Annotated in this window: 59 protein-coding genes and 2 pseudogenes (1 of these 61 running past the window's edge); 34 read left to right on the top strand and 27 right to left on the bottom strand. The window is 51.7% G+C overall.

The window, feature by feature from the left end:
• The 3 genes in view from H6G07_RS19210 to H6G07_RS19200 are tightly spaced (at most 32 nt apart) and all read left to right on the top strand, a layout consistent with a single transcriptional unit that may run on beyond the window.
• A protein-coding gene (locus H6G07_RS19210) for a hypothetical protein (RefSeq protein WP_139297115.1) crosses the window boundary here: on the top strand, nt 1-191 show its 3' portion. Its footprint begins 70 nt before the window's first position; the window shows 191 of its 261 coding nt (coding positions 71-261); its start codon lies beyond the left edge, outside the window; its stop codon occupies nt 189-191.
• 32 nt (nt 192-223) lie between these two features.
• Nucleotides 224-1,057 (top strand): ParA family protein, encoded by an 834-nt coding sequence (locus H6G07_RS26735; RefSeq protein ID WP_073609750.1) that lies wholly within the window; start codon nt 224-226, stop codon nt 1,055-1,057.
• On the top strand, nt 1,050-2,279 hold the full coding sequence (locus tag H6G07_RS19200) for a ParB/RepB/Spo0J family partition protein (protein ID WP_073609749.1): 1,230 nt from the start codon (nt 1,050-1,052) through the stop codon (nt 2,277-2,279). Before H6G07_RS26735 ends, H6G07_RS19200 begins: the two co-directional genes overlap by 8 nt.
• Nucleotides 2,280-2,793: 514 nt before the next feature.
• Here H6G07_RS19200 and H6G07_RS19195 read toward each other — a convergent pair.
• On the bottom strand, nt 2,794-3,864 hold the full coding sequence (locus H6G07_RS19195; protein WP_073609748.1) for a PDDEXK family nuclease: 1,071 nt from the start codon (nt 3,862-3,864) through the stop codon (nt 2,794-2,796).
• A gap of 74 nt (nt 3,865-3,938) precedes the next feature.
• Between H6G07_RS19195 and H6G07_RS19190 the strand changes: the two genes are divergently transcribed.
• Complete coding sequence (locus H6G07_RS19190) at nt 3,939-5,819, top strand: 3'-5' exonuclease (RefSeq protein WP_073609747.1); 1,881 nt, start codon at nt 3,939-3,941, stop codon at nt 5,817-5,819.
• A gap of 23 nt (nt 5,820-5,842) precedes the next feature.
• Here the strand turns inward: H6G07_RS19190 and H6G07_RS19185 are convergent, their stop codons facing one another.
• The 3 genes from H6G07_RS19185 to H6G07_RS19175 all read right to left on the bottom strand — a co-directional run bounded on the left by H6G07_RS19185 (nt 5,843) and on the right by H6G07_RS19175 (nt 7,434).
• Nucleotides 5,843-6,454: a hypothetical protein gene (locus H6G07_RS19185; protein ID WP_073609746.1), complete on the bottom strand. Its 612-nt coding sequence runs from the start codon at nt 6,452-6,454 to the stop codon at nt 5,843-5,845.
• 121 nt (nt 6,455-6,575) lie between these two features.
• On the bottom strand, nt 6,576-7,061 hold the full coding sequence (locus H6G07_RS19180; protein ID WP_084173365.1) for a lecithin retinol acyltransferase family protein: 486 nt from the start codon (nt 7,059-7,061) through the stop codon (nt 6,576-6,578).
• A gap of 4 nt (nt 7,062-7,065) precedes the next feature.
• Nucleotides 7,066-7,434, bottom strand: coding sequence for a hypothetical protein (locus tag H6G07_RS19175; protein ID WP_139297113.1), 369 nt, complete (start codon nt 7,432-7,434; stop codon nt 7,066-7,068).
• Between the two features lie 796 nt (nt 7,435-8,230).
• On the opposite strand from H6G07_RS19175, the gene H6G07_RS19170 reads away from it, so the two are divergent.
• On the top strand, nt 8,231-8,449 hold the full coding sequence (locus H6G07_RS19170; protein ID WP_338420718.1) for a 3'-5' exonuclease: 219 nt from the start codon (nt 8,231-8,233) through the stop codon (nt 8,447-8,449).
• Here H6G07_RS19170 and H6G07_RS27145 read toward each other — a convergent pair.
• A complete protein-coding gene (locus H6G07_RS27145) occupies nt 8,407-8,781 on the bottom strand; it encodes an SH3 domain-containing protein (protein WP_422393867.1) in 375 nt (124 codons plus the stop codon). The genes H6G07_RS19170 and H6G07_RS27145 overlap by 43 nt on opposite strands.
• 462 nt (nt 8,782-9,243) lie before the next feature.
• Here H6G07_RS27145 and H6G07_RS19160 point away from each other — a divergent pair, with 462 nt between their 5' ends.
• Nucleotides 9,244-10,365, top strand: coding sequence for a transposase (locus H6G07_RS19160; protein ID WP_199312251.1), 1,122 nt, complete (start codon nt 9,244-9,246; stop codon nt 10,363-10,365).
• A gap of 40 nt (nt 10,366-10,405) precedes the next feature.
• Here the strand turns inward: H6G07_RS19160 and H6G07_RS19155 are convergent, their stop codons facing one another.
• From H6G07_RS19155 to H6G07_RS19140, 4 genes are all read right to left on the bottom strand, one after another.
• Nucleotides 10,406-12,229 carry a DUF4268 domain-containing protein gene (locus tag H6G07_RS19155; RefSeq protein ID WP_073609740.1) on the bottom strand — a complete coding sequence of 608 codons (1,824 nt, stop codon included), beginning with the start codon at nt 12,227-12,229 and terminating at the stop codon, nt 10,406-10,408.
• 33 nt (nt 12,230-12,262) lie between these two features.
• Nucleotides 12,263-12,835, bottom strand: a complete 573-nt coding sequence (locus H6G07_RS19150; RefSeq protein WP_073609739.1) for a hypothetical protein — start codon at nt 12,833-12,835, stop codon at nt 12,263-12,265.
• The gene (locus H6G07_RS19145; protein WP_073609738.1) at nt 12,828-13,805 is read right to left on the bottom strand and encodes a hypothetical protein; all 978 of its coding nucleotides are present in this window, start codon (nt 13,803-13,805) and stop codon (nt 12,828-12,830) included. Before H6G07_RS19145 ends, H6G07_RS19150 begins: the two co-directional genes overlap by 8 nt.
• 133 nt (nt 13,806-13,938) lie before the next feature.
• On the bottom strand, nt 13,939-14,112 hold the full coding sequence (locus tag H6G07_RS19140) for a tyrosine-type recombinase/integrase (protein ID WP_199312249.1): 174 nt from the start codon (nt 14,110-14,112) through the stop codon (nt 13,939-13,941).
• Between the two features lie 626 nt (nt 14,113-14,738).
• Here H6G07_RS19140 and H6G07_RS19135 point away from each other — a divergent pair.
• On the top strand, nt 14,739-15,809 hold the full coding sequence (locus H6G07_RS19135) for a PDDEXK nuclease domain-containing protein (protein ID WP_073609737.1): 1,071 nt from the start codon (nt 14,739-14,741) through the stop codon (nt 15,807-15,809).
• A 248-nt stretch (nt 15,810-16,057) separates the two neighbouring features.
• Here the strand turns inward: H6G07_RS19135 and H6G07_RS19130 are convergent, their stop codons facing one another.
• On the bottom strand, nt 16,058-16,246 hold the full coding sequence (locus H6G07_RS19130) for a ribbon-helix-helix domain-containing protein (RefSeq protein WP_199312247.1): 189 nt from the start codon (nt 16,244-16,246) through the stop codon (nt 16,058-16,060).
• A gap of 200 nt (nt 16,247-16,446) precedes the next feature.
• Here H6G07_RS19130 and H6G07_RS19125 point away from each other — a divergent pair, with 200 nt between their 5' ends.
• From H6G07_RS19125 to H6G07_RS19090, 8 genes are all read left to right on the top strand, one after another.
• Nucleotides 16,447-16,965 carry a hypothetical protein gene (locus H6G07_RS19125; protein WP_073609736.1) on the top strand — a complete coding sequence of 173 codons (519 nt, stop codon included), beginning with the start codon at nt 16,447-16,449 and terminating at the stop codon, nt 16,963-16,965.
• Between the two features lie 64 nt (nt 16,966-17,029).
• Complete coding sequence (locus tag H6G07_RS19120) at nt 17,030-17,692, top strand: hypothetical protein (RefSeq protein ID WP_073609735.1); 663 nt, start codon at nt 17,030-17,032, stop codon at nt 17,690-17,692.
• Nucleotides 17,676-17,909, top strand: coding sequence for a hypothetical protein (locus H6G07_RS19115; RefSeq protein WP_073609734.1), 234 nt, complete (start codon nt 17,676-17,678; stop codon nt 17,907-17,909). Before H6G07_RS19120 ends, H6G07_RS19115 begins: the two co-directional genes overlap by 17 nt.
• Nucleotides 17,906-19,168 carry a hypothetical protein gene (locus tag H6G07_RS19110; RefSeq protein ID WP_073609733.1) on the top strand — a complete coding sequence of 421 codons (1,263 nt, stop codon included), beginning with the start codon at nt 17,906-17,908 and terminating at the stop codon, nt 19,166-19,168. The genes H6G07_RS19115 and H6G07_RS19110 overlap by 4 nt, the downstream gene beginning before the upstream one ends.
• Entirely contained in the window at nt 19,168-19,716 is a 549-nt protein-coding gene (locus H6G07_RS19105; RefSeq protein ID WP_073609732.1) for a hypothetical protein, read from the top strand. Before H6G07_RS19110 ends, H6G07_RS19105 begins: the two co-directional genes overlap by 1 nt.
• A gap of 2 nt (nt 19,717-19,718) precedes the next feature.
• On the top strand, nt 19,719-20,141 hold the full coding sequence (locus H6G07_RS19100) for a hypothetical protein (protein WP_073609731.1): 423 nt from the start codon (nt 19,719-19,721) through the stop codon (nt 20,139-20,141).
• Nucleotides 20,125-21,252 carry a peptidoglycan DD-metalloendopeptidase family protein gene (locus H6G07_RS19095; protein WP_139297112.1) on the top strand — a complete coding sequence of 376 codons (1,128 nt, stop codon included), beginning with the start codon at nt 20,125-20,127 and terminating at the stop codon, nt 21,250-21,252. The genes H6G07_RS19100 and H6G07_RS19095 overlap by 17 nt, the downstream gene beginning before the upstream one ends.
• Nucleotides 21,253-21,516: 264 nt before the next feature.
• Nucleotides 21,517-21,804, top strand: a complete 288-nt coding sequence (locus H6G07_RS19090; protein ID WP_073609729.1) for a hypothetical protein — start codon at nt 21,517-21,519, stop codon at nt 21,802-21,804.
• 146 nt (nt 21,805-21,950) lie between these two features.
• On the opposite strand, the gene H6G07_RS19085 is transcribed toward H6G07_RS19090, so the two are convergent.
• Nucleotides 21,951-22,202, bottom strand: coding sequence for a hypothetical protein (locus tag H6G07_RS19085; RefSeq protein ID WP_073609728.1), 252 nt, complete (start codon nt 22,200-22,202; stop codon nt 21,951-21,953).
• A 1,123-nt stretch (nt 22,203-23,325) separates the two neighbouring features.
• Here H6G07_RS19085 and H6G07_RS27140 point away from each other — a divergent pair.
• Nucleotides 23,326-23,397 carry a hypothetical protein gene (locus tag H6G07_RS27140; RefSeq protein WP_073609841.1) on the top strand — a complete coding sequence of 24 codons (72 nt, stop codon included), beginning with the start codon at nt 23,326-23,328 and terminating at the stop codon, nt 23,395-23,397.
• A gap of 332 nt (nt 23,398-23,729) precedes the next feature.
• Here the strand turns inward: H6G07_RS27140 and H6G07_RS19075 are convergent, their stop codons facing one another.
• The gene (locus H6G07_RS19075) at nt 23,730-24,473 is read right to left on the bottom strand and encodes a response regulator transcription factor (RefSeq protein WP_073609726.1); all 744 of its coding nucleotides are present in this window, start codon (nt 24,471-24,473) and stop codon (nt 23,730-23,732) included.
• 342 nt (nt 24,474-24,815) lie between these two features.
• Entirely contained in the window at nt 24,816-25,229 is a 414-nt protein-coding gene (locus H6G07_RS19070; protein WP_073609840.1) for a DUF192 domain-containing protein, read from the bottom strand.
• A 287-nt stretch (nt 25,230-25,516) separates the two neighbouring features.
• On the opposite strand from H6G07_RS19070, the gene H6G07_RS19065 reads away from it, so the two are divergent.
• On the top strand, nt 25,517-25,897 hold the full coding sequence (locus H6G07_RS19065; protein ID WP_199312245.1) for a helix-turn-helix domain-containing protein: 381 nt from the start codon (nt 25,517-25,519) through the stop codon (nt 25,895-25,897).
• A gap of 616 nt (nt 25,898-26,513) precedes the next feature.
• Here the strand turns inward: H6G07_RS19065 and H6G07_RS19060 are convergent.
• Entirely contained in the window at nt 26,514-26,876 is a 363-nt protein-coding gene (locus H6G07_RS19060; protein WP_073609724.1) for a hypothetical protein, read from the bottom strand.
• Nucleotides 26,877-27,373: 497 nt separating this feature from the next.
• Here H6G07_RS19060 and H6G07_RS19055 point away from each other — a divergent pair, with 497 nt between their 5' ends.
• Nucleotides 27,374-28,972 (top strand): hypothetical protein, encoded by a 1,599-nt coding sequence (locus tag H6G07_RS19055; RefSeq protein ID WP_073609723.1) that lies wholly within the window; start codon nt 27,374-27,376, stop codon nt 28,970-28,972.
• Nucleotides 28,973-29,355: 383 nt separating this feature from the next.
• Here the strand turns inward: H6G07_RS19055 and H6G07_RS19050 are convergent, their stop codons facing one another.
• From H6G07_RS19050 to H6G07_RS19035, 4 genes and pseudogenes are all read right to left on the bottom strand, one after another.
• Nucleotides 29,356-29,574, bottom strand: coding sequence for a hypothetical protein (locus H6G07_RS19050; RefSeq protein ID WP_073609721.1), 219 nt, complete (start codon nt 29,572-29,574; stop codon nt 29,356-29,358).
• Between the two features lie 440 nt (nt 29,575-30,014).
• Nucleotides 30,015-30,449 carry a hypothetical protein gene (locus H6G07_RS19045; RefSeq protein ID WP_139297111.1) on the bottom strand — a complete coding sequence of 145 codons (435 nt, stop codon included), beginning with the start codon at nt 30,447-30,449 and terminating at the stop codon, nt 30,015-30,017.
• 164 nt (nt 30,450-30,613) lie between these two features.
• Nucleotides 30,614-31,072 (bottom strand): annotated as a pseudogene (locus H6G07_RS19040) (IS630 family transposase); the annotation flags it as partial.
• A 478-nt stretch (nt 31,073-31,550) separates the two neighbouring features.
• A complete protein-coding gene (locus H6G07_RS19035; protein WP_171973058.1) occupies nt 31,551-31,721 on the bottom strand; it encodes a hypothetical protein in 171 nt (56 codons plus the stop codon).
• A gap of 480 nt (nt 31,722-32,201) precedes the next feature.
• Between H6G07_RS19035 and H6G07_RS19030 the strand changes: the two genes are divergently transcribed.
• From H6G07_RS19030 to H6G07_RS18990, 9 genes and pseudogenes are all read left to right on the top strand, one after another.
• Nucleotides 32,202-32,489, top strand: a complete 288-nt coding sequence (locus H6G07_RS19030; protein WP_073609719.1) for a hypothetical protein — start codon at nt 32,202-32,204, stop codon at nt 32,487-32,489.
• Nucleotides 32,490-32,926: 437 nt separating this feature from the next.
• The gene (locus H6G07_RS19025; protein ID WP_084173353.1) at nt 32,927-33,997 is read left to right on the top strand and encodes an aKG-HExxH-type peptide beta-hydroxylase; all 1,071 of its coding nucleotides are present in this window, start codon (nt 32,927-32,929) and stop codon (nt 33,995-33,997) included.
• Nucleotides 33,972-35,183 carry a radical SAM protein gene (locus H6G07_RS19020; RefSeq protein WP_073609717.1) on the top strand — a complete coding sequence of 404 codons (1,212 nt, stop codon included), beginning with the start codon at nt 33,972-33,974 and terminating at the stop codon, nt 35,181-35,183. Before H6G07_RS19025 ends, H6G07_RS19020 begins: the two co-directional genes overlap by 26 nt.
• Nucleotides 35,176-36,312, top strand: a complete 1,137-nt coding sequence (locus tag H6G07_RS19015; protein ID WP_171973057.1) for an aKG-HExxH-type peptide beta-hydroxylase — start codon at nt 35,176-35,178, stop codon at nt 36,310-36,312. Before H6G07_RS19020 ends, H6G07_RS19015 begins: the two co-directional genes overlap by 8 nt.
• Before the next feature lie 51 nt (nt 36,313-36,363).
• Nucleotides 36,364-37,722 (top strand): YcaO-like family protein, encoded by a 1,359-nt coding sequence (locus H6G07_RS19010; protein ID WP_199312243.1) that lies wholly within the window; start codon nt 36,364-36,366, stop codon nt 37,720-37,722.
• Complete coding sequence (locus H6G07_RS19005; protein ID WP_073609715.1) at nt 37,719-39,059, top strand: TfuA-related McrA-glycine thioamidation protein; 1,341 nt, start codon at nt 37,719-37,721, stop codon at nt 39,057-39,059. Before H6G07_RS19010 ends, H6G07_RS19005 begins: the two co-directional genes overlap by 4 nt.
• 199 nt (nt 39,060-39,258) lie before the next feature.
• Nucleotides 39,259-40,728, top strand: coding sequence for a Sir2 family NAD-dependent protein deacetylase (locus H6G07_RS19000; protein ID WP_073609714.1), 1,470 nt, complete (start codon nt 39,259-39,261; stop codon nt 40,726-40,728).
• Nucleotides 40,725-41,798 (top strand): HEXXH motif-containing putative peptide modification protein, encoded by a 1,074-nt coding sequence (locus tag H6G07_RS18995; RefSeq protein WP_073609713.1) that lies wholly within the window; start codon nt 40,725-40,727, stop codon nt 41,796-41,798. The genes H6G07_RS19000 and H6G07_RS18995 overlap by 4 nt, the downstream gene beginning before the upstream one ends.
• 57 nt (nt 41,799-41,855) lie before the next feature.
• A pseudogene (locus H6G07_RS18990) lies at nt 41,856-43,055 on the top strand (transposase family protein).
• Between the two features lie 311 nt (nt 43,056-43,366).
• On the opposite strand, the gene H6G07_RS18985 reads toward H6G07_RS18990, so the two are convergent.
• Nucleotides 43,367-44,545, bottom strand: a complete 1,179-nt coding sequence (locus H6G07_RS18985) for a relaxase/mobilization nuclease domain-containing protein (RefSeq protein ID WP_073609711.1) — start codon at nt 44,543-44,545, stop codon at nt 43,367-43,369.
• Entirely contained in the window at nt 44,535-44,855 is a 321-nt protein-coding gene (locus tag H6G07_RS18980) for a hypothetical protein (protein WP_139297109.1), read from the bottom strand. Before H6G07_RS18980 ends, H6G07_RS18985 begins: the two co-directional genes overlap by 11 nt.
• 581 nt (nt 44,856-45,436) lie before the next feature.
• Between H6G07_RS18980 and H6G07_RS18975 the strand changes: the two genes are divergently transcribed.
• From H6G07_RS18975 to H6G07_RS18960, 4 genes are all read left to right on the top strand, one after another.
• On the top strand, nt 45,437-45,958 hold the full coding sequence (locus H6G07_RS18975) for a hypothetical protein (RefSeq protein ID WP_073609710.1): 522 nt from the start codon (nt 45,437-45,439) through the stop codon (nt 45,956-45,958).
• Nucleotides 45,959-46,000: 42 nt separating this feature from the next.
• Nucleotides 46,001-46,789 (top strand): nucleotide-binding protein, encoded by a 789-nt coding sequence (locus tag H6G07_RS18970; protein WP_073609709.1) that lies wholly within the window; start codon nt 46,001-46,003, stop codon nt 46,787-46,789.
• Nucleotides 46,790-47,452 (top strand): hypothetical protein, encoded by a 663-nt coding sequence (locus H6G07_RS18965; RefSeq protein WP_073609708.1) that lies wholly within the window; start codon nt 46,790-46,792, stop codon nt 47,450-47,452.
• A 152-nt stretch (nt 47,453-47,604) separates the two neighbouring features.
• Nucleotides 47,605-47,994, top strand: coding sequence for an AbrB/MazE/SpoVT family DNA-binding domain-containing protein (locus tag H6G07_RS18960; RefSeq protein ID WP_073609707.1), 390 nt, complete (start codon nt 47,605-47,607; stop codon nt 47,992-47,994).
• 20 nt (nt 47,995-48,014) lie between these two features.
• Here the strand turns inward: H6G07_RS18960 and H6G07_RS18955 are convergent, their stop codons facing one another.
• The 3 genes from H6G07_RS18955 to H6G07_RS18945 form a co-directional block, all read right to left on the bottom strand.
• The gene (locus H6G07_RS18955; RefSeq protein ID WP_073609706.1) at nt 48,015-49,967 is read right to left on the bottom strand and encodes a protelomerase family protein; all 1,953 of its coding nucleotides are present in this window, start codon (nt 49,965-49,967) and stop codon (nt 48,015-48,017) included.
• A 272-nt stretch (nt 49,968-50,239) separates the two neighbouring features.
• Nucleotides 50,240-51,502, bottom strand: a complete 1,263-nt coding sequence (locus tag H6G07_RS18950) for a Y-family DNA polymerase (protein WP_073609705.1) — start codon at nt 51,500-51,502, stop codon at nt 50,240-50,242.
• Nucleotides 51,499-51,879, bottom strand: a complete 381-nt coding sequence (locus tag H6G07_RS18945; protein ID WP_199312241.1) for a LexA family protein — start codon at nt 51,877-51,879, stop codon at nt 51,499-51,501. The genes H6G07_RS18950 and H6G07_RS18945 overlap by 4 nt, the downstream gene beginning before the upstream one ends.
• A gap of 69 nt (nt 51,880-51,948) precedes the next feature.
• On the opposite strand from H6G07_RS18945, the gene H6G07_RS18940 reads away from it, so the two are divergent.
• The 3 genes from H6G07_RS18940 to H6G07_RS18930 are packed head-to-tail and all read left to right on the top strand — an operon-like array spanning nt 51,949 to nt 53,014.
• Complete coding sequence (locus H6G07_RS18940) at nt 51,949-52,458, top strand: hypothetical protein (RefSeq protein WP_073609703.1); 510 nt, start codon at nt 51,949-51,951, stop codon at nt 52,456-52,458.
• On the top strand, nt 52,455-52,772 hold the full coding sequence (locus H6G07_RS18935) for a hypothetical protein (protein ID WP_139297108.1): 318 nt from the start codon (nt 52,455-52,457) through the stop codon (nt 52,770-52,772). The genes H6G07_RS18940 and H6G07_RS18935 overlap by 4 nt, the downstream gene beginning before the upstream one ends.
• Nucleotides 52,769-53,014 (top strand): hypothetical protein, encoded by a 246-nt coding sequence (locus tag H6G07_RS18930; protein ID WP_139297107.1) that lies wholly within the window; start codon nt 52,769-52,771, stop codon nt 53,012-53,014. Before H6G07_RS18935 ends, H6G07_RS18930 begins: the two co-directional genes overlap by 4 nt.
• On the opposite strand, the gene H6G07_RS18925 is transcribed toward H6G07_RS18930, so the two are convergent.
• The 4 genes from H6G07_RS18925 to H6G07_RS18910 form a co-directional block, all read right to left on the bottom strand.
• Nucleotides 53,004-54,254, bottom strand: a complete 1,251-nt coding sequence (locus tag H6G07_RS18925) for a phosphoadenosine phosphosulfate reductase domain-containing protein (protein WP_073609701.1) — start codon at nt 54,252-54,254, stop codon at nt 53,004-53,006. The two genes, H6G07_RS18930 and H6G07_RS18925, sit on opposite strands and share 11 nt — an antisense overlap.
• A gap of 74 nt (nt 54,255-54,328) precedes the next feature.
• A complete protein-coding gene (locus H6G07_RS18920; protein ID WP_073609700.1) occupies nt 54,329-54,541 on the bottom strand; it encodes a hypothetical protein in 213 nt (70 codons plus the stop codon).
• 97 nt (nt 54,542-54,638) lie between these two features.
• Nucleotides 54,639-55,229, bottom strand: coding sequence for a hypothetical protein (locus H6G07_RS18915; RefSeq protein WP_073609699.1), 591 nt, complete (start codon nt 55,227-55,229; stop codon nt 54,639-54,641).
• A 61-nt stretch (nt 55,230-55,290) separates the two neighbouring features.
• The gene (locus H6G07_RS18910; protein ID WP_171973056.1) at nt 55,291-55,437 is read right to left on the bottom strand and encodes a hypothetical protein; all 147 of its coding nucleotides are present in this window, start codon (nt 55,435-55,437) and stop codon (nt 55,291-55,293) included.
• Nucleotides 55,438-55,976: the final 539 nt, after the last annotated feature.

The following is a 55,976-nucleotide window of genomic DNA, read 5'->3' as shown; positions in this document are numbered from 1 at the left end:
AGTGGGAATTCAGAAGCATCACCACTCCCTACCAAACCAAGGCAGCAGACCGTTCCCTAGCCCATGCCGAGCAGCTTATGGCCGCACTGCCCCAGGAGAATGAAGGGGTGCCGTTTCAAGTTGGCACCGCAGCTATACGATCGCCCCGAGTCAGCAAGGGAACGCCGCCGATTAAAAAACCGGATTTTTAGATGTATTCTTGCACTACGTTGAGGTCTTGAGCATGACACAAGTACGATTAGCTATCATGTCCTGCGCCGGAGGGACAGGTAAATCGACAGTGGCCACTAACCTGGCATATTCGCTTGCCTGCCTGGGACAAAGCGTCTGCCTCATTGACTGCGACAGCAACGGCACAGCCGCCCTTTTTACGGGCCTGGAAAACCCCAGTAGTATTGGGGAAACTCTGGTTGCAGCACTTAAGCCAGGGTTTAAGGGGCCATGGCCCCTTAAACCTGTATGGCGGGATTACGGAATTGAAAAAGTTGATGCTGTCCTAGGTGGCCACTTTCTGAACGAGGGTTCCAGGCAGATCCAAAAAGAGCCCCGCGCAGCATACCTCTTGGCCGACGCGATCGAAGACGCACCACTCCCCCATAACGTGGTTATTTTTGATTGCCCAGGAACCATAGAGCAGTTTCACCAAATGGTTCTCCCAGCCTGCAACCAAATCCTGATCGTGCTCAAACCAGACACAAAGGATATAAACGCTGGGTTTGGCTTGATCCAGTGGATTGCGGAATTTAGCCGGGATTTGCGCCTAAAGCCTAAGCCCAAGATACTTGGAGTCCAACCAAACGCTTTTGATAAAGATGCCGCCATGCACCGAGAATGCCTGGCCGATGGACCAGGCATTGAGGATTCCCTGCCAGTGGTGCTGCGATCGCTGCCAGAGCCCATCCATGTCTTCCCGGCAATCCAACAAACCCGGTACTTAACCAACGCTGGAGCGGTAGGGTTACCTCTGCGCCTGTATCGCAGCGATCGCACCACTTGGAAGATCGCGGGGCTGTTTGAGGCTTTGGCTAAAGCTGTATTGGAGGCTGATCATGGCTAAGGGTGTCAAGCGCTCCTTCACGAATTTGGCTCAAGGGGCTAACACAGCCCAGGCTGTATCGCTTTTAGGGGAGAAGGATGAGGAAATTGAAGCTCTCAAGGAAAGGATTAAGCAACTTGAGGCAGGGGTTGCTGGAGGGACAACAGATTGGGTTTGGATTGATGTCAACCTAATTGAACCGATGGCGATTTCGATCACTGACGGTTCAGGCAAAGTGGTCGAAATTTTCGGACAGCCTAGAAAATTTTTCGACCTGGAGGGCATGGCTCAAAGCCTCAGAATAGAGGGGCAGCAAGACCCTGTAGTCCTACGCACAGTCGGAGAATGCCGCTACCAGCTACTGGATGGCGAGACGCGGTGGAGAACCATTAAGGATGTGCTGGGCCAGGCGAAGATCAAGGCCAGGTTCCATGAGTGCACCGACGAGGAAGCCCTAGCGTACACGTTGGTGGGTGATGCCTTAAAGAATCGTTTTAATGCCCTAGAGCAAGGGGAATCGATCGTCAATTTGCTCAGGTCAAAACTGAAAAAAACTGAGCAGGAAGTTGTATCGCTCCTTTATAGGATTCAGAATCAACTGGTTTCAAAGGGAAATGAAAAAGAAGCGATCGAATGGATCTATGAAAATGTAGATGGTTCTGAAATCGTTCTGCGATTACTATCCTCGTTAAATATCACGATAGCGACGATGGTAAATGCTAGATTGCCTTTGATGTCGCTTCCAGACAAACTCAAAGAATCAATCAATAATCGAACGCTAACGCCAAGCAACGCGCTGATACTTAGAAATGCCCCCGAAGCGATCTGGGCTAAAGCGATCGAGGGCCAAAATGGCACAATGCCAAAGCGCAAGATGAAAATGCTCATCAACAAACTAGCGCTAGAGATGGCCGATTCATCGCCTACGTTGGCAGCGAATGACGGCACGACAATTGACGCTGACAATGCTGAAGTCGAACCAAGTTCAGGCTCTGGGGATATTGCAAGTGAAGCGAACTTGCAAAGATCAGTCACAGTAGCTGGTGCTGAATTACTTGAAAAAAACATAAATGCAACGACTGTTCTGAAAGAGCTTTTGAAACAGCTAAGAACTCTTCGTATTGACGAGACTATTGAAAATGACGACAAAGGGTTGGAACTCTTGGAAAGAGTTTCAACTTCGATTCAGGCGCTTTCAGAATACTACCAAGATAGGGGGAAAGAAGGAAAAAACAAGCGCTAAAAACAATAAAAATGTAGCACTAATATAAAGCCAAAAGCCTGGGGCCGATCGTTTCTGTGGGCGATGGCGACGCGATGAGGTTTAGCTACCAAGGCGATCGAGGTGCTGGTATTGACGTGCGATCGCAATCCTGCACATTAACCGGGCAAACTAAACCCAGGCATAGATACGCTCTGAAAGAGTCCCACCGAGCAGGGTAGCCACGGTGGGGCTCTTTTTTTGCGGCAATAAAAAGCCCGCCGGTTTCCCAGCGGGGGTGTGGAGTGTAGTTTGCTCGGAGCGAAGACTTGGGCTGACCAGCACAGCGATCGCCAGTGAATATTGAGAGCCCCCCTCCCAGATAGCAGATTAACCCACTGCTATGTGGGAGGCGCTCTTTTGATGGGGGGCCTATCTGGAACTCACATAAGCCCCCCACTTTGCCAAGCTAGCACAGCTGCCGAGGGGTGGGCTAGGGTGCGATCGCAGGTCAGGTCCACCGAGAAACATAGCTTCAACACTCAGCAGCGTTTGTTTAGAGCCTATCTATCCACTTCTGCAAAGCAGTAGACACGATGAGTTCCAGGAGGTTTGAGCTATCCTCAACGCCCAATGATGAGCGCACGTACCCGCCAATGGGATTAGCTATCAACGAGCGGTGACTAGCGTTATAGATCAACGATTGTCGAGGCCATTTGCTTCGGGGTATCGACTTCCATTCCTCTTCTGGCCGCATCTTGCCAAACCCTTCAGGTACATGGCCTATATGAGTCGATACACCATCACTAAGCCAAAGCCGCAGTCGGCCTATCCTCTCTGGTTTACTGGATGCCTTCGAGTATGTGGGAAGCGGTAACCAGAGAAAGAGGATGGGGCGTTGCAAGCTACGGTTAAAGCAAATCTCTGCACAGAGTTTGGACTTACCAGTCCCGTACCGAATGCTTTTAGCCTCGACGATTTCCTGAATCCTGGAGTCGAATGTCAGAATCTGCTGTCTCGTCTCCAGGAAAGCCTCTTGCTCAGCCCCTGAGCACGCCCCCAACCATCTCAGAAGGGGCTCCGGCACACTCGCTAAAGCTTCAGGCTGCCTAGCCAGTCCCACTTCTTGGTAAGGAAGGGGGGCTAAAACCGGCTGCTTACCCTCATCCTCAAACTTGAGTTCAAGATAGAACTGCTCTGTTTGTGTAACTTTCACCTGGATGAACTCGAAGGCCAATTGGCTGTGTTGCCGATCGATGTGGTTGTGGCGGTGAAAGGAGGGGGCGATCGCAATTAGGCGAACGGGCTTCTCATAGTCAATGACATCTGAGAACGGGCGCTCCTCCAGCAGGTTGGCATAGTAGCGGGTAAGCTGCTGAACGACATAGCGATCTTCTGTGTTCTTCAGCTCTAGAATCACAAGGCGGCGATCTACCGTCAAAGCTAGGATGTCGCAAACCTCACCTTTAACGGCATACTGCCGCTGGAACGGGCGCAGGTGCAGGAGATCTTCCAATGCGCTCCATACAAAGTCTTCTAGCGATTTCTCACTGGCAAACTCCCATCCTTGAGCTACTTTTCTAAGCGACACGTTGCCTAACGGGCTAACCACAGATTGTTCTTCCATACTCAGAACGTCCAATCTAGCAACGAGTTATAGCCTTACTGGGCACAATGGGGAAACTCGAAACCCTTGGCACAATGGCTACTCTCATCCCCTCCTACAGCAGCTGCGCCTCTCGCATGACCGGGGGAGAGCGCCGCCTGGCCCAGCGACTAGAAGCCAAGCTCGATGATGATTACCTGCTCTGGTACGACGTATCCGTAGGCCCCAAAGCCCTGCATCCCGATTTCATCCTCCTGCACCGCGCGCGCGGTCTCTTCGTGCTGGAGGTCAAAGACTGGCGGCTCGACACCATCAAGTCTGTGAACCCTGATGAGTTTGCGATCGCAACCCCACCCAAGGGCTTGATCAAACAGGTCAAAAATCCTCTCCATCAGGCGCGAGATTACGTCCTGGCCATGTGCTCACTTCTGGAGCAAGACCCAGAGCTAGTGCAGCCCACAGGCCGCTACCAGGGCAAGCTCCGCTGCCCCTACGCCTATGGTGTGGTGCTGCCCAACATCACCCGCCGCATGTTCGACGCTGAGCCAGTGCTGGCCCAAGTCATCGATCCTCACCGGGTCATCTGCAAAGACGAAATGACCGAAGCCGTAGACCCAGGGGCCTTTCAAGAACAGCTCTGGGCCATGAGCCACTACAACTTTGGCACCACGCTAACCAACGAGCAGATCGACCGCGTTCGCTGGCACCTGTACCCAGAGATGCGCATCTCCGCCAAGCAGCTCTCTTTCTTCGACGATGAGCCCGCCGACATCCTACAGACCGCTATCCCGCAGGTGCTCAAGGTCATGGACCTACAGCAAGAGCAGCTAGCCCGCAGCCTGGGCGAAGGCCACCGGGTTATTCACGGGGTAGCTGGCTCTGGCAAGACCTTAATTTTGGCCTACCGCTGTCAGCATCTAGCAGAGGCCATGCAGACCGTTTTGGTGCTGTGCTTTAACGTGGCGCTGGCTTCAAGACTGCGAGCGCTGATGGCAGAAAAGGGTCTGGCCCACCTGGTCACCGTCCGCCATTTCCATGGCTGGTGTACCGAAGTGCTGAAACAGCACCAGCTGCCGCGCCCCGATTACCGGCAATACAAAGGCGCTGAGTACATCCAACGGCTAGAGGCTGCGGTGGTGGCTGCCGTCGAGGCTGGGAAGATTCCTACCGGGCAGTATGGGGCGGTGATGGTCGATGAGGGCCACGACTTTGCACCCGAGTGGTTAAAGCTGGTCGCCCAGATGGTGAACCCCTCCACCGATTCTCTGCTGGTGCTCTACGACGATGCCCAAAACCTCTACGGCCAGCGGGCCAAGCAAGAATTCAGCTTCAAGAGCGTGGGTATCAAGGCCCAGGGCAGAACCACTATCCTCAAGCTCAACTACCGCAACACCGCCCAGGTGCTGATGCTGGCCTACGAGTTTGCTAAAGAGGTCATGCAGCCCACCAGTCCTGATGAGGACATGCCGCCGCTGGTGCAACCCAACAGCGCCGGGCGCGAGGGGCCGGTGCCGGAGCTGGTGAAGTGCCGGAGCTATAAGGCAGAGGTGGATCACATCATCCAGAGAGCCCAGCAGCTGCAAGAGCGGGGGATTCCCTGGAATGAGATGGCGATTATCTACCGCGACAAGTGGATGGGAGAGAAGGCTTTCCAGCAGCTTCAGCAGGCCGCGTTGCCCGTGGACTGGCTCAACCAGAGCAGCAGCAGTCGTAACTTTGACCCATCGACCCAAAGCATCAAGCTGATGACTATGCACGCGAGCAAGGGGCTAGAGTTCCCGGTAGTGTTTATCCCTGGGGTGGGCTACCTGCCGAACCGCTACAACGATATGGCTGATGAGGCTCGGTTGCTCTATGTGGCCATGACCAGGGCGATCGAGGTGCTGGTGTTGAGCTGCGATCGCAGGTCGGTGTTTGCTGAGCGATTGGAGGGGGCGTTGGAGAGATCAGGAGCAACAAAATTCCATAGAATGTGAATTTTCTCTGAAAGACCTCAAAACTACATGCTACAGGAGATCACAAGATTGCAAGGTGATATAGCTGATTTATTGGCAAGGAACTCAGCTGAGGCGTGAGGAAGAAACACATAACCATATTCATACTTCTTCTCACTATTTAAAGGATACTTATCGTACAGGCATTCAATAAGATTTCCCCTTTCATCTTGAACTACGGAGTGATGACGCAACCTGAGCATGACTTGATTATTTTCTTCGTCGATCTTCATTTCCCAAGTATTTTCGCGAATTCTATTAGCTTCTGACTTGAGTCCTTTTTCCTCATTGTGTTTAATCATTAAATCAGAAAACTCATCAACTACTAGATAAGGGGGAGTTAAATTGATTGGAACTTTCCCAATCATGAGGTAGCCGTAGACCATTTGCAGGTCTGACCTATATTTGATTAACTCACTTGTAACACCATGGCAGTTTTGTTTCCAAACTTCTTTAGGCAAGATTTTGTTAACATTAACAACTTCTTCCAATTCCCCGTCTGGGAGGATTCTTTCAATAAAAGCAACAGTGTTTATTTCATCAAGTACCCCTTTGAGATCAAAATCTTGGAATTGAATTTTGGATGAATCATATTCTAGACTGATATCTGTAAACATAAAGATGAAATATGTATCCCGGATTTTATTCTAAACAGATAAATAACAAATTAACGTTTTGAGTTATTAAACCCTATCTTCTACTCACCTACAATTGGAAAGCTCGCTACATTCCAATATTCTATTTAACATCAACCCCTCGGGCTTTCCAAAAATCTATACGCTCCTGATTCGCCCGTTTGATATGCTCCTGGCGTAGATTCTCATTCAAAAGTTCAGCCACCTGCTGTCGCATGAAGGTCTGATAGTTCGCCCCTCGCCCCTGGGTTAGCTGTAATCTGCTGATCACCTCAGCCCCTAGATCTTTCCACCATGTGTGCTGCTGGGAGGAGAGGTTAATTCCATAGAGCACGTAGTTCGCAAAGTGTTCGCAGTTGTTGACAGCAATGCTGTATTGAGCAGCTGCCATGAACTGCTCAACTCGTTCCAGTTGCAATTCTGTGACCTTAACTATGCCCTTTAGTTCTAAGCCTTCCGGCCCCCAACCAAGGGAGTTATCAAAGCGGCCCGTCTCGCTAAGAAAGTAGTGATCGGCCAGACCAGCCAGGGATTGAATCGGCATCTTACAGACCCGGAGTACATTGGTCCCGCCCAGTTGAAAGCCCATAACATTACCCTCTAGCAGGAGTATTCCGAATCACTGACACATAGACAACACCCAGAGTCAAACGCTGCCAGTTGGGCTGGTTCAAGGTGAAAGCCAGCCCACCAAACAAAGCCAGCCAGCCCACTGGGCCAATTGTCAGGGCAATCACCTGACTCATACCCATGTAAGCCGCGAAGGGCAAGGTAATGCCCAGGGTGCTGGTAAGCCCCCCAAGTATGGTGCTGGCTATGAGGTACACCCCAAATCCACTAGCCCTGGCAGCCGCTAGCGCCCCACCCGTCAGTAATAAGCCGGTGAAGTTAGGATCATCACTGCTGCGCTTCATCTCCAACACCACCTGCTCTCGCTGCTCTGGGGTTAGTCGGTCGAACATATCCTGAAACACCTTGGCAACTATAGCTGTTTCAATTTCGTCGGTTTTAAGATGCTTCCAACGTCGCCCATTTAGGAGCGCAAGCCAGTCTATACCTACATGATCCGCAACATCGGTGACAACCTGCTTCCAGGATTCATCCCAAAACAGTTGTCCAATGCTGCCTGCCCTAAGATAGCGGATATGGTTACACAGGGTATCAGGATCGCTACCAAAGCCTGAACTAGTTAACTCTCCTAAATTGTGGCGCTGCTCACGGGTAGCCCTTTTAACAATTTTTCTGAACTCATGCAGCGCCATAAAAAAATTAGCCTCATGCCAGAACAGGAATATATTCCTGTTCTGGCATGAGCTGTCTGCATCAGCGACAGAATTGAGAGAAATTGTTCAAGCCTTTATATAGTAGCCTTCGTGAAATCTCTTGAACTAAATAGGCAGCCAAGCAAGCTGAACTTGAAGAAAAATGTAAGCGAAGAGAGCTGCTACAACGCCGATGAGTATGAGCCCTAGTAAGCCCCCAATCATAGTTAAGCTACCAGTTGCGAGAGTACTTGTGAAAGCAGCAGCACCGACCCAGGGTGACAAAGTCATCCCACCTAACAGTAGTAAAGATGGTACTGAAACTCCAACTACAGCAGCACCAGTCATCACAATTGTATTTCTGATAATCATAATTATTTGATATAAACTAACTTGCCCAAAATCTAGCCTTGGCCAATAAAATTTTCTGTATTTATGTGCCAGATCGTGTTTTATCTTGTGACACTTCGACGGAAAGACCAGATTCCCCAAAAGCATTAAGCTGATGACGATGCACGCGAGCAAGGGGCTAGTAGAGTTCCCGGTGGTATTCATCTCTATGGTGGACTACCTGCCGAACCGCTATAACGATATGACCGATGAGGCCCGGTCGCTCTATGTGGCCATGACCAGGGCGATCGAGGTGCTGGTGTTAAGCTGCAATCGCCTGCATCACCTAGGAACAAACTCAGCTAAGCGGATAAATTCAGCATGAACCCATCCTTGCCCCACTTGGTACCAAAGATTGCACTCCGGCCCAATGCCAGGAACTGAGTCTACTGAATAGACACGGGCAGAGAGCGAAACCTGCTGGCCCACTTTAACAGTCCCAACTACTACCCCTTCAAACCTCGGGCGATCGCGGACATTGACTGTAGAGCCAGACGTTTGCCCATACACAAACCCAGGGATTGAGCCCGTTTCGGCGTAGGCTATGACATCAGCTTCATCGTCTTCATCGGTGCAATAGTAGGTACTCTGAGCGAGCAAAGGTTTTGCTATTGCGATAGCTGAGATCGCGCCAATCAAAAGGCCATGAGATATCATCCTTGCTTTCATCGCTCAACCTGCATTAAAGCTCTAAACTAGCCTCCAGCAGGAGCTGACGTCGAGGGAGATCACCTGTGGCGATAATACTTTGGGTTTCCCTGAAAGAGGCAGTAAGCCATGGATGTACTATCGCCAGAACGTCTGTAGATAAGGGTATGCTGATTAGCCTCTACAACTGCGCGATCGCATTCACCCTCTCCTCCCCCGACACCTCCAGATACCGCTGTAGCGCCGCCATCAACGCCACCCAGGACTTGAATTGCCTTCAGCCTCACCCCCGCCTTATCCAGCCGCGTTGCCCCAGGTCCGCCAGTGCTGTAGGTACTTCAGCAAGGTTCAGTAGATCACAAAGAATTGAGGCAGGGGCTAAATCCTTAGGAAAGGGGTAGGGTCAGGCTAGAAGATAGTGGACGAAAAGCCATGACAACCTGCCCCCCTTCAGTATCCTCTACACCAGTGTTGACCGACGACGCGACCTTGAGTGCTGCCCTAGAGTGCCTGAAAGCCCATCTGCCGGTGACGATGCAGGGAGAGTGCCAGCCAGAGACCCTCTACGAAGTGTTGCTGTGGGCTGCAAGCCATCACGACAGCATTGAGCATGCGACCCAACAGCTGACCGGTGTGCCCACCGGCAACGATCTACGATACCACCTCGATAAATTTGAGGATATGGTGATGGTCGAGCAGCAACTCAATGCGGCCCTCCAGAGCCATCTGCCTTCGGGCATCGTGAATCATCGTCACCGCTTAGCCATCGACCTGCATCTGTTGCCCTACTACGGTCAGCCGAGTGAGGCGGAAGTGCCGTACATCTATCGGTCTCAAGCTAAAGCAGGCACTACATCCTTTTTTGCCTACGCGACGGTGTACGTGATTCGTGCCCATCGGCGGGTCACCCTAGCTATCCATGCCGTCCGGCGAGGAGAGACTATGGTGGCGATTATCACCCGCCTACTCGACACGATGAATCCCTTAACCGTAAAGGTGGAGCGGCTCTATCTCGACCGGGGCTTTTACAGTGTGCCGGTAATTCGCTGGTTGATGGCCTTGACGCTCCCGTTCATCATGCCCGCCATTATCCGGGGCAAAACGGGTGGCACCCGTGCGCTTGGCAAAGGACGACGCAGTTATCAAACCGTCTACACCCTGAGCAGCCCCACCCATGGCTCGGTGACTTGCCCCATGGTCATTATCTGTCGCTACCGCAACGGCGCTCAAGGGAATCACGGCATTCAATACCTGCTCTATGTGGTTTATCGGGCCAATGTAGCGTGGTCGCAGGTGCATCGCCATTACCGCTATCGTTTCGGTATTGAGACCAGTTATCGCCTCAAAAACCAGGCCCGTATCCGCTCCACCACCAAGAATCCCGTGCTACGGCTGCTCTACATCGCTCTGGCCTTTATCCTGGTGAATCTCTGGGTTTACCTGCTATGGCAGGCCGTGAGTGCGACCCGACGAGGTGGGCGACGGGTCTTTCAAGAGCGCTTCCCGCTCAAAACCATGCTGTCCTTCATCCACCAGGCGGTTGAGCGACATTTTCCACTTGTCCGGGCTGTATATCTACCTATGGCAGCTTGAGTTTTCGATCTACTGAGGTTGCATGTCTCATCACACAGGACTAGTTGACTGAGGGTGCCTGTGTGGCCTGTAGTGCGGATTGAAATCGTTGAGCTAGAGCTTTGTAGAATCGGGGGAGGGTTTCAATGAGCCAGGTTTGCATCTCCTCCAGGTGTTCGGGGGTGTCGGTAATAGAGGAATTTTCGCGATATACCGCTACTCTGGCGCTACGTTGGCCAATGAGTCTTTCCCAACTCAAAGGAGCGCCAAAATCGGCTTCTATATCCAAGTGTTGAGCCTGGAGATAGTCAAAAATGCGCTTGTTACGATCGCGATCATTTACATCAATATAAAGCTCTAAACGAAGCCTAGAACTCCTAGCGAAGGAAAGAACGTGAACAGTGGCAGGGTAGTTCTCTGCTGAAACCTCAAAGGTAAACCAGTGCCGTCCTTGGGCGTTGGTACTTGGCTTAACTGACAAATTAGGAATTGACTCCAATTTTGGTCGAAGAGCACTGAAGAAATTGACATAGGCGATCTGCCTTTCGCCAACACGGGAGAAGATAACCCTCTCTTCTGAAATGTTGACATTTGAAACCCGCCAACCTGCCTCAATCCACTGCTGTGATTGAGAATGGCTGACGGTATCGTTGGCCCACCAGTTGCGATGCTTACGAGCTGAGGTAGGCAGAGTATCTTGGATGATTGCTTCTATCTCTTCAAAGGATAGAGAAAGCTTGTTCGATTCCTGATTTTGCAGCCAAACGGCTAAAGGAGCATAGCGGCTGTCAGTAGGGTCAAGTTCTTCGGCAGGGGGGCCAAGTTCAGACGGCTCGTCGCTATCCATCTGAGTTGAGGCGGTTATAGATTGCCAAAAGTCGGGAATTTGCTTAATTAAGCCAGCAACTTGATCACCAATAACTTTATTACTAATGACAGTGTTACCAATAGTTATAGTTACAGGAGAACCAATTCCCGCAGCATACCCAGTCTCAATATGAAGGGTGCTGATAGTGGGACGGTGTCTATCAAGGAAGTCAGCACAAAACTTGAGGTGTTCTCTTTGTTGAGGAGTTATCTCTCTGAAGTGTGCAATGGCATTACGAGTGCTTCGGGCAGTAGCTAGGAGGTTGTCGATTGCGGCTAAATCGATTCCCTTAAAGCTCTCTTGATAGTGATCCCAGATTTTTCTGAAAAGCTGAATATATTCATACAATGTTAATTCTGAGAATTTTTTAATCTGAGAGGGCTGAGACAAATGCCTTTCAAAGACCTGCTTTGCAACATCTTTATCAATAGAAGTCTGACCTTGGCTGCATTGCCCTAAATATTGCTGTAAGGCTTTTTGAAACTTTTTCTCGACATCTTTTCCTGATGTCATAATGGCTTCTATAGCTTCGTTGAGCTTTTGTTCGTCAACATCATCGTTAGAACCTTTGTAAAAGGATTCGATAAAGTCACGAAGGGTAGTCTCGACATCTTCGGCCAGCATGATGTCTTCCGCACGGGTGCGAAAGTATTCAGTAGTGTCGTAACTGGTGATAATGCCTTTTGGGTAGCCCTCTTTATCAGTAATTGGGACTGCGTTCAGATCTCTTAGCCTCTTAAGAAGTTCGGAGAGATCATCATCTATACGGTAGTCTTTAACTTTTATAAGGGCGTGAGAAACTTTGAGTTGATCAACAGTCGCTTGAAAGAAGCTTAACGCCTTTAGAATAGAATCACTGGTAATAAGACCCTCCAGTTTACCTTGAGAATCAACAACAATAAGCTGGCTAAAATCATGCTCAATCATAAAATCAAGCGCCGTTTGTACAGCGTCGTCTACCTTGACTGAGATCAGCTGTTGGCTTTGAGGAAGAATGCTTTCAATAATAAAAGGCATAAAATCTGACTGTAGGATAAGAGTTTTCGTTATTTAAGCGTTATTTATATTTTTGATTTTTCTCTTCTGAATTTCAATTTCATCAGTGAGAAGCGCATGAACTCGCTTGAGAACCATTGCCAAGGTTAACGCAAACAAAATGACAATGTAAAAGACAACGAGCGAAAACAATATCTGGAAAGCTAAGCTTTTGGAGAGAGTTGAGATTGCCAGAACAAGTACACCAAGTATACACAGGAGAATCTCGAATGAAATATTTAGAGAAACACTTTCTAAAATCGAGATTCTCCTGCTGAGGCTTTGCCTGCTAACAAGAGAGCTTGGCAAATCTTTAACGTCAGAAACTTTACCTACAATATCAAACATCAGAATTTGAAGATTGAAAAGTAGACCAGCAAAAATTGAAAAGACAGTTATCAATAAGTTTGCCAATTCATTGTTCAAGTTTACTTTAAAGTAAACCAGTAGTGCGCTCAAAAAGAAAGGTAAAATAAAAAAAATAAAGACATCGGATCTCGAAATTTTCGATCTACCAAAATCCTTCAGCGTTGAAACGTGATCAGTAACAATTTTTAGAATATTTATTTTAGAAAAAGCGTCACTCATTTGAGGCCTCACCCCATATTGCTTCCGCACATTCAGTCAAGAATTCTTCTGCCGAAGTTTTGATTTCAGAAAACTCTGGATGACCAGTTTTAGGATTTGTACTTACCTTGTCTGTAACATCTTCAGAAAACTTTAGGTGATCTATGTTGGACAAATCGATGGTTCTATATTTTGTGCCGATTCTAACTTCTACTTTTACATTGTCTGCTTGAAAATCCTGAAAATTCTTGATTTCAAGAAGACTTCCTACAGAAACATCATCTTCACCCAAGAATTTGTCTACGTTGTTACGGAATCTGTCAAGCAATGGTTTTGGCAGATCTCGATTACGATGAGCCTTTAAGCTAAACTCAGCTTCTCCCTGCTCTTCTTCAGGTATTCCAGTTAGATCTACGTCTGAAACCTCTTTAGGGAATCTATACTTGATAAGTCTTATTTTAACAATTCTATTTTCAAGGTAGCGTTTAACTATCTCTCTAGGCACTAAAGGATTAATTTCTATTTTGTACTGGCCTGAGAACTTACCCTCAAAATGACTGCTAAAGTCCTTCTCGAAAATATCTTTGAAGCCTCTATTGCCAAGTCTTTGGAAAATCGCTATCCCAGTAGACGTGTTTGTAGGAATCTTGACCATGAAGAAATAAGGTATAAGCTCAGCATCAAGCATTTGCCGCGTGTATGTAGGTTCATCATTTTCTACATTAAGCAGATCTGCTTCAATACCGTAATCTCCAGCTTTTAAGATTCCCGACAGCGTTCTATCTTCTCGGGTATATGACTCTAACCTAATAGTTTTCTTATTTTTGTCTTTTGGATTAAATGGCAAGGTGGGAATGTCATTACCTAGATATGCACTTAATACTTCCAATAAGTCTGTACCCCATTCATTTCGATCCCCAGGTTTAATATATTTTCCATTAATTATATCCTTAATCCTGATTGTATAGGGAACCAAATATAAGCTTGGCATTTTTTAATGTTCCTAGATTTATTAATAATTATCTAAAGCGCCGACTCCTACTATAGCGAGTTGATCTACAGTTACGTAGTCACATCCACCCTCTCCTCCCCCGACACCTCCAGATACCGCTGGGTTAAACGCCCTACTCCGCAAAGAACCCCAACAACGCATCCCCCGCCGCCCGCTGCTCCAGGTTCAGGCAGCTGGTCAGCGACGCCAAACTCGCATGGCCCGTAATCGCCATAATCTGCCGCAATGGCACCCCTGCATCATAGAGATGGGTGGCCAGCGATCGCCTAAAGGTATGTGTACTCACCTCGATAGTTGTCTAGGTGTTTTTCTTAGACCAGAGAAAAAACGAAACTGTTGCTATGTCATGACCAGGAGCTTCATAGTTCACTTGAACTAATGCCCAGAATTTCTAAAACCTTCAGGAAAATTCTCAATAAACCATTCTTGATGACAAGGAAGTCTGATTGAGATGCAGTTTGTTATTCCAGCTAACCCTCTTGTGCAAAAGGTTTTGGGGATTGGGATTTTTTATTTTCCTGCTAAATAACACCTAGACAAGGATCGTACTCACCTCCTCAAGCCCCAGCAGGTCACAGGCCCGACGCAACGCCTTATCTACCAATCAGGTGCTGATGTGCTGCCGGGGGGGCCGATCTACAACCCGCGCAAAGTAATAGTCGCCATTGGCTTGGCGCTGAATACGGTACTGCTTCACTGTGGCTCGGGTCCATTGGGCAGCAGGGAACAGATACCCTAAAATCAGCAACGCCTATAGCGGCGATCGCCCAGGCGCAGTTGCTGATTTTAGGTATAAATCGATCTCTGTAGGTATTGGGATCTCGTTCATTTTTTTGCGAAATCATACTGCTGCTCAGCAACGCCAGATGGCCAACTATCAAGCATCACTAAAGCCCTGTTATAGTCTTGCTCATGCCGAAACAGTCCTCCCTCTTCTCTGACGACAACTACGCTGATTTCCTCAATGGGCTCAAGTCACGCATCCGCACGGCCCAGGTCAAGGCAGCCCTCGCCGTCAATCAGGAGCTCATTCATCTCTACTGGCAGATTGGTAACGAAATCTTGACCCGCCAACAGGATCAAGGCTGGGGTGGCAAGGTCATTGAGCGCTTGGCTAAAGATTTGAAGCGGGAGTTTCCAGACATCAGCGGCTTTTCCCAGACAAACCTCAAATATATGAGGGCGTTCGCCGAGGCGTATAGCGAAGAAGAAATAGGTCAACGCAGCGTTGGCCAATTGCCCTGGCGTCACAACATCGCCCTCCTCACCAAGCTAAAAGAGCAACAAGCGCGATTGTGGTACGCCCACAAAGCAGTAGAAAACGGGTGGAGCCGCGACATTCTCGTGATGCAGATTGAAAGCGATCTATTCGCCCGATTAGGTGGCGCTGTCACTAACTTCGAACGAGTCCTTCCTGCTCCTCAGTCTGACCTCGCCCAGCAGCTCGTCAAAGACCCTTACAACTTCGACTTCCTCACCCTGGCAGAAGAGGCTCAAGAGCGCGATTTGGAGCGGGGCCTCGTGGACCATATCCGCGACTTTCTCCTCGAACTCGGCATGGGCTTCTCATTTCTGGGCAGTCAGTATCCCCTCGTCGTCAGTGGCAAGGAGTACCGACTCGACATCCTCTTCTACCACGTCAAGCTCCACTGCTATGTGGTGGTAGATCTCAAAATGCGCGAGTTTGAACCGCAGCATTCAGGCCAAATGAGCTTCTACGTTGCTGCAGTCGATAATCTACTTCGGGGCGATCGCGACGATCCGACGATCGGCATTATTCTCTGCCGGAGCAAAGACAAAACTATAGTGGAGTATGCGCTCCAAGGAACGCAGCAGCCAATTGGCGTTTCAACCTTTCAAACCCAGGGGGAACTTCCCCCAGATATTCAGAGCAGCTTGCCTACGGTAGAACAGTTTGAGCTGGAACTGAATACTGCTATTGAAGAGATAGAGGACGAGGAAAAGCAGTCTCCCGAAGATTAGCTCTGTTCTCTAATTGACCAACAGACTGTTGGCCAAATTGCTCTTCATCAAAATTGAGCACGGCTGGAGCCTCACTGTACTTGTCTCCAGATCCAAAGCGGTCTCTATGCTTGGCATGGAGAGGCCGTTACCAAGTTTGATCGCACCCTGCCCAAGCCTCAATCTGACCTGGCCCAACAGCGGCGCATGCCTCGATCGCACGGACGTTGCTGTCGGTAACAGCACGTTTCGCCGTGTCACAGTAGTGCTCACTTGTCGCCCTCTACTGTTGCTGGGGGAATCTTGCCCTGTCCATCGGCTTCCCTGACGGCAGCCTCCACCAAGAACGCAGCCAACGTACTGGGCTTATTGCGTTCCGATTCTGCCCATCGATCAAGGGCATCGGCTATGCCATCGGGCAGCGTGATGAAGTAGCGCTTAGACACAGAAACGACCATAAATTTCGCCTTGATCCTACTACTGGCTAGCTACTCCGTAACTTATTACCCACAAAGATAGCTTATTTATAGCTGATTAGATAGCTTTATGCTATCACTGTAACCATTGGTGGAACGCAACTGGAACAACCAGGTTCCACCAAACTGCCTAAAGCATTGGTTTACCGAAGTTTCGAGCTGTAACCAAGAGGTGTAACGACGTGGAACGTCAACCACTATCGATTCGCAAGTTTGCCGAGGTCTGTGGGGTGTCCCACACCGAAATCGGGCGCAAGATGACCGCCCTGGGTATCTCGGGAACTCCCCAGGGCAAGGGTTTACCCACACTGCTGAGTCCGGCTGAACAGGACAGCATCGCTCAAACTCTGTTTATCCCTGATAAACCGCCCACCGAGCCTGCGCAGCACGTCGAGGTTCTAGGCAGTGGTTTATCGGTTTACACGCCTCCGCCGTTGGCAACTCGGGGCGTCAACAGCGAGCTCAGCCGCCACCTGCAACAGCAGCAGCTCACCCAGGCGCTGGGCGCGTTTAAGGGCAATCAGGCCAGTTTTAGGAACGCCCTGCTGGGCATGGCGGCTGAGTCGGGTCGCCAGCTGGGCCACGAGATGGCCATTACCGAGATGAACACTGCCCTGTCCACCCACGCGCAACTGCAACAAACCGTGGGAAAGGAACTGGGCGTCGTTGTAGACACGCCCGATACCACCGCTACTGGTTAGTGGGTTTAGCCCTAATAACCGCCGTTTTCATCCTGTTAACGCCGTAACTCTGGTTGTAACCATCATGGAAGCCAAATTCACTCCCCCTGCCGTCCCCCTCGCGTACCGTCGCGAGGTCGTTGGCGGTGCATCGCCTATTCAAAACATCTACCTGGCCCCCGTTCCCTGGTGGCAAAACCGCCGTTACTGGGCTGCCGGTGGCATCGCGGTGGCGGCCATCTCCGGTATTGCCTTCGCCTTTGCTCAGTCTGGTCGCACGGGCGACGAGGGCACCTATCAGAGCGAACTGCCCACCCCCAACTACGAAAACGTGTTGGCAGCGGCTCAAGACCGGCTCTCCGGCAACTACGAAGACAGCCGTTTGGTGCTGGCCGATGTCGGTCGGTCGGTGCTCAACAATGAGGCCTATCGCTACCGCCAGCAGGCGGAACAGGACGTTCTAAAACCCACTGACCCGTGTTACCAGCAGCAGATTATCTGCCCCCTCAACCGCTACCAGCGCGATGCCCAGGTGATGTTAGATGCCGCCAAGGGCGATCGCGATTGGCGACAGGCTAATGCGGCACTCTTCCGAGTTGAGGCCGTGGAGGCAGCTCGGTCGATGACGGCCCTGCCCCAAGACCCGCCGACCAACTTGGCGGTGGTCGCGATCGAGAACCTGGTGCAGTACCACGACCGGCAACACTCCTTGTCTAAAGAGGTGCAGGCCCATGAAGTACGCGATTAACTACACCCATTTCATCTGGTTTCTGCTGTGGCGTTCAACGCCTGAGCATCTACTCCAAACCGCCATTATCGCCCCCCTAACCGGCATCGTCCTGATTATGGTCTTGACGCGACTGGCGGATTTTCTGGTCGCGCTGCTGCTGGGCTGGGGGGTGTTTCTGCTGGTGCTGTCAGCCGTTCGAGCCGTAGCGGTGCGATTCGGGAGGGGAGTTCGATGAAGCAGCATTACTTGCTCTATGGCTCGGTTGGAGCGGCGGCTCTGGGGCTGTTCTGTGGTCTGCAACGGCCTGCCAGCAATCTCACCCCCGCTGACCTGGAAGCCTTCGCCAATGGGGCTCAGATTCGCTACGAGAAAACCTATCCCTATCTGCCTGCAGCAATCGCCTTTGGAGCTGTGGCCGTCGGTTGCGGGGTGGCCTGGGCCTTGGGGGGAGAACAGCCTAAGGTGGCGATCGCAGGCCCTCAGATTCAACCCGAGCCCCAGAGCTGGAACGGGCAGGTGCCTTTTGCTGGTGCGACCGAGTCTTTCCGGGTCGGCAACCCTGCCGCTATTCTCGCCGCTCGTATGCGGCCTACCTTAATCTCGGCTAACCCTCGGGTCGGCAAGGGGTTGACGGTGGCTCACGCTTACCGGCAGGCCCAGGTGAAACAGGGCGCAGTGGTGTGGGTGATTCAGCCTAAGTACCACCCCAAGGAGCACGGCTACTGGGAGCAGGCCGACAACGTGCTCGGGTTCATGGCAGATTCGTTGGAATCCAAGGAAGACATTGACGACATCTGCGAGCAGATGCAGCGGTTCATCTTCGCCTGGCGACAGCTGCCTCAGCGCCCCAAGGTGCTGATCATCGACGAGCTGGCGATGATGAAGACAGCTTTTAAAACCTGGTACGAGGGGTTCCTCAAGTCGCAGCTCACCATGGAGCTGTCGTCGGGGGAGACGGACGACCGGGCGCTGTGGGCCATTACTCAGTCGTCGCTGGTGGGCGATATTGGGGTCAGCGGTGGCATGAGAGCCACGTTTGATTTGCTCACCATTCAGAGCCCCAGCAGCCAGAGCCATCTAGAGAGCTTGCGGAAGTCTGACACCAGCATTCCACCGATTGAGGATGAGGTGATTTTTGAGCGATCGTTCTCACCCAAGCAGGCGGTCTTTTACCACTCAGAAATCAAGGAATGGCTACCGATGGTGGCCTATGAAGTGCCCGAACTAAGTTCGGCCTCGATAACCGGTGGCCTAACTCGCGGTAACCACGGCACAGCAGCGCATACAGCCGAATCGGTTACAAACCGAACCGAGTTTCAAAAGGCCTCCCAGGGGCCAGATCTGCCCCTGATCATCGCGGTAACCAACGCCCTGGCCCAGGGGATGTCGCGCTCCAAGGTGATCAAGGAGGTGCTGGGCTACCAGGGGCACAAGTACCAGGAGGGCTGTGACTTGTTTGACCGTATCAAATCCATCATTGAGGAAAATTCCTAATGGCTAGCTCCAAGAACAATCAACTCGCTAACGGCAACAATGGCCCTGAGATTATCGACGGGCAAATTATTGACATCACGCCTCAGCTATCCTCACCGGGTCGGGGCAGCGGTGTCCAGCTCGCGCCACGCAATGCCATGCGCTCTAACGTGCAGGATGGTGGCTGGTTCGATGCCACCAGCGGCAAGCGCAAGCCGATCTTTGTTATCACTCCCAGCACCGATCCCTGGAGCGTGTTCCCGGTGATTCGGGCGGCTCTGAGCTGTTTGAAGAACCATCCCCTGCAAACGATGGGTGGAGCTTTTATCTCGGTGTGGGGTGGGCTGTTTGTGCTATCGGCGGGGCTAAATGTCCTCCAGGGTTCGGCGGTCAAAGCTGGGGGCGATATTTGGAACCCGGTGGTGGCGGGGACGAACTTCGGGGCGATGTTGGTGGTGCCGACTCAGAGCATCGCGGGCAGCGCTCATAAGGTCTTGACCGGGGAGGAGCGGGTGGGGCAGCCGATTGAAACCCGTCCCTACACTCGCGCGGTGAAGGTCGGGGAGTAGCGATGCTGTTCTGGCGAATCAGAACCCGGTACCTGCTGGCCCTGGCGGCGTTGTTCGTCGGGGCCGCGTTTTTAGACCTCAAGCAGCTGGGCCGGGGGCAGTTCTACAACCCAATCTATGGGGTGAGGTCGTGGGTCAACACCCACCAACCTGCGGCGTGGCAGCTGGTGCATCGCCTGTCTGGCGAGGATGCCCGTCTGCAAGCCTGTGTGGCGGTAGCCCCTGACCCGGTGGCCCTCGATGCCACCAAGGCAGAGCTGCGCAAGGCACTGGTGGGGGAGTCGGAGGCGATCGCCCTGGAGTGGTTGGGGCAACCTGCCTGCGCCCTGGGTAACGGGATCTATCGCTGGGCTTTGGACAATGGCCTGGCCCTTGATGTGACGGTGACGGAGGGGGAGGTGACCCACAGTGAGCTCAACCGTTAGAAACTACAAGCCCCACTGGTCGGAGTTACCCCCGACCTGGCGCTACGTGATTGGCACGGCGATGCAGGCGGGCGAGCTGGTGCTCAAGCTGGGCTGCGTGGGGGCGATCGCCACCTCACTCTGGGTGATGGTCGATCAGGAGACGAATGAAACCTGGGGGGCTCGCTTCAGGAAAGTCAGCGCGGTCGCGGAGGCGGTGGCTGGGTTCTATGACGATGACTTCAAGGCCCTCGTCAGCAAGGGCGATGTGATCGCAGGCTACACGGTCAACTCGGGCTTTGGCCTGCGGATGCACCCCATCCACCAAGAGATACGGATGCACTCGGGCATTGACCTGCCGACGCCTGAGGGGGTGTCGGTTCATGCCATTGGCTACGCGGGCGATCGGGTGTCGGTGCGCTGCTGGAGTGACCCGAAGGGCTATGGCACCGTGGCGGATATGACCAGTTCGGCGTTTCCCGACATCACCTTTAGGGCGGCTCACTTGTCCCACTGCAAGGGGGGAGAGCACCGGGCTGGGGCGGTGGTGGCCAAGACGGGTAACACGGGTGGCAGCACGGGCGCTCATCTGCACTGGGAGCAGATACAAGGCGGTGTGGCCCAGGCTCCGCAGAAGGGCTACTTGGTCTGGGCGCTCAATGGTCGCAAGCCCAATGAGCGGTTGGGGGATACGATCGCGCTCTACCAGGCGATCGTCATTAAAGAGTCGGGTGGGGATCATACTGCCGTCAACCCTGACACGGGGGCGCTGGGTCTGGGGCAAGTGATGCCGCAGAATCTCAATTGCTCCTGGGACGGCAAACCTAAGAGCAACTGCGGCTGGGATTACGATGTGTTGGGCCGCGATGTGTCGCCCCAGGAGTTTTTGCAGAACCCTGAGATTCAGCAGCAGATTGTAGGGGTCAAGCTGGAGAGTGCGCTTCAGCGGCAGATTCAGGCGGGCCACAATATGAACACGGCGGTGAAGCGGGTGGCGGCGGAGTGGTACTCGGGTAATCCTGAGCTGACCCACGACACTCGCCCCCAGGCGGGCTATGAGTCGATTAAGAGCTATGCCGATAGCGCAGCGGAGAAGTTTCACCGGCTAAGGCAGCAGAACTTGAAAAAGTAGTCCCTCGCCGAGGGGGTGCCCCTTGCCTGTAATTCCGCAACCTGAATCACGTTCGCCATGGCCTGGGCAGAGCCAATGATGTCGCGCCCTACATGAAGCATATGGGCAGCTTTCCTGTGTCAGGGGAGTCAAGGCTGCAACTGGGGATCATCGGGAAGGGCACCGATCGCAGTGAGTGGACGGATGGGCTACGGATGCGAGAGTCCGATCGTATTTTCCAAGTCTTTACGTGGAAATAGATGATTACGCACCACAGAAGATCACATGGGGAAAGTAGGAACGATGTGCAACCTGGTGTACTGGAAGGACGAAGTATCGGGCAACCTGGCCCCCGTCGTTGAAAAATTCTTGCTCACTGAAGAGCACTTGGACAGTGCCGAACAGGCAACGCTAGCGGCATACCTCCGCATTTGGGCCTATGGACCTTTCGCAGGGGGGAGCCAACTAGAGCTTCTCCAAGCCAAGTTTACCGAGTTGGTGGCCCAGGGCGACCGGAACAGCATCGAACAATGGTGTCAGCAGGCGCTTGACCTAGGAATCGAACCGTTTTAGAAGTCAGCCTAAAAGCTTACCAACGCATTCCGTTAACGAGACGGGACTTCCACAAGCTTATTAACGACTTCTGCTTCAAATTGCCTCGATAGCGCTCTCCCGGTGAAGATCTGATGGTTTTAGTAGTGGCTCAAAGGTATACCTGCCTATTCTCCCCCTCGATTGAGCCGACGCTCGATCGCCTCAATGCGCCCCAGCAGGTCTAAAACCAACGCCACCATGCGATCAGCCAATTCCCCCATCACCTCCCTGACGTTGTCCTGGTGAGCAGCAAGCGATCGCGCTGTGCTTATGTTGCGCAGCCCTGCCAGATCGATACTGCTCTCGTTGGAGCTAACGCGGGCCTCTAGCTCAGTAAAGCGCTGGGTCATATCCGATCGCAGAGTGGCCAGCTCCACCTCATTAGCAGTTATGCGGGCCTAAAGTTGTGCCCATTCATCAGTGGATTGGGTCATTTTGTCTTACCATCCTTCGCTGGGGTTGGTCGCCAGCCCTTCCTGTTCGGCCATGACCAAGTTTGGCATGAAAAGCGCTAGAGGGTACTCGCCATCCAGCGCCGAGCTGATTTGGAAAAAGAAACGAATTACGATTCGACCTATAAGCCTATTTTAGCAACGGGTTCACCCCCTCCGGCACCCACAGTTTTATTCGAGTTTCTTGGCGCAGCCTAGTAATGAGCAACAACGGCGTTTCGTCGATCGCCACGTCTGGAATTATCTCAGCATTTCGGAGCGATGGGAGCAGATGGAGAAATGGATACAGACTCAGCAGGAGTCGGGGGAAATGAGTCTTCGAGGTGCACTGTACTACCTCACCGAGGCCAACAAAGCTGATGCGGGATGCCCAAGAAGGATGCGATTGTCGCCATTTGGGGACAAGTGGGGCGGGTGATGAAAAGAGGCCAGGCGAGCTTCGCAATCGAGCTGACTCACGATCACGTCTCAAACTCATTCAACTATCCAAAAAGCGTTCGCACCTACGAGGCGCTTTGGAAGCTCTAGGAGGCAGAGGGTGACGACGTGCTGGCTCTGCACAAAATCGTTGAGGCGTCGGAGAGCTTTCAGATTGGTGACTATGTAAAGGGTGTAGACCCAAAGGGCGATACTTGTCAGGGTTTCGTTGAAAGGAAGCGCTTCAAGTACCTCACCCTCGACATTGGCGTTGTGCTGAGCGAAAGCGCCACCAAAGTCGCCCCCCCGACAATCGTTAACGTCCTTACAAATCCGGATTTGTATTTGGTGGCAAAGGTGGAGCCCGGCAGTGAACCCAAGCCGTTGGGGGATAATAGTGGCCCCGACGAGACTAGCGAGTTTAGCTATCAGGATGTCTACGGAGTGGTGACCCGAGCGCAGATAATGTCATTCGGCAAGACTTACTCAGGTGACACCCTGTCGAATGACAAAATTCGCGGCATGTTCGAGTTTGAGGAAAAGCATTGGGTCTGCACATCGGGATTGACTGCGGTAAGTAATCCCAGCATTCGGGCCATGGGTGTTCTCAGCCGCTACTGCTTTATTCCTGATGCAGAACGGAGCCAGCAATCGCAGGATAAATCGAACCTATATTGACACCCTATTTGGCTACGAGGATTAGGTTGTGTAATTTTTAGTGTAAGTACTTGATAAAGCGTGAGAAGTTCTGGGCGACGGTCAAATACCGGCCCATGTCGATCGCACCCAAAGCATTGCGGGCAATGCGTCTGTTTCCATGCCAAAGAGGCCTCAGTAGACATAGTTTGTCCGATAGCCGTAGCAGCCCCGCGGATCTTTCTCCTATACCTCCCAGCCCCATTCGGCGCAGGCGGGCTTGCCCGACTCCCGCGATGTGAGCCAATTCTGAACTCGCTGGCTGTCCTTTCGCGTGTAGACCCACTTCAGCCGCAAACCAATCGAGGAAGTCGATCAATCCATCGCGGGCAGGCTTCTTTAATCAAGCGAATCTTCGAACTTGTATCCCACTCGTCTCACAGTTTTGACCAACGGGTTCACACCCTCCGGAACCCGCAGCTTCGAGCGAATTTCTTTGCGCAGCCTAAAGACGCAAGAATCGACCGTACCGTGCTCATCTCCAGGGTGTTCTCGCCCCCAAATTTCCTTAAATAGCTCTGACCTGGAGTAGATATGTCCAGGCTGTTGAACCAGCTTTGCCAGTAGATCAAACTCCAAAGCCGTTAGCTCCAGGGGAACCCAATCGCCGGTCAGCGACGACCGGACACTGCACCGCCGATGGGTCTGGTGCAGCCGCAGATATTGATACTGAATCAGTACCGTATCGGCCCCGACCGCATTTTCGATATGGCGTAGCTCACGTCGTAGCAGCGCCCGCAGCCGCAAGATAAACATGTCAGGGCTAAAGGGCTTAGTCATGTAGTCATCGGCCCCGGTGGCAAAGGCCAAAATTTCATCGGTCTGCCCCCGTCGCGCTGTCAGCGTCAGAATATAGGGGTCGCGCCTCAGCTCCAGCCGCCGGACATGGGTACAGACCTCGATGCCATCCATATCGGGCAGCGTCAAATCCAGAACGATGATATCGGGCTCCAGCTGCGGGCACAGCGCAATCCCCTGCTCACCCGTTTCAGCCAGATAGCTGGTGTAGCCTGCCACCTGAACACAGGCCTGGATAGTATCGGCCATATCCGCATCATCTTCAATAATCAGTACAGAGGTCATTCGCTCTGGTCTCCTTTGTGATTTGCGGCCATAGTAATAACTAAGTCGGGCAATATCCGGGCAGTCGCCGCATGGATATCCCGATCGCATTCCAAGCCCCCATAGGGACGTTTAAACTCAGCACCAGTGGTTTCGCTGGCTCACCTTCACCTACCAAGAACGGTTACAGCTTATAAATCCGGATTTATTACCTGGGAACTGCCATCACATGCCCGACTGAAATTCAGACGCTAAATCTAGCTCAAGGTTGCGATCGCCTCTCGCCCCAAAACTGTTAAAGCCTATAAATCCGGATTTATTGCTTGTGGATTGTCATCACATGACCAGCACAAAATTTAGACGCTAATCCAGCTCAAGGATTTTGATCGTGCTGCCTTCGGCTAGAGATAGGGAGTCAGCAGTTCCAGCGGCCAACTCAATCACACTATCGACAATGCCCCCTGAGGTATAGATCGGGCAATCACTGGGAGATGTAGTGCAAGGAGGCACGTTACTAAGTACAGTGGACACTCTTTCGTTGCGTAAAAAAACCATATCCAGCGGAAACCGAACACCAGACATCCACAGTTGAACTTCTTGGTCAGGGTTAACCGTGAACAGCATGCCACGGTTCATGGGGAGGCTACTGCGTCCCTTCAGCCCCTGCCTCTTCTCCTGGTCAGTCACAGCAGTCTCTAGCAGAATCTGCTTCCCGCTTATCTCAAAGTAATGAGTCGGAGCTGGGTCTCGGATGGCACTCCATGGCCCCAATGGCATTAATACTAGCCATCCAATACCCAGGGCCAGGATAGAGCAAGTGATCAGTAGGTTTTTATCAATCCTTGCTAGGGAATGCTGTAGGGCCATTTTGGTAAGAATGCAGGCAGTTGAGACTATGCTATCTTTTTCACGCCGATAGCTAAACGTTGCGATCGCCTCTCACTCCAAGAGCAGTTACAGCCTATAAATCCGGATTTATTGCTTGCAAGTTGTCATGACAAGTGCTCATGGATATATTGTTGATATGATTGAAGTCTGTAGTGAATTAGCACATGAGGCTGAGTATGGCGGCATCTACAGATGTACGAGTGATCCCTCTGCGGGACGTGCTCAGGGCAGTAATGGAGGAGTATGCGATTCGGGCCTCTGAACTGTCGGCTAAGTCTGGTGTTCCTGAGAGCAGCATTTCAAAGTTCCTCAGTGGTTCTTCAGATTTGCGAACTACGGATATTGATGCGATTAGGACAGCGCTCCCTGATGAGGCTAGGGCGCATCTACTGCAACTGCTAGGGCACTACGGAAGTGTGCCAGTAGATGAAAATGCACGTCTCTTGCTAGTGCTGTCGGGAATCAGGGAGTATGCACAGATGTGTAGTACAGCTCAATTCCAGGAGGTTTTAGGCGCGATCGTAGAAGGCAGAGCCAAGGCGCTAGAGCACGCTTAGCGCCTTGGCTCTGCGTCCGAGTGGCACCTGCATGAGTCATAGTTGTCTCCTACAGCAAGCGACAATACAGAGGTGGCATCTAGGCTATTAACTACTCTCAAGGGAGCATCGCCCCTTGGCTCTGGACTAACGACAATGGATAGATTGCATTGACGGACTAGCTCAACTACGAGGCGCTGTCGGTCGGCTACAGGCAGTTGTGAGATTTCGTGTAGCAGGCCTGCTAGATTGGGGTTCCGCATTTCCAGGCAAATATCTATAGGTAGAATATAAATGCTTTGACCTTTGTTGTGCCATTAAGCATTTACTATGCTGTCCATAATCTTGTTCAGTGCCTAATAGGCGAACCTCAGAGTTTCAACTTATCGGTTACTGACTACTGACGACCTTTTTGCACGAATGGTTTCTGGTTGTGGTCTTTCTGAATGAGGAGCTGTCTCAGTCGTTGGAGACATAAGATATCCGTCCACCCTGGGTGTCATGCGTGTGCCTACGGCGGAGCAAATCTCTATGATGGCCGCATAGGGCAACAATAACTCGGCAGATTGGTTGTCAAAGGGGCGCTAAAAACGGGTATGCTCAACGATTCCTTTGAATCGAATCATCAACGCCCCTACTAACCTTCGTCTAATTTAAGGTTGGGGTTAGCGTCACAGGCTAAATAAATGACCCTGAGCAGAGCCAGTTGCTCATCGGTGGTGCACCTCCTAGCATAGGTGTCTACTAAAGCGAGAAGAGCATCTGAATGAAGTTCAGCATGATATGGATCCGATTTAGCCGTGCTGATCATGGTCTCAGATTCTCGCATTATATCCAGCCAGTATACAAAAGCCTCGGGATCCAATTCATTTAGGATACGTTGCAAGGATGAGGTGTTTATCTCCCTGCGGTCGTTGCGAAACTCTGACAAAGTGGCTGGTGATACGCGTGCCCGCACCGATAGTTCCTGCGCATTAACCTCGAATTTTTCGAGTGTCATGCGTAGAGCCTCTCGAATCCCAACTCGATGACCGTACCTGGGGTTCATCAGTAAAATGCAGCAGAAATGGAATATTCCGAAAATACACGGAAATTCAGCTATTCTGTTAAAAATTACCGAAAGTGCAAAGGTTGCTGGCGTCGTAGTGAATCAAGGGTTGGGATCAAGATTCAAACCTTCTCTACTGATATGTGTTCTTGTAAAGGATCAAATCAGGGGTTTTCGTGTAAGATCTCAGTAGTCTTCAGACTTTCGATAAAGTTTCTTGAGGTTAAAAAAGTAGAACCCATTTAAAAGAATTAAGACCCCCGACCGCAAATCAGGAGTCTTAACAATATCCTTGCCCCAGACGTCTCCAAACAGAAAGGGAAGCGAAGGAATCTAAACTGATATCATGATAGCAGCTACCTTGGATTTGTAGCAACGCTTTCTGGATTTTTAGTTGAGCTTTCCTTCGCCACACAGGAAATCAGCTCATCTAAACATCCTAGAATCCAATGGCGGACTCAGTCCTTCTGCCCCACTCCAAGGTGGGTCAGCATTTCATCAATTTATTTGGCGACTATCTTTGGGAATCCCTAGAGAGCCCTAATGTTGTGCCAGCCCGGTGGCGCACCCTAAAGCATCAGCTACGCCCCCGAGTGCTCTGGGAACAATGGAACGATCCCACAGTGTTGGTGGGAATTCGCTTTGGTCATACAACCCGCTACGGGATGCTCGACCTGGACGCAGGTGGACGCTATTGCACACCCTCTGCGATCGCAGACATTCGAGGTGCCCTCGAAACCGTTGGCCTGAATCGAACAGTCTTAGTGCGCTCCAGCCATCGCGGCGGATTGCATCTCTACATCCCTCTGCCCGAGGCCATCAAAACCTTTGATCTGGCCTGCATCATTACCCAATGCTTAAAGGCCCAGGGATTCATCCTAGAGAAGGGACATCTAGAGGTGTTCCCTAACCCCAAAACCTTTGGGGTCGATCAATTTGTGGAGTACAACGGCCACCGGCTACCGCTACAACCTCAGTCGGGCAGCTGGCTCCTAACCGACGACCTCGAACCCCAGGGCGATTCTCTCTCGACATTCTTTGCGCAATGGGCATGGGCAACCCAAGGGCAAGACCTGGAGATGCTGTTGCTCTCAGCCCCTCACGCCAGGGAGTCACGCAAGCAGGAGTCCAACCGGCGATCACTCTCTCCGCAGGCCCAAGAGTGGAAAGATGACCTCGATATCGAAATCCGGGAGGGCTGGACAGGCTCCGGGCAGACGAATCGACTACTGAAGTCGATCGCTACCCGGAGCCATGTATTTGAGAGGCTCTCCGGCACAGCATTAGTCGATCGCATCGTTGAACTGGCGATACGATCGCCAGGATTTCAAGAGCATTGCCACCATCAAAACGAGATCCGCTCAAAGGCGAGGCACTGGGCCAGGTCGGTCGAAGGCTACTACTGGCCGATAGGTACCCGTCGCGGCCAGCGGCTACCCGGTGGGGAAAATACCCTGCGCCAGCTCGATGCCCGCGATCGCATCGCCCAGGCCGTAGCCGCCCTAAAAGATCTCGAATTCCCAAGTATCAGAAGTCTGGCTGCTGCGATCGCCAACGCAGCTCGCAGCAGCTTACAAACTCTCTATCGGAATACCGACCTATGGCATCCCGAAAAAGCACCTGTAACGGTTGCAGACCAAGGCGTAGAGCCCACAGACATTGATCGAGAGAGCTTGGGTAACGCGATCTCTGAGGCTGAAAACCCTTGCAATCAGACAGTGTTACAGACCACAGGGGGGGGTATGAAGTGTGGTGGCCCTGAGGCTGGCTTTAAAAATTCTTTTTCTCCAGATGGGGGGGTGCGGGGGGGAGATTTTAGTTTTCCCCAGCCCACAGCCCCTAAAAACAACCATATTCCTATTCCTTTTGATGAATGCTATGCCGCCATACAGTCGAGTGTGAGGCAACTTGGATGGTCCATGGAGCGGCTCAAGGGATTCTTGTCTGAAAAATTTGATGGCCGCTCACGCATGGCCGAGCTGTTCGATGAAGAATTATTTGTGCTGCTTTACTGGCTCAGGCTAGAGAGAGTCGATGCCCAGGGCTAAGAATACGATCTACACCGAGTCATCTATCCATCCGCAATTCTCACAGTCGTAATGGATTTGGCCAGCAATCGCTTTAATGCCCTTCTCGCACTGTGGACATCGACCTGTAAATAGTGGGTGGCTGTCCAGCAGCACCAGTCGCTGCTCCAGCGATCGTCGTTGCAATGGCTCTAGAATTAGTTCATCACCGTAATAACTAGCCCCCTGTGGCTGCCACCTGTCGCCGCACCAGTCTGAGAGATCGTCAGGTACAACAGCCTCAATTGAGGCTGCTCTGAAGTCTACACAATAGTTGCCCCCGACCCCAGTAGGATGAATGCCACAGACCATATAAGAGCTATGGGCGTAGAAGTCGCAGTATTGGCAGCACTCAAGCTTAACCATCAGTACCCGCAGTTCTCAGCCCCAAAGGACTGGGTAATCGTACCATCCGGCTCCATCGTGGCACACCAGACATCTCCAGCCCGCCAAAGCTGGTAGCGGTGGCCACCCTCGACCACCAGGAAGGTGCCCACTACGATTAGGGCAGCACCAGCAGCGATAGCCCCCAGCACCCGTAGAGGCCGAACGGTAGTTGGTGTAATTGGTCGAGCATCTTTCATTCTGCACCCCAGACAGTTCCCTATAGGATGCCCGGAAACAACAAATTTCCCATTATCTATACCTAAGATGGGAGATAGAAGACGGGAATTGAGAAGCCACTCCATCGGGCAATTGCCACTACTGCATCTTCAACTCAGTGATCTCCCCCAGGGATTTCAAATTCTCCAGGCGCTTTCCGAAGGAATCAGCACTTTGGCTAGGTCGCCAGTGCTACGCCCCTGATTGGAGCAATTGCTTGGAAGGGTGCGATCGGCTTAAGGCTAAGAATGGGCACAGAGTAGTTGCGCCGGGAGGCAACTAGTCGAGTTGCGCGCGCCGGCAACTTTTGGCTCCCTTCAGGACCATCAGCCAATCTTATCCATAGGGCTGCGTCTCACCACCCACTATGACGTCCCGATTCCAACCAAAAGTCCTCAAGCTGCTCTGGAACAGGCTATTTCTAACCCCTGAACTTCTCTATTAACAAGGCTTTCAGAAGATATGGCCCATTTTTACACGAATCGGTGCCATACCCCAAATTCACCTGCTGACCGTACTCATCGATCTGAGCGTGATACTCTTCCCAGGTCACCAACTGGCTGTAATAGTCTCCGTACTCGGCACTGCCAGCAATATAGAGGTCTCCCGATTGCAGTTCCAGCAAGATATGGGAGAAGACGCACAGCTCAAACTGTTGGCGGTGCAGTTGTTTTGGAGGCACTGACCGTTGGGAAGAGGCCTGTCCCGTGACCAGTTTCAACCATTTGGCCGGAATCCAGGACAGATCCAGGGCTTCAGAGGGGGAGGCCGTAGCCTGCTCGTTCGTCTCAGCGGTTGGAACATCCAGCCAGGTGCTGCGGGATGTGCGATGGTGCCGTATAAACCGAATGGCCATCTCTAGATGTTGATTGTGAGTACTGGACTGCAGAGGCACCACCTCGAGGAAACGAAATAGGGTGGCTCGGTGGCTCTTGTAAAAGCGGTGCAAGAACGGCAGGTAGTTATTGTCGGTATGGGCGATATGGGCCTCGCAGTGTTCTATATCTATAGCCACTTAGGTTAGGACGCAGCTTGCTTAAGAACGGCCTCGATTGCAGCCCGCAAACCATCGTCATGGGGGAGAGCTTTTCGAATCCGGCTTTTCAACCACCCCCAGCACTTTTCAATGCGATTGAGGTCAGGGGAATAGGGTGGGAGATAAACCACCTCACAGCCTACCGCTTCAATCAATTCGGCAATGCGTCCGCCGTGGTGAAAGGTGGCATTATCGAGCACAACCCAGTCTCCAGGGCACAACTGCGGAATCAAACCGGTCTCCAACCAGGTTTCAAAGACAGTACGATTACAAGCCCCTTCGACGGTAAACGGAGCAATGAGTTGATGCCCTCGATACCCGGCGATCATATTGACACGTCCCTAGCGTCGTCCGGATTTAAGGTCATAGCACCGCTCACCCGCAGGGGCATAGCCATATCCATAGGCATCACGCTCATCCATTCCCGACTCATCCACGTAGACTCAGTAGATCACAAACCAACGAAATCATAGAGGTTTAAGCCCTTGCCTTGCTGCCTTTGTTAGACATGCGACAGAATTGGTGGCGTTATTTAACGCCTGCAAGGCTTGTACATCGCAGTTCTCGGGATGGAAGATAATCGGCCTAATGCCCTATAGGTAAGGACTCTACGAAACTTTGTGATCCACTGAGACTAGATGTCGGGCTTTAGGCTCTGGGACTTGAGCTATGAACGCCTGCCGCTTTTGCTCACCTCTCTGGCGATAGCCGTAGGTCTTTTTTTTCGCGTCCAGTGGATGACATCCAAGCCCCGTGAGATGGTTTGTTGACTCATCGGACCGGGCCAGCACTCCGCCATCTCAGCGTGGGTTTTGTGACGGGGCTGCTCGGCAAAGGCGCGAAACGCCTCCCAACAGCTATAGCTCGGTAACTTCCGCCCTACGGCAGCTCACTAACCAGGTTGACCAGATTTTTCGTTTCCTACAATGAATCAACCCTGCCACGAACCGCTTTCTCAGTTCCCTCTAGGGTTTTCACCTCTTCTGGATCGGTCTCGCCATAAAGCAATGCGGCTAACTCCTCCGTGAAGTCTTTCTGGCGGGCTTGTTTAGATGTGTCTATGGGATCGCCGGTCGAGTGAATGATGCCCAAAGCCTAGCTCTCGTACTGCCATCTAAAAAGTAAGAATTGATACTCATCATATAATTGGGATGCACCCGACCCATATGACTTGAGTAGAAAGTGAAAAAACGCAATTGAGGCATTATCTGACTCAGTTGACGCGCAAGACTTTGTGACATTCAAAGCCTGTGGATATGCCGAAACGCTTGATTCAATTACTACCACACCATCTTAAGTTTAACAATTCATCTATCCTTTTATAGAAGGTATACCTTGATACGGTAACGCTATTAAGCGAGGATCTAAAAATATTAAATTTTATGTTCTATACAAATGAATTGTGAGCCTAATGATTTAATCTTTGAACACAGGAACAGCTTAGTATCGTCTGATTATTTTCAGAAGGCTTAGCTGTTGTTGTCGGATCTAGTGCTCTTCAGTTCTTCCTGAAAATCAAAGGCTTTCTTCATAAGTCATGCCTGCAAATACTCATGAAATCAGAGGTTATATATGGCAGACGACATTTCGAAACAATTGAAGCAATTGTCTAATCTTACACCGGAGGCACGCGCACGTGTCTCAGAGGCTTTGAAGGCCAACATTGAAAAAGAGTTGATAACAGGTCCGATTTCTCCCGGTGGGTCAGCCGCAGCGTTCTCACGCGGGATACTCTTCAGTCGTTCAACTTCGTCATTCAAGGAGCTTGAAGAAACGGTCATAAATAGCGCGGTTGAATTGGACGATGTAAAATTTAAGTCCTTTGTTGAACGTCTTTCTGCAATACGTGGGCAACAATAGAACTATTAACTATTCGGAAATAAGCCCAAAAACTTCGAATTCCTTTACTTGAAAAGCTTTCAGTGGCTTCGTACTAAAGTTACTAGAAGCTGAGACTGGTACAGGTTTCAGGTGTCTTGAAACTATTTCCAACACGTCTTTATAGTTCATGAGTTTGATGTTCGGTGAAAGCTCTAAAAATAGTTTTCACCGAATTTCAAGAAATCAGGTTTTGAAAACCAAATCTTACAAAACTTTTACCAATTTTGACCACTAATTTCTAACATGCATTCGGCATTGCCAGAATGGATTACGGACGGTGAAATAGTAGATGAAATAAATCTGTTGTGCATTGACCAAATCACCTCTCATCTCCCAAATTTTGAGAGAGTGGTTTGGTTAAGTGTGGCTTCTAAAAGAGCTGCCCTAAATATCAATTAGGAATGGAGGCCGGATGAATGCCTTGCACTGCTGATGTTGATGCTTTTGATTATATTTCATCTTTGTATGATTCGCCTTGGGAATGGATGCCCTATGGCGCTAAGTACACACGTTTGCTCATTTCACATATCGACAGATGGGTTGCCCATCCATCTTTTGCTCTCGACAATTCCTTACTCAAACAATCACTTAAGCAAGCAGCAAACGATGGTGCGAACTGGCTTTGGCATCCGTGCATAAGTGCAATTTTTACAGAGGTCTCCGCACCGCAGAGAGATTTGCAGTTAGCAGTGTGGGTAGCTATTAATTGTGCTGACTATGATGATAGAGCTTTGATTGTTGAACCAATGCAAGTGTGGGTTGGTAGTAAAGCCGTTAACATTGAGCGTGGTAATGCTGTCTTAAAGGAGCTGACCAAGTATGGCACTCAAAACATTTTATCCCCAGATGTTTGGTGTGAATCTATAGGCGAAGAGATTGAATCTAGCTGGGCATCTCAACCACCAACTAGTATGTCCGAGCAAAAGCAATTACAAGCAGACTTACTACACTTGGTGCGTGCTTTAGACTTGCTCCATACTAAGCATCAAAAATGTGCGAGATGGCTTAGTGAAGCAGTGCGCATCATCATTCCATTGCATGCGCAAGACTCCGAATCATTTCGAAGCGGTTCGTCTCCGAGGCTGCCTGGACTTGTGGAGTGTGATTGCCAGTCCGAACTTCAAGTGCTAGAAGCCCTAGTACACGAAGCGGCGCATCTCTACTTATATAGATATGAGTTGGCATCACCTCTCGTTGATCCTGCGCATGATAGGCGTTATGAGTCACCGCTGCGCTCCGAGCCTCGACCGCTGCGGGGTATTCTTCTTGCCTATCATGCACTTGCATTTATAGCGTGTCTCTATCGTGATGTGCTCGATTTAGGGTTGTTTAGCAAACATAAAATCATTTCAGATGAACATGAACAGATAGTGCTCCTTGCCTTGGAAGCTGAGCGTACATTGCTTTCTCAATCAATTGCACTCACTTCCTTAGGAATTAAAATTTTTGAAAGTACCAGCTATGTTCTCAAATACAGTCTTCGCTAATCACGTATCAGAACTTCAGTTTATTATTAAAGTAACATCTCGCTGCAACCTAAATTGCAGTTATTGCTACGTTTATAATAAGGGAGACACAAGTTGGATAAAACGTCCACACGTGATGTCTAATGAAGTATTCGATGCTGCAGTTGAGCGGATTCGACGACACTGCCTCAGATCCGGACAACAGACTGTGCGCGTCACTTTGCATGGTGGTGAACCATTGCTGATAGGAAAGGAACGTTTTGCAGCTTTTTGCCGTACGATCCAAAAGGAATTAAAAGAGGTATGCCCTGTAGAGATTTCCTTACAGACAAATGGTGTGCTAGTCGACGAAGAATGGGCTGATCTAATCTCGCAATACGGTGTTTCGGTTGGGCTTAGCCTAGACGGACCAAGTTCAATACACGATCGTTTTCGGTTAGACCACAATGGAAAAGGCTCACATAACCAAGTCGAGCGTGCGCTATCTATTCTCGGCACACGAAAAATTCCTGTACAGGTTCTGTGTGTAATTCAATTTGGAACTAGAGGATTGGATGTACACAGATATTTTGTCGGTCAGGGTGTTAAGAGAATTAATTATCTTCTCCCTGACTTTACCCACGACACAATTGCACCAATTCGAGAAGCTTTTGGCGCTACGCCATGTGCAGACTATTTACTGCCTATACTTGAACACTGGTGGGCAAACGATACATCCGATGTCTTGGTCAGTATCTTCTGGAATGTTGCACGGGTGATCTTAGGAGGAACAACACAGATCGATTTCCTTGGCAATCCTCTTTACCAGTACGTCTTTGTTGAGGCCGATGGTTGCATAGAAGGATTAGATGTGCTTCGCGTATGCGGAGAGAACCTTTCAATGACTGGTCTCAACGTACAAAATCATGATTTTTCGTCCATTGCCGAGCAAAGTCCAATGCACGAGCAAATCATGTTCAAAGGTATCGATTTGCCCTCAGCATGTGAATCATGTCCTGAGAAGTTAACGTGTGCTGGTGGTTATTTACCTCATAGATTTTCTAGAGAACAAGGATTCGACAATCCAACTGTGTGGTGTGAAGACATGAAATTGATTTTTGCTAAGCTGCGTCAGCTTCTTAATGTACCTGTTGAGGAGACTCTTTTGCGTCGCAAAGCTCTTTGCATACCAGAGGTGAGCAATGTCCTTGAGTCCGTCATTGACTGAGTATTCGGTACCAACTAAAGAAGCTAACAAACACGCTTCTATTCTCGATATGCTGATGGTACTTCAATGGCAAAATAAGCACGATACGCTTGCCGCCATTCATGAACGTTGGCTTGCTTTTGTGTATGCATGTCTAGAGTTACGACTGGCCAGCGTCGCAACGAAAACCCCAGCACTAGCTACAGCCTTAACAGAACAGCTTTCTTCTCTCTCTGAGCCAGTTATCGAGAGCATTCTATTGGCTCCAGAGTGCACTTTTCGACTGCTTCCGCGTCGACCTGCTACAGAGAATGATGCAGCTGAGTATCTGCGCAAGGCAATTCTCGTAGAGCGTATCCGGGCAGGTAACATGATGCCGGTAGAAGAGGAACTATGCTCCGCGCGGGGCGATTTCGTCGTGTATATCAACGGCCAGTGTGTGCAGACGCCTCGTGTTGCTGGGTTGTGGCTCGATGTCGGGAGCAGACAGAGCCGCTATTTGGACATCTCTGGTCAACGCTTTGAGATCGACGAAGCGCGAGAACCGTTTGCTGTGGAGGAACTTGAGCTTGTGCTAGAACGTGTCCGCAAGGCATGCGTAGGCATTTCAGCAGTTAGCCCATACATGCTCTCCTTTGTCACTTTGTTCACTAAGGTGTTGATATTGCAACCAGATCCAAAAGAGCCGTTTTCATCTGGATCAAACGGATATTTCGTGGGTCGAAGCGTTATTAGTAATCCACACATACCCACGGTAGATGAAGCAGATATTGCAGATGCAATTGTTCATGAGGCCATACATTCATTACTTTACATGCAAGAGGATCTTGAGCCTTGGGTCATGGATGAAGAAATGTATGATCCGACCCCGCGAATACGATCCCCCTGGACAGGGAACCCTCTTCCTATTCGTCCATTTTTGCAGGCTTGCTTTGTTTGGTATGGACTCACTCATTTTTGGAGCCAAGCCTTTGAAGTTTTTCCTGAAAGACGTGTGCGATCACTCCTAGCTCGATCGTCTACAGGCTTTGTTGGGCCGAAACTTATTGGAGAAATTGGTGAGTGGGAAAAACGGGTAGATCCATCTGTGAGGCAGGTTATTGATGCTATGCAAGACCAAATAAAAACTGCACTGATGGAAATTCTATAAATTTCATTATTCATTACTTGTAAGCATTTGTACTAATATCAGAACTTTAAGATGCTTTCTCATTCACATAGTTCAAAAACAAAAAGTAGTTTCCAGGCATCCAAATCGCCTGAAATTACAGGCCCGAGCGAAACTCTTTCTCATTCTTGCGATAGCTATATCACTCGCCTTAGCCAGCTCACACACCGCACACCTGTACGAAAGCAATATCATGGCGGCACCCACCGAATTATGGAGCCTGAGGAGACATGGAAGCGTGTACAGCCTATTTTGAGTCGTACGGGAATCACGCGAGTGGCAAACGTTACTGGACTCGATCATATTGGAATTCCTGTATTTATGGTTTGCCGCCCCAACGCTCGTTCTGTTTCCGTCTCCCAAGGGAAAGGTCTCTCAGTAAGTTGTGCTCGAGTTTCTGGAGTGATGGAGGCTTTGGAGTTGTTCCACGCCGAGAATATTCACCGACCATTGCATTATTCAAGTTATAACGAGATGAGCCGCCGAAAGCGCACTACTAATGTGGAGCGGATCTGTAAGACACGCCATAGTCCTTTTAACAAAGACACTCCCATTCTATGGATTGAGGGTGTCGACTTACTCTCAAACGAGCCGACATGGGTGCCTTATGAGTGTGTGAGTATGAACACCTCGCTTCCGCATCCACCGGGCTCAGGCTGTTTTCTAGCTACATCGAACGGGCTCGCATCTGGTAATGACATAGTTGAAGCAGTAAACCATGGTCTTTATGAAGTGATTGAGCGGGATGCAACTACACTTTGGCACTTTAGTGATGATGCGAATTTGTCAAATAGGCTCCTCGATCTGGATACTGTTGATGATGTAGCTTGCAAGGAAGGGCTTGAACGCTGTAGACAAGCGGGTGTATTTGTCCTTGCATGGGATTTAACGAGTGATGTTGGTATTCCTACATTCGCTTGTCTGATTGGAGAGGATGAATACGGTCTTGCTTACCAGCGCTCTGCTGCAAGTGGCTATGGATGTCATCTGGATCGCGGCATTGCGCTACTACGTGCTATCACTGAAGCAGTGCAAAGCCGTCTTACATATATAGCAGGTTCACGAGACGATCTTTTTCGTGATGAGTACAAAGATAATGTGCAAACTCGAATTCACTTGCGCCAATGTGAAGTGCTACGAGGAATCAAAGGTTCACGTAAATTCCATGAAATAGCTGTTGCGGCCACGGAAACAGTGGATTCAGACCTCCAATTGCTCATACGACGCCTCCAAGACGTGGGTGTAGATGAAATCGTCGCTGTGGACCTCAGTGATCCAGAACTTGAAGTGCCTGTTGCTCGAGTTGTTGTTCCAGGATTGGAGGGACCGCATAGTGATCCCGACTATGTGCCTGGTCCGCGAGGCAGGGCTGCTCAGGAGGTTTCAGTATGACTATTTTTGTATTCCTTGGCCCAACAATCTCTGTGAATGAGGCACTTTCTATATTAGACGCAGTTTATTTGCCACCTGTCTCCCAAGGAGATGTTCTAAGACTATGCAAGCACCGTCCGCGCGCTATAGGAATCATTGATGGGCTGTTCGATCACGTTCCCTCTGTCTGGCACAAAGAAATTTTATGGGCAATTAAACAAGGCATTACAGTCTTTGGTAGTTCAAGTATGGGTGCTATACGTGCAGCGGAGCTTGCTCCATTCGGAATGATCGGAGTGGGACGTATATATTCAGCGTACAGAGATGGTGAGGTAGAAGATGATGACGAAGTTGCTGTAGCGCATGCACCTGCAGAACTAGATTTCGTAAAAACCTCAGAAGCTATGTTTAATATACGCTTAACATTCGAGCGCGCAAACATTGATGGGGTTATCAGCAAGGCAACGACCAACACTCTTGTGAGTATTGCCAAGGAAACTTATTATCCGAATCGCAACTATCGAACCGTACTAAAGATTGCACAGCAACACGGTGTTTCTGACGATGAGTTAAATCGTCTTTCGTCATGGCTAAATACTGGGTTCGTTGATCAGAAGAAACTAGATGCAATTGAGCTTCTTTCCGTAATGTATAAATGGTCTCATAAAACCCATCAAATAGAAGCACCATCGTTTAACTTCGAACATACTTCATTATGGGAGCAGCTTCGTCGTACAGCAGGCGAGATTCAGCTAGTGAAGGACAAGACCCCTGATGTACTTTTCCGCAACGCAATTGTCGATGAGCTTCGTTTGAATTCTGAGCTATTGGAGAAGCTTGTAGAAATCACGAGCGCTCGCAAAATACTTATTGAGGAAGCATCTCATCAGCGCTTTTCCATAGACGATGAAGCAATTTATGAAACTGTTATTGAATTTAGGCGCAAGCGGAACCTACTGGAAGGACAAGACCTTGAGCAATGGATACATAGCAATGATCTCACCATGCTCGACTTTTTTCGGCTCATGGAAAAGGAGACCCTTCTCAACCGTCTTAAAAGTAGTATACGTAGCGATCTTTCTATCGATTTTCTCGATCAAATGCGTTTAAGCGGCATTTATCCGATGCTGGTGACCGCGGTGCGGGCTAAGCAGGAAATCCTGGAAGAAATAGATAATATTTCGCCTCCAGTCGATATCTATGAAAAGGCTGTTAATTGGTACTTTGAGCAACGGAAGCGTAATCCTGAACCAGTTGAACAGGAGGCAGCGCGAGTTGGCTTTGAAGATTCCAACGCATTTTTGAGAGCAGTTTTGTGCGATTATTTTTACCAAGAACGAGTTGTGAACCATGCTTAACGATAATAGGAATCTCGTTCTTAACAGCGCACCAGATTGGTCGACATCGACTTGTTCGTTGGATAGAATCGCCTACCTATTTAGTGGCCATGATCGAATAGTTGGGATCTATGGCAACCTCAATGGACCGAATCGAACAACAACTTGTCCACATTCATTCTTAGTATGTTGCACGCATCTCAATGCTTCATCAAACTTAATGTGTCAGGTTCTCGATTGCGCAGTTGATTATAAGTGGAGCAGAATTGAATTCAACAGTGCATTTCTCAATTGGCAAAGAGAACAATGGAATTTAAGCATAATTGACAATAGTAAACATGAGGGTTTATCACATCTGATTCTTTCTGTAGGCGAAACAGGCTCCGAACTGCAAAAGTATTTCACACAAGACTTGCCTCGTCACCTGAATCAACTAGGTGTAGAAAAAGCGAAGCCAAGTAGTGCCAAACCAAAGGTAGACATTGGCTCAAAGAGTATCACGGAAGTTGCAGCGTCCCTCACTAATTGTCGTATTGTTGTATATACAGGAGCGGGAATCTCTTCCGCAAGCGGAATTCCTACCTTCCGCGGAGACAACGGCATTGAAGCAAAGATTCCATTAGATGAGCCGTTTCCTGGTGAACTTGTGGCGTGGATGATTGCTAAACCTAATGAACTGGCTAAGTTGATTTGTGATTTTCAGGAACAGCTTAGTCAGGCTCAGCCTAATGAAGCTCATTTCCAAATTTCAATACTAGAGTGCTCTGGTCATATCACGTGTGTGGTCTCTGGAAATATCGACCAACTGCATAAGATAGCAGGTAGTCGAGAGGTCATCACTCCTCGTACTTTTGTGGCAAACACTTCACTCAGATTGTCGGCATTCGATACATTGCTTGTATTGGGAGTATCTGATGACACAGAAGGCGTCATTTCAATGGCTAGGGCCAATAACAAAAGAGTTGTCATTGTCGATCCATTTATACCTAAGTATCTAGCTGAGTTTGACGAATATGTTTGCGCTCCTGCTTCGAATTTCTTGGCAGCACTGATTCGCGAAATTGACAGCACTACGCAACCATGTGTGATCGGATCAAGTAGATTTCCTATGATAGATATTCCTAGCATACATAAGAGTTCAGAAAGTAGGTTAGGAACGCAACTTGATTTGCCTAGGTTAGTAGAACTGGTTGCAGATTTTCCAAGTAGTCGTTCAACGATTCATGGAGTGAAGCATTGGCAGGAGACCGCATGGATCGCGCTGCAACTACTTGAAGATCAGCCGGATGCAGACCCCTATGTTGTGCAGTTATTTTCGGTTTTTCATGATTGCCAACGATGGAACGATGAGCATGATCCTGATCACGGTCGCCGTGCTGCCCAATTGATTTTGCGCATGGGCACAGAGCATTTGGGTATTTGTGATAGACAGATCGAGTTATTGGCAACGGCATGTGCTCTGCACGCGGATGGATACATAACTTCTGATCCAACAATTGCTTTATGTTGGGATGCTGACCGATTTGGTTTGTGGAGAATTGGCGTCTCTCCTCAGCCTGCAGGTATGTCCTTACCACAATCGCGACATCTATGCCGTATCTTTGATGCTCAGTATCTGCGCTACTCAACGCCTGGCTGGGATGTAATCGCTTCCTCGTACAAAAGCCTATCCCAAAGATTATTACAATGAGCATTCTGTGGGAGCGATTCATACACCTTTGTTCATGGCAAAAGTCATCCGATGCCTTAGCTCAGCTTCGTGCGATTCACTACTCCAATGCTAAGCGAAACCTTCAGACAATCGTTAAACTTATTGAACAAGATATATCTTTAAATGCCTCAAATCTTCTGGAACGTTTTGAAAAACTTCCCCCCGAAAGCAAACACCGATTACAGCTTGCCCCAGACACGCATACTCAGTCAGTTCTATGTAATCCGAACAATGCTGCAGAATACCTGCATAATGCGATTGAAGTCGAAATGCGTGCGATTAAAAGACAACACCTTAGACACTCTTCTCCACATATTTATAGGAATGCAGCAGTTGATTATCGGCTAGGATCCGGACCGTTTGTCGATTTGAAGGGCCCAGACGTTTTGCGCCCTCTGCCAGATATTCCAGGACAAGCGGCCCGGTTGCCATCTGAAGCTGCACAGAGCGTGCTAATTCGGTTGCATCACGCCTACCATTCCATCGGTAACGTATCGAAGTATGCTCAGGCACTTATTGATCAAACGACCCTAGTTATCGTATGTCGTGAGGATGTATCCCTACCGACATGTGTCGCCGCATGTAGTCCTATCGCAATTGGCCGAACAGTTCTACGTAATCCTCATCGAACTGAAGTAGATGAAGAAGAGTTAGCTGAGTGCCTGATTCACGAAGCTATCCATACAGCTATTGATATCGCAGAGCTCGAATCACCAATGTTTTTACCGGCTACTGTAAGCAATGTGAAACTGATTTCGCCATGGTCAGGGCGAAGTCTGGATATCAATACTTATCTGCAAGCTTGTTGGGTTTGGTTTGGTTTAGCTTCATTCTGGGCAGACGCACTCGTAAGCCAAGCATTTGATATGAAGAAATCATTTTTTCGACTTAATCGCGCACTTCGCGGATTTACCACAGATATTTCTGTTCCCCTTGTTCCTATGTATGAGGTGCTCAATTCTACAATGCTATGCAGTCTTAAAAGTTCACAACAGCTAGCCCAGGAGCTTCTCACCACATACAACCTTAGTGGTGCAGAAAAGTTCTGAAAGGGTTGTTATGTAAGGAGTCTCAAATGAGACGAAGTAGGTTGGTCGGGGCATTTCATGAGAGGCTTGAATTCCCCAACTCAAGGCCAATTTCATAGAAACACGGGACTGTATCGTCAACTGCAAGACCAATTGAGTCAATGGGTGCAGCCCATTGACCAACGGCATCTGCAAGGGTTTACGGAAATTGTGGCAGCAGTGTTACAGACTGACGAAGCATGTCTAGGTCGGTGGATCCCTTACTTATCGCATCGAGGCTGCGGTGCCCGTGCCCATATGGAGCGGCTGAGCTATTTTCTCCATAACCCGCAGATCACAGCGGAACGGTATTACGAACCGATACTCCGACAAGTGCTGTCGGCTTTTGCCGGAGAGGCCATTATCCTGACTCTGGACACCAGCATGCTATGGGATCGCTTTTGCCTCATTGATCTTGACTCAAGTGGTGCTTGAGCACGGCAGTGCCCTGGTGGGCTTTGAGCAGTATAAGCCTGTGCTAGAGCTCGCTCGAACCGTCCGTCCTACCGCAGGAGGTGCAGGTGACGTTGCTGGCCGACCGAGGGTTTGTTCGCGAAGCGTCTCCGCAGAAGAAACATGGTGAGTTGACACGCTGGTTGAACAGACAGACGTGGAACTGGGCTATTCGGGTAAAGTCAGACTTTTGGTCACTACCTCCGACGGTTATTAGACGGTCGAACGCAATCGGTAGAGGGCTTCTTTCCACCGCCAGAACAGGTTTATCTAGTGGGGCCTGTGCAGGTGTTAAGCGATATTGAGGCTCATCTGGCAACTGCCAATGTGCCTGGTGCTCAAGACACCTGGGCGGTACTATCAAGCCAATCCGCCTCGTTGCAAACCTTTGCGCTCTACGGCCAACGCTTTGGGAGGATTGAACCCCACTTTAAGGATTACAAGTCAGCGGTCTTAGATGTCCTCGACTCAGGTCTACGTGATGCGGGTGTCTTGACCCGTTTGTTTATGCTGCTAGATTGCGCCTATCTAATTGCCCTGGTATTGGGCATGATGGTCGTTAAGGCAGGCCATCGGACTCGTCTGGCTTGACATAGCGAGCGGGTATTGAGTTTTCTGCAACTGGGTCTGCGGGAACTGGCTCGGCTCGGCTGTGAGCGCTTGCCTCTGCCTATCCTCCAAACCTTGCCTAAGTGCAATCCAACGCCTGCCTGCGCTTCTCAGTGCAAACGAGACGCCTTGGACTGCCGTATTGAGTTCGCTAGGGTCGTTACGTTCTCATGTTGAGACTGCCATGAGTTTTCTGCACCACCAAGGAAATAACTCTGAGTTCTGGTTTAGCTGCCCGCGCCGCAACCCCTCCGCAGCTGCATCTTATGCTAAAGCTCTCTCTACGCAAGGCATCCAGGCCAATCGAGAGCTTTAGCAGCAACTTTTAGGAAGAACGGGAAAACCAGGCATTGAGACAACTGGCACAAGGCCGCCTAGTCCGAAGCTAGTCCACGTTTTAGCGCTACTGGCACAGAGTATAAGTGCTCATGACCAATGCCTCGGATTGAGAATGCTGTGCAGCGTTCTGCCAAAAAACAAAGCTTTAGCTAAAGCTCAATTTCTAGAGATTTTCTGGTTGGCTGAAGTATGGGATCACTGTGGCGGTGGGTCAGTTGATTGGCGATTTGTTGGCAGTACTCCAGCGCCGCATAGTGGCCCTGGTTCAGGCGTTGGGCTTGCGCCGTTGGCCCCTGCCGGAGGATGCCCACAATGTCTTTTGTGGGTTCTCCATCTGAGACAGCAAGTTGAGCAACTTCGACATCTAATTGTCCCCCTTGGGGCTCACCAGAGCCGCCTTGGACGGCTCTAGCGTAACGCGCGTAGCGTTCCCTCCAAAGCTGCCGCAGCGCCTCGTAATCGGCGAGCTGCTGCTGACACTGAGCCTGAGACATATCCATTACTTGAGCCAGCACCGCATCTTGGTCGGGGCGATACTCAATCTGTCGGTGCATCTGGAGACCCTTCAGGGAGTAAGCAGGCCCGAGGCGACGACCGGCAAATGAATGGCCATCAACGGAATAGGAAATACCCGTGAAGGCAGGCTTTTCCCCTGGAGAGGCAATCTGTCGCAGGTGAACCTCAATACCGCTAGCCTTGAGCCGGGTCACCAGCATAGACAAGGTAGGGTTGTCGTTTGTCGCGCGGTTAATCTCATCCCAGATCATCTCCTTGGGCAGGATTTCGCCCGTGCGTTCCTTACGCCGATACTCACCCGTGGTGAGATTTTGCCGCTGCCGTGGTGAGGCAACAGAGAGGGGGATAAGGCCCATATCGTGCTCTAGCTGTCGAGCCAGATGTTGAAGTTTGAGTTTGCTAAAGCTATCCTTGACCCAAGCACCTTCTACATCAATGGTGGTGGTAGCAATGTGCCAATGCTGCACCCCATTAGCAGACGCTTTGTCATGATGCTGGGTGACAAAGAAAGGGCACTCCCCGTAGCCCATGCTGTCTAAAATCTTCAGGGAGATGTCAGCCATCTGAGTTGGAGCAACGTGCTCTCCTGGTGAGAGGCTAACCATCAGGTGAGCCATGGTGTGCTTCACAGGACGTTGCCGAGGGCGAGAGGTTACCCAGTCAAATTCACGAGCCAAGCCCTCTGGATTGCTCCACGCCATATTGGTAGCAATGATTGGATGGGCGCTACTGGCTGTCGTTTGTTTGGCCGGGTTAAGTAGGTAGGAACAAAGCCCGTGGGCGTTGCTGCCTTTAACGATCTTAATCAGCATGATCGCCCTCAGGGACAGGTGTGATTAAGGTGCGCTGTGTTTCTAAGATTGACTGCCGCAAGTCTCTCAAGTCTTGGAGTAGAGAGGGGGGTGCTGCCGTGGCGTAACGTCGCCGGAGGTCATCCACCTGTTGATTCCACCGGCTGAGATGGGCATACACCTCTCGATGCGTGACCGTAGCTGGTGGTGGTCGTAGGCCGAGGTTGCGGAGGAAGGTTGCCGGGTGTGCTGGATGGGCCGCCCGCTGAATGGCTCTAGCCTCAGCCTCAGAAACGTTGACCACGATGCGGGTATTACGTGAGGTAGTCATGATTGGCACAGTGAACGCTTAACAATTCTTTGCCCCAAAAGGTCGACTTGCGATATGGGGGAGATATTCGAAGGCTACTATCCAAGGTGAGTTTGGGGGAGTGATCTTAAGTTATGAACAGGAAGAATATCGGAAAACTTCTCTGTTGTAGTTGCCAGTATAAGTGAATGACAAGGTGCTAGGGTAGCCACAACTTGCCAAAGGAAAAATATTTTTTAAAGGTGACTAGAAGGTGAATACCAAAAGTGACTAGAAGGTGAACACCAAAGGTGTCTAAAGGGTGAATACCAAAAGTGACTAGAAGGTGAATACCAAAGGTGTCTAAAGGGTGAATACCAAAGGTGACTAGAAGGTGAATACCAAAGGTGTCTAAAGGGTGAACGCCAAAGGTGTCTAAAGGGTGAACGCCAAAGGTGTCTAAAGGGTGAATACCAAAGGTGACTAAAGGGTGAACGCCAAAGGTGACTAGAAGGTGAACGCCAAAGGTGACTAGAAGGTGAACGCCAAAGGTGACTAGAAGGTGAATACCAAAGGTGACTAAAGGGTGAACGCCAAAGGTGAATTAGATTGAGGTTTTATTGATGACTTTAACTGAGTCTATTAGGGAGAAAGTTAGTAATCATATTACTGATAGTGCGCCTATGCAACAGTTGGCAAATAGAGGTGAGGAGTTTACTAATTATGGAGTTGTTAAGGACTGCTTTGATGCAATCACCCTATTTAGAGTAAATGAAAAAGACTGGGGTGTTACCGCAAAACAAGTGATGACTTCTTTTAAGACTATTACAGGTCAGGAGATTTCTATTAGTGCATCTACTCTAAAACGTTACTACTACAGAATTAAGGCTGAATCTGGTGGAAAGAAAAAGAAGAAGAGCAAGAGCAAGAGCAAGTCTGATGCGACTAAGTCACCGCCTGTAGTTGAGCCTGCCGGTGTTAGTGATGCTGGCGAGGATAAGGCCCAGCTTGCTGCTGATATACCAAAAGACCCAGCTGTCGCTCCAAGCAGAGGCCGAAAAAAAACGGCTGCTAACGGCGGGGACTCGGGGTTTCAAGTGCCACGGCGGCCCGGCATTAGACCGCCTACCCACTGGGATGGCTAGACAAAATTAGATGGTTAATGTGTCGTTTGGAGGGATTGTCCCGTGTCGAATAAAACTGTAAACATCATCAATGGTGCGAAGGGTGGAACCGGTAAAACGCTGTTTGCGCGGTTGCTCTACGCGACCTTAGATAACGCCGGGTCAAAGGTGATTGGCATTGACTCAGATCAAGAGAATCCAGAATTTTCATCGTTCCACGCCGACCCAGAGCGATTTGCAGTGCCGACAATGGATTGCCTGTCATTAGATGGCGGTAAAAACCTGGTGACAATGCTGTCGGGAGAAGTCGCGACCTCAGTGGCCAGTCGACTGCCAGCATTGGCCCGTCGCTGCCCAGCTGACGTGGTGATTTTGGATATGCCCGCCGCCTCAAGTACCCGATTGCGGGAGCAAATTGATGTCTTTGACCTGATTCCAGCCTGTGGCGAGATGGGGTATGGCGTGACGATCATCAGCGTGATTAGCACTAGCTATGCGCCGATTGAGTCGATTAGCCGAATGTTGGACTTCTGCGGCGACACGGTTCGCTGGGTGGTGGTTAAGAACCAGTATTTTGCCAGTGACGGACTGAAAGACGCATTTTCGTTATGGGACGAGTCAAAAGAACGCAAGCGAGTCAAGAAGTATGGGGGAGTCGAGATTGAGCTGCCACGATTGGCCGATACCACCTTTAAGGCCATGCAAGCCAACTACACACCATTCACGGCTCTCGACAGCCTGCCCTTGGGAGACAAGTTGCTGGCACGGTCGTTTGTTCGTCGTGGTAGTGCCCAGATAGAGGCAAATGGACAGTTGCTCGGCCTACCTGTTCCTGTTGCTGAGGCGGTGTAAATGGGGCAGCAAAGCGTTGAGGATATTGCCAGTATTGAAACCGTTCTGCATGAACTGCTACTGCGGATGGAAGCCCTAGAGCGAGTTCACCATCAGGACGTTGCCCACATTCGTGTGAGTTTAGACCAATGGCAGGAGATCACACAGAGCCTATCGCGGCTGCTGGAGGTGCGCACCCAGGAGACCGCGGAAGTGAGCAGCGGCTACAGGACACTCGGAGAACACTTGGTACGGTTTGGTCAATACTTGGTGTCATCAGAGGTGATGTTGAAGCGGGCAGAAGGGCCACTGACGACCTTAGCCGCATCGCTGCCCAGCTTGATCGTGGAGATGGAGAAACTCGGGAGCCAGGTGCACCCGGTGACCGATCCGCAGATCACAACCGAAGTCAAGGCGGAATTGCAGGCGCTGCGTCGGTTGATTCAGCGCAGCGCCTGCCAAAGAAGCGGAAGCGGAACGTCGATCTGGACTGAACTCGCGCAATGGAGAGCGGCGGTGGTGTGGTTGTTGATGGGAACAGCGGTGATGGGAGTGCTTCAGTACCTCATCTTCCGAGGCAGCGGGTTTCAGACAGCCCTGAGCGAAGTCCGCGCTAGTGGCGGAACGGTAGATCGCCGTCTAGAGCGCATCGAAATTTGGCTGGGGATAGTCGAGGATGATTAGAGCAACGCGCCATCTGAGCCATAGGGGATGAAAGCCTCTGTCTTTTTATTCAAGTTATTAGATAAAGTAGGAAAGAAATTTTAAAAGCCTCTGGAATCATTTCCTGTGGATTGTTTAGGATTTTGACCTATATTTTTTGGGCGTTCTAAGTTATGGCAGTAAAAGAGAAAGACGTGTTGGTTGGCAAAGATCTTCTAGCCAAGGTGAAAGAGAATGATGGCCGGAGCAAACGGGAACTCGCTAAGGAATGCGGGTATTACACCGTCAGCAAAGATGGTCAGACCCGTGTGAACCTATCTGAGTTTTACGATGCCCTGTTGTCCGCCAAAGGCATTCAGCTCGAACCCCAGAAGAGTTCAGATGGGCGGGGCCGAGAAGCGTCCTACACCCTAACTGTGCACAAGAATGGACAGATTGTGATTGGCGCAGCCTATACCCAAGAGATGGGTTTGAAGACTGGCGATGAGTTCAAAATCAAGCTGGGCTACAAACACATTCACTTGGTTAAACTTGACGAAGAGGGCAATGAAGACGACGCCTAATTAGATAGCGAAGCCGTCGCTTAGCTTCTGGGGTTATAGAGGCCTTCATTCTGTAGCATTTCGGCTGCGAACTTGAGGAAGGGCTCGGTTCTGCCCTTGTTATGGGTTTTGAGGGAGTCATCACCCAGAGACTTATTGAAGGCCTCAATATCACCCTCAAGATCGGTGGTAATGGCCTTAATCGCCGCCGCATGAACGCCGACGGCCTTGAGTAAGGCCCCCGAGAACTTGACCGTCGCATCGGGATGTTCCTGCGCCCACAGCTGAGCGAGTTCAAGGAGTCGCACCCCGCGCTGATAGGGCTTCGTGTCTTGGGCCTTATCGTGGTCGCTGTCATCCTCATCCTTAGTCCGAGCGGGTCTAGACACAGCCAGTGTCGTAGCTGATGGCGCAGCCGGTGACCCCACCGCAGTCCCAGCCCCCCCGTCATCGAGCGCATCGCCCTCGCGGTCAAAATCGAAGGCAAAGAAGCGCTGAGCAGCCTGGAGTTGGTTAGGGTCATCAGCGATCGCCCTCAACTCATCCAGCATTGCCAATAGCCGTGCATGTTCGGCCTTCAACGCCTTGAATTCTGAATCATCACCCTGCCCACCGCCCGAGCGAGCCAGGCGATCAATCGTCGCCGCCTGAGCCGAGATGGTTTGAGCCTGAGTGGAGATTGTCGCCGCCTGAGATGAGATCGTCGCCCAAACCGGGTCACCCTCCCCAGCCCCATTCACCTGCGAACTCGGTGTTGTCTTAGCGGGAAGAGAATCAGCCACGGTCAATGCTCCTTGGTTTTCTGTAGGGGATGGTTCAACGGGTGCGTCAATCTCATCGGGCGGCAGAGGAATGGGGCCACTCGCGGCCAGCTTCACCCCGCGAGCGGTAAGCGGCTTCCCATTGCGCGTCAGATAATACTGGTAGTAATGGCCCGTCACCGAGGCATTGCCGGTAGTCGTGTCATCAAATAGCACATGGCCGAGGAGATGCTGAGCCAGACGCTGCTCCGCCATATTGGCCGGGCAGAAGAAATGGAGGGAGATCGGCACATAGACCGCCCGGCAGCGATGAATCGAAATATTGGTAAACCCTTGAGGCGTCGGCAGCACCTCACCGAGCACCTTGACCACTCGACGATTCACCCGAGCATTGAGCGCCTCCATCCTGGGGTCATCCGAGGCGACCCCAGCCAGGTCATGAATGTCAGCGGCAGCCCTGAGCTTTTCAATCGCCAGCAAAACATCCTGGGCGGGCACCAACGTCAGCAAATCGTAGGCAGGCTTCGCCGCTTTCTGCTGCCCCGTAAAGCGAAGTAAGTAAGGATGCCCCTGGGGAATCAGTTGAGCCATCTCCCCGACCTGGGGTTGGAGCTGCCCGAGACTGACCACCTCCGTGTGCCGCCTTCCGGTCACGGCAGCGATCGCGATGATTAAATCGATGGGGTCATTAGAGGCCAATAGGAGATTGATTTTGCCCATATAGGCATCGAGATCGACGGGTTGACGATCATCCTGACGAGCATTGGCATTTTGGGTGGTAGCGGCTCTGAGCTGCGCCTGCACCTCAATGGGGTAGATAAACCCGTCTAAGGCATAGTGTCGCGCCTCAGAGCCGCTGCTGGGCTCCCCCGGCAGCGGATTGCGCTTCGCCCACCGCCGAGGGTACGAATTTTTGCCATTGAGGGTAATACGCCCCGCCTCAATCGCGGATTTAATCGCTTTTGTGTAGCGCGGGAAATAGACCGAATTGATACTGCTGCGGGGATAAGCCCTCTCCAATAGCTCCTGCTCCGCCGCACAGAGACGATCGATTGCCGCCTTCGTGTCAGTGCCAAGGGCATTCATCTCCACCAGCTTGGCCACGAGGATAGCGATCAACTCCTCCAGGTCTTTCTTAGTCAGCTTGGTGCGATCGCCCTTATCGATGCGCTGCTCCATTGCGGCGACGATTTCGTTGCGGGTGGTGTCGAAGGTTTGGGATAGAGAGGCCATAGCTATGGATAGTTGAACGGAACGGCATCATCTACAGGTTTAATTATAGCAGTCAATAAAACTATATCGGTCAACCTAGAATGTTTTGCTGGTTGAGTTAGGCGTAGCCCGGACTGGAGTAGGGTAGGGCCATCGGTGAAGGGTAGAATAGCCCCATAGAATTTCACCTCAGCCCCTGGTATAGACCGGGGGCTTTTTGCGACCCAATCCCCCACAGGACAGCGAGTTGAAATCGGAAGCGGTGTTACCGATATCAGGGAAGCGATCGCCATCTACCTCACCACCGCTAACTCATCCCACCGAGTCGTAAACCGTTGAGATCGCCACTCCGCCCGCATTCTCCACTCCTGCTGCAACCCCTCAGCGGCCCAATGCACCGTCCCAGCCCCAAACTGTTGATTGAGCGCATCGATCGCCACCATCAACCGCCCCGCCCTTTCTCTTCTACCCTCCTCGACAAAGAGATCCCTTTGCGCGATCGCCCCGTCGCTCAGATCCATCATCATCACCCCGGCCTTGTGATAGCCGTACCCAGGCCGATATAACCGCTCAGCGGCCCCCAACGCCGCCTGTACGATCGTCAGAGTGTCATGAGTGGGGAAAGGCAACCGGATCGCCTCTGAATTGACATACTGCGGCTCCTGCGGTCGAAAGCGGTTGGTGGTAATAAACACCTGCAAAGACTGAGCGACCCGTTGATCGCGCCTGAGCTTTTCTGCTGCTGCACTTCCATAGGAAGCGATCGCCTGTTTCAGCTCCGCCAGAGACACCACAGGCCGCCCAAAGCCGCGAGAGACACAACAGCTCTTTCGGGGTTGAGGGCATCGCTCCAGGGGCAGGCAGGCCACCCCGCGCAGCTCTAGAACCGTTCTGACCCCAACGATGCCGAGCAGCTGCCGGATCAGGGCCAGGTCAGCCTGTTGCAGGTGCAGGGCCGTAGTGATGCCGTGAGCCACCAGACGTTGAGAGAGCCGCCGCCCAATGCCCCACACCTCCGACACCGGCAACTGGGCCAGCACCGGCGCTGGCTCGTGCAGAACACAGACACCCCCCTGCTGCTTAGCCTGGTGATTGGCGATCTTGGCCAGCGTTTTGGTGGTGGCCACCCCGACCGAAACCGGAATGCCCGTCCACTGCTTCACCGTCAGCCGCATGTGGTGGGCCACTATCTCACAGGACAGTCCCGCAAGACCCAGGAATGCCTCATCAATGGAATAGACCTCAACCTCAGAAGAGAACTGCCCCAGCACCTCCATCACCCGCCGCGACAGGTCGCCATAGAGGGCATAGTTGCTCGAAAAGACCTGGATCTGGTGCTCTTGAATGAGCGATGGCCCTCCTGGGCCGGTCTCTGACCAACGCAGCTCAAACAGCGGGGTACCCATCTTCACACCTAGCGCCTTGACCTCATTGGAGCGGGCCACCACGCAAGCATCGTTGTTTGAGAGCACCACCACCGGCTTGCCCTCCAGCTTGGGGTTAAACACCCGCTCACAGGACACGTAGAAATTATTGCAATCGACCAAAGCGATCATGAGCCCCCCAGGAAGTGAATGGCCTTCGTGACCACACCCCAGATGGCGAAGTCGGTATAGCAGTCAATCACGATAGGGGCATAGTCAGGGTTCTCAGGCATCAGCCAGATCTGCCCGGCCTCCTGGTGAAAACGCTTCACCGTCAGATCGCCATTCACCACAGCAATGACCACATTGCCGGGGACAGGGTTGAGCGCCCGATCCACAATCAGCAGATCCCCACAGAAGATGCCAGCCCCGGCCATCGAGTCGCCCTTAACCCGTACGAAGAAGGTCGCGGCGGGATGGTGGATGAGGTAGCGGTTTAGGTCGAGAGGCCCCTCAGCATAATCTTCCGCCGGGGAGGGGAACCCAGCGGGGACAGTGACGATAAACACAGCAAAACGTCCTTCAGCGCAACAGCGGTAGAGCACCTGTAAAAGCCGCGTGTGCTAAGGATTTGAACCATGGAGTGGAACTCGTTAGAGCAGTATAGTACAGATGAACTCAAAACCTTTGGGCGGCGGCTGACATTGGCGGCGGCCCACAAGAGGGAAGTGACCAGTCCCAGCAGCAGCAGTCTGCCCATGCGATCGCCCCCCGCCCTACCGAACCCCCAGCAGCACCCCCTAGGCCACCGCCACCGTCGCCACTACTGCGCTGACCGGCAGGCGGTGCAGTTCTCCCCGGAGCGATCGCCGCCCTGGCTCGACCGTCGCCAGCGCACCAGGGGAGGCCCCCCAGCCCTCCCTTGGCCACTGGCCCCCGCCTGGGGTGCCGTCCACCACCATGAACGGCAGACTGAGGCCCAGCGGTTGCGATCGCCTCCCGCCCCGCCGACCAGCAGCGCCTGGGCCAGCCCCACCCGCCCCACCCGCCCCGCCTGGGCCACCGCCGCCGAGGCCCGCGCAGTTCTCCCGGAGCGATCGCCCCCAGCTGCACCCCTTGGGGTGCTGGCCCCAAGGGTAGCCGGATGAGGCCCACAAGGGAGGGGCACCACCAGCACCTCCTGGGGCGCTGTCCACCACCGCCGCCCCGTTCGCCCGCGACTGGGCCACCACGCTGCCGTGACCGACAGGCCGAGGTCGTGCAGCTTTCCCCGGCGCGATTGCCAGCTGCACCGCCGACCAGCAGCGCCTGGGCCAGGGTCAGATGGTGTAGCACCCCGTCGCGATCGTCAGCGCACCGGGGAGGCCCACCAGCCCCTCCTGAGCCACCGCCACCACCGGGGCCAGCGCCAGCCCCCAGGCCGCGCAGTTCCCTCAGCCAGCGCACCGGGGGCAGCGGATGAGTCCCACAGGGGGGGGGACACCAGCTGCACCGCCCACCAGCAGCTCCAGAGCCACCGTCACCACCACCGCCAGCAGCGCCCCAGGCCACCCCCAGGCCGCGCAGTTCCCTGTCCATGGCCACCAGCAGCGCCCCCAGTCCATGCAGCGCCAGGGCGATCGCCTGGGCCAGCGGCAGCGGCACCGGGGGAGGCCCACTAGCAGCGCCTGGGGCATGACCGAGGGAAGTCCTTTCAATCCTTGAGGAAGGACAAGAACGCCTCAGACCAAAACATCGTCATAGCAGGGGCGAGAGAGGCCAGCAGAGACAGAGCGTAAGAGGGGTGCCAGCGCCGCACCCGGTTGAGGTCATAGAGCGCTTGAAGGAGCCGTCTACGCCTTTCCAAGGGGAACCGGGTCACCAGCTCAGCCAAAGACGCCAACCACAGATCGGCTTTGAAGCTCCAACCCGATTCAAGTTCCAGCAGGGCTAGCTCCAGCCAGGTGAGCGGGTTGAGGATCGCGCCATTGCGAATATCTGAACCACTGGCCAGCACACACATCGAGCAACTCATCCTGGAGTTGCCGGAGACGTAGACCCAATGGCCGGGGAAGCCGTCGAGGGCGTCATAGTAGTTCCCCTCTGCGAATAGCTGTTGCCGCTGCTCCAGCTCGTCGAGAGACACGCCTAGCTCCTCCCAGACCCGCTGTAGGGGCCAACGGAAGATCGGAAGCCAGTTGAGCGCCAACCGCCCCTTGCGGCCCGACTCCAGCCAGCTAGAGAGTGCATCAGCGGCCCATTGCTCTCGTTCACCTGCCACCGTCATCCCAGCCGGTTCCTTGAGAGCCTTTGTTGTCGGCCCAGGGCGCACCCAAACCCCCGGCTTCTTAGCCCGATTGCTCGATTCCTCCTTCCTGATGCCGAGGGCGCAGATGACCAGCGAATGCGATCGCAACGCCTTATCGGCTTGGCCCTCCTTCAGTTCAGAGGTGCAGTAGCGATGTTGGGATGAACTCCACAGGGGGGCATTCCCAATTTTCCTGAGTACCTTATCGGCCTGCTGCTCCTTGAGGTGGCTTGTACAGTAGCGATTTTGCGATGAACTCCACAGGGGGGCATTCCCGACTTTCTCGCTGTTGGGGTCGCCTCCTGGTTTGGCCGCTATTGCCTCAAAGCGCTGTCGCCAGCGATCGACGAGTCCACCCTGAGGCCGTTTCACCACGACCAGTCGTACCCCCAGGCGATCGCAGCGGCTGCGAATATGCTCCAATGCCCCAGCCCATTCGATGCGGCCCAGGTCACAGAAGAGGGCGAAGATAGGCCCGCTCCAGCCCATTTCTCGGTAGGCTTTCACGGTGGCCACCAGCATGGCGTCGGAGTCCTTGCCGCCGCTCACGGAGATCACCAAGGCAGCGCCCATGTCCATGGCCTGCTGAATCACTGGGGGTAGGTAGAGTCCTTCTGCCTCAGGGAAAAGGCTGATTTGATCAACGGCTAAAGTCATGGTGGCCAAGAGGGGAGAGTACGGGGGAGCTGCGATCGCAACCTGCCGGAGGGGGCTATAGCAGCCCCAGGTGATTAGCCGTCGAATTGGAACTTGCTCAACCAGGACGGCCCGCCGCCGCTCCTGACTTGCTGAAGCTCAGCCCTGTACTGGCTCAGAGAGCGGGGGTACATCCCCGTTTCCCAGCAGACCTTTAATTTCGATTTCCACTGCCGCCCAAAGACCTCTTTGGCCTTTTCCAGGGCGTAGTACTGGGCGTTGGTTGCTTCAAAGATGGTGGTGCTCATGATGCTCAGGTGATAGGGGTGTCAGTTGTCTCTGTAGCGGTCGGAGAGGATGCGATCGCGCAGGCCCCTGGGCGAAACACACCCAGGGGCCAGGTGTTTAGGAGAGCTGTGCGAGTAGGTCAGGGGCGATCAAGGGAGCTAGGGCTGAGCGGATGTCGCTGTTGCTCATGTGCTTGCCCTTTCCTCTGGAGTGCCGCCATGGGAGGTTGATGAGGTTGGCGAGGGCGCGGAGTTTGTTGGTCGAGGTTCCGGTGCTGTTGAGGACGGACTGCACCTGGTCGGGGTGGATAGTGGCAGCGGCATCGAGGGCCACCGCAGGGTCAACGACGCGATCGGGCGCAGGGGTGCAGGGGGAGTCTTGGGGCAATTCGTCCGCCTGGGGCAAGGTAGCGCCGCCATCGAGGGGGGTTAGGGCGCGATCGATGCGTAGGGCCAGCGCGCCCACCTCAGTAGCCCATTCGGCCTCGTAGTAGCGCCGAGCGGCCTTGCCTCCTTGAAGGGTCAAGAGGCAGGCGATATAGGCCAGCCAACCAGCGATCTGGAGCAGGATTGAGAGAGTGCGGTAGAGGTCGATGGCGCGATCGCTGCGCAGGGCTTGCCAGGTGTTGCGGGCAGTGGTGGCCAGGATGGTAGCGGCGGTGGCGTAGGGGGCTACCAGGGGAGTAAAGAGTGCTTGGGTGGTGTTCATGGGGAATGCCTCAAAGTGTGGGGTGGGGAGCCCTCATGGCGCTGAGGGCAGGCAGTGGGAGCTATTCGATGGAGAAGCCCATATAGGTTTCAGCAGGGGGTTGAGGGGGCTGCTGCGGGCTGCTGAGGAATTGCAAATCTTTGGGGTCTAGCCCTAGAGCGAGGTGGCGCTTCACTTCCGGGTTGCGGGTGGTGGTGGCGATGGTCATGGGGTGTTCCTCCCGTTTGGCTGACTGCTACATGATAACTTAACTGCAATAAATATGCAATAGCAGTCTAGGGGTTATGCGGTCAATTAGCCAGTTGCCTATAATCCTTGTACAGCAATAATTTTGGGTGTTTTTGTGGTTTGCCTGGGGATCCCCTTGGACAATGGCGAAGGGTGCGATCGCAGCCGCAAGAAGCTGAAAGCACTGAAAACTCGTTCGCTCTGACTGATATAAATATCTTATGCCTCCCCACTTCAAGCAGATATACATATGAGAAATTAATATAATAGCAGTCTAAAATATAGAGATTTTTTATATGAGTCTGAGGATCGCTGGGGATCGCAGTGAAGGTGCAGGCGGCTGGAAGTATTGGTGTATAAGGGTTTCAGGGCTTTAGGATAGAGATAACCCCCACGCGATCGCATAATGGGGATCGCGGTAAAGGATATAAAGGTATAAGCAATAGAGATATAAGAATGCTTTATAGGGGTATAGCGATTGTAGTCTAGCGTTTTTTGGAATTCCAAAAAACGCTAGAC

It is taken from the genome of Phormidium tenue FACHB-1052, from assembly GCF_014696675.1.
Taxonomy (GTDB): Bacteria; Cyanobacteriota; Cyanobacteriia; order Phormidesmidales; family Phormidesmidaceae; genus Nodosilinea; species Nodosilinea tenuis_A.
This window is presented reverse-complemented; position numbering and strand designations above follow the sequence as displayed.

Coding starts and splice junctions, on each gene's coding strand:
- H6G07_RS26735 (WP_073609750.1), top strand. CDS start 224: ATGACACAAGTACGATTAGCTATCATGTCCTGCGCCGGAGGGACAGGT.
- H6G07_RS19200 (WP_073609749.1), top strand. CDS start 1,050: ATGGCTAAGGGTGTCAAGCGCTCCTTCACGAATTTGGCTCAAGGGGCT.
- H6G07_RS19195 (WP_073609748.1), bottom strand. CDS start 3,864: ATGGAAGAACAATCTGTGGTTAGCCCGTTAGGCAACGTGTCGCTTAGA.
- H6G07_RS19190 (WP_073609747.1), top strand. CDS start 3,939: ATGGCTACTCTCATCCCCTCCTACAGCAGCTGCGCCTCTCGCATGACC.
- H6G07_RS19185 (WP_073609746.1), bottom strand. CDS start 6,454: ATGTTTACAGATATCAGTCTAGAATATGATTCATCCAAAATTCAATTC.
- H6G07_RS19180 (WP_084173365.1), bottom strand. CDS start 7,061: ATGGGCTTTCAACTGGGCGGGACCAATGTACTCCGGGTCTGTAAGATG.
- H6G07_RS19175 (WP_139297113.1), bottom strand. CDS start 7,434: ATGTTCGACCGACTAACCCCAGAGCAGCGAGAGCAGGTGGTGTTGGAG.
- H6G07_RS27145 (WP_422393867.1), bottom strand. CDS start 8,781: ATGATATCTCATGGCCTTTTGATTGGCGCGATCTCAGCTATCGCAATA.
- H6G07_RS19155 (WP_073609740.1), bottom strand. CDS start 12,229: ATGCCTTTTATTATTGAAAGCATTCTTCCTCAAAGCCAACAGCTGATC.
- H6G07_RS19150 (WP_073609739.1), bottom strand. CDS start 12,835: ATGAGTGACGCTTTTTCTAAAATAAATATTCTAAAAATTGTTACTGAT.
- H6G07_RS19145 (WP_073609738.1), bottom strand. CDS start 13,805: ATGCCAAGCTTATATTTGGTTCCCTATACAATCAGGATTAAGGATATA.
- H6G07_RS19135 (WP_073609737.1), top strand. CDS start 14,739: ATGCCGAAACAGTCCTCCCTCTTCTCTGACGACAACTACGCTGATTTC.
- H6G07_RS19130 (WP_199312247.1), bottom strand. CDS start 16,246: ATGGTCGTTTCTGTGTCTAAGCGCTACTTCATCACGCTGCCCGATGGC.
- H6G07_RS19120 (WP_073609735.1), top strand. CDS start 17,030: ATGGAAGCCAAATTCACTCCCCCTGCCGTCCCCCTCGCGTACCGTCGC.
- H6G07_RS19115 (WP_073609734.1), top strand. CDS start 17,676: ATGAAGTACGCGATTAACTACACCCATTTCATCTGGTTTCTGCTGTGG.
- H6G07_RS19110 (WP_073609733.1), top strand. CDS start 17,906: ATGAAGCAGCATTACTTGCTCTATGGCTCGGTTGGAGCGGCGGCTCTG.
- H6G07_RS19105 (WP_073609732.1), top strand. CDS start 19,168: ATGGCTAGCTCCAAGAACAATCAACTCGCTAACGGCAACAATGGCCCT.
- H6G07_RS19100 (WP_073609731.1), top strand. CDS start 19,719: ATGCTGTTCTGGCGAATCAGAACCCGGTACCTGCTGGCCCTGGCGGCG.
- H6G07_RS19090 (WP_073609729.1), top strand. CDS start 21,517: ATGGGGAAAGTAGGAACGATGTGCAACCTGGTGTACTGGAAGGACGAA.
- H6G07_RS19075 (WP_073609726.1), bottom strand. CDS start 24,473: ATGACCTCTGTACTGATTATTGAAGATGATGCGGATATGGCCGATACT.
- H6G07_RS19070 (WP_073609840.1), bottom strand. CDS start 25,229: ATGCCATTGGGGCCATGGAGTGCCATCCGAGACCCAGCTCCGACTCAT.
- H6G07_RS19065 (WP_199312245.1), top strand. CDS start 25,517: ATGGCGGCATCTACAGATGTACGAGTGATCCCTCTGCGGGACGTGCTC.
- H6G07_RS19060 (WP_073609724.1), bottom strand. CDS start 26,876: ATGACACTCGAAAAATTCGAGGTTAATGCGCAGGAACTATCGGTGCGG.
- H6G07_RS19055 (WP_073609723.1), top strand. CDS start 27,374: ATGGCGGACTCAGTCCTTCTGCCCCACTCCAAGGTGGGTCAGCATTTC.
- H6G07_RS19050 (WP_073609721.1), bottom strand. CDS start 29,574: ATGAAAGATGCTCGACCAATTACACCAACTACCGTTCGGCCTCTACGG.
- H6G07_RS19045 (WP_139297111.1), bottom strand. CDS start 30,449: ATGGCCATTCGGTTTATACGGCACCATCGCACATCCCGCAGCACCTGG.
- H6G07_RS19030 (WP_073609719.1), top strand. CDS start 32,202: ATGGCAGACGACATTTCGAAACAATTGAAGCAATTGTCTAATCTTACA.
- H6G07_RS19025 (WP_084173353.1), top strand. CDS start 32,927: ATGCCTTGCACTGCTGATGTTGATGCTTTTGATTATATTTCATCTTTG.
- H6G07_RS19020 (WP_073609717.1), top strand. CDS start 33,972: ATGTTCTCAAATACAGTCTTCGCTAATCACGTATCAGAACTTCAGTTT.
- H6G07_RS19010 (WP_199312243.1), top strand. CDS start 36,364: ATGCTTTCTCATTCACATAGTTCAAAAACAAAAAGTAGTTTCCAGGCA.
- H6G07_RS19005 (WP_073609715.1), top strand. CDS start 37,719: ATGACTATTTTTGTATTCCTTGGCCCAACAATCTCTGTGAATGAGGCA.
- H6G07_RS19000 (WP_073609714.1), top strand. CDS start 39,259: ATGTGTCAGGTTCTCGATTGCGCAGTTGATTATAAGTGGAGCAGAATT.
- H6G07_RS18995 (WP_073609713.1), top strand. CDS start 40,725: ATGAGCATTCTGTGGGAGCGATTCATACACCTTTGTTCATGGCAAAAG.
- H6G07_RS18985 (WP_073609711.1), bottom strand. CDS start 44,545: ATGCTGATTAAGATCGTTAAAGGCAGCAACGCCCACGGGCTTTGTTCC.
- H6G07_RS18980 (WP_139297109.1), bottom strand. CDS start 44,855: ATGACTACCTCACGTAATACCCGCATCGTGGTCAACGTTTCTGAGGCT.
- H6G07_RS18975 (WP_073609710.1), top strand. CDS start 45,437: ATGACTTTAACTGAGTCTATTAGGGAGAAAGTTAGTAATCATATTACT.
- H6G07_RS18965 (WP_073609708.1), top strand. CDS start 46,790: ATGGGGCAGCAAAGCGTTGAGGATATTGCCAGTATTGAAACCGTTCTG.
- H6G07_RS18960 (WP_073609707.1), top strand. CDS start 47,605: ATGGCAGTAAAAGAGAAAGACGTGTTGGTTGGCAAAGATCTTCTAGCC.
- H6G07_RS18955 (WP_073609706.1), bottom strand. CDS start 49,967: ATGGCCTCTCTATCCCAAACCTTCGACACCACCCGCAACGAAATCGTC.
- H6G07_RS18950 (WP_073609705.1), bottom strand. CDS start 51,502: ATGATCGCTTTGGTCGATTGCAATAATTTCTACGTGTCCTGTGAGCGG.
- H6G07_RS18940 (WP_073609703.1), top strand. CDS start 51,949: ATGGAGTGGAACTCGTTAGAGCAGTATAGTACAGATGAACTCAAAACC.
- H6G07_RS18935 (WP_139297108.1), top strand. CDS start 52,455: ATGAGGCCCACAAGGGAGGGGCACCACCAGCACCTCCTGGGGCGCTGT.
- H6G07_RS18930 (WP_139297107.1), top strand. CDS start 52,769: ATGAGTCCCACAGGGGGGGGGACACCAGCTGCACCGCCCACCAGCAGC.
- H6G07_RS18925 (WP_073609701.1), bottom strand. CDS start 54,254: ATGACTTTAGCCGTTGATCAAATCAGCCTTTTCCCTGAGGCAGAAGGA.
- H6G07_RS18920 (WP_073609700.1), bottom strand. CDS start 54,541: ATGAGCACCACCATCTTTGAAGCAACCAACGCCCAGTACTACGCCCTG.
- H6G07_RS18915 (WP_073609699.1), bottom strand. CDS start 55,229: ATGAACACCACCCAAGCACTCTTTACTCCCCTGGTAGCCCCCTACGCC.
- H6G07_RS18910 (WP_171973056.1), bottom strand. CDS start 55,437: ATGACCATCGCCACCACCACCCGCAACCCGGAAGTGAAGCGCCACCTC.